Annotated in this window: 48 protein-coding genes (2 of these 48 running past the window's edge); 26 read left to right on the top strand and 22 right to left on the bottom strand. The window is 73.0% G+C overall.

Annotated elements, in window-relative coordinates:
• A protein-coding gene (locus tag ACYQ77_RS17355; RefSeq protein ID WP_459712460.1) for a DUF418 domain-containing protein crosses the window boundary here: on the top strand, nt 1–206 show its 3' end. Its footprint begins 778 nt before the window's first position; 206 of the gene's 984 nt are visible here — the last part of the coding sequence; the start codon falls outside the window, past its left edge; the stop codon is at nt 204–206.
• Between the two features lie 5 nt (nt 207–211).
• On the opposite strand, the gene ACYQ77_RS17350 is transcribed toward ACYQ77_RS17355, so the two are convergent.
• From ACYQ77_RS17350 to ACYQ77_RS17340, 3 genes are read right to left on the bottom strand one after another with little or no spacing between them, the layout of a single operon-like run.
• Entirely contained in the window at nt 212–880 is a 669-nt protein-coding gene (locus tag ACYQ77_RS17350) for a winged helix-turn-helix transcriptional regulator (RefSeq protein WP_459712459.1), read from the bottom strand.
• A 4-nt stretch (nt 881–884) separates the two neighbouring features.
• On the bottom strand, nt 885–1571 hold the full coding sequence (locus ACYQ77_RS17345) for an alpha/beta fold hydrolase (protein WP_459712457.1): 687 nt from the start codon (nt 1569–1571) through the stop codon (nt 885–887).
• On the bottom strand, nt 1568–2503 hold the full coding sequence (locus ACYQ77_RS17340) for an LLM class flavin-dependent oxidoreductase (protein ID WP_459712455.1): 936 nt from the start codon (nt 2501–2503) through the stop codon (nt 1568–1570). The genes ACYQ77_RS17345 and ACYQ77_RS17340 overlap by 4 nt, the downstream gene beginning before the upstream one ends.
• 96 nt (nt 2504–2599) lie before the next feature.
• Between ACYQ77_RS17340 and ACYQ77_RS17335 the strand changes: the two genes are divergently transcribed.
• Both ACYQ77_RS17335 and ACYQ77_RS17330 read left to right on the top strand, forming a co-directional pair.
• Nucleotides 2600–3028, top strand: coding sequence for an organic hydroperoxide resistance protein (locus ACYQ77_RS17335; RefSeq protein WP_459712453.1), 429 nt, complete (start codon nt 2600–2602; stop codon nt 3026–3028).
• Between the two features lie 359 nt (nt 3029–3387).
• Nucleotides 3388–8868, top strand: coding sequence for an ATP-binding protein (locus tag ACYQ77_RS17330; RefSeq protein ID WP_459712450.1), 5481 nt, complete (start codon nt 3388–3390; stop codon nt 8866–8868).
• 29 nt (nt 8869–8897) lie between these two features.
• Here ACYQ77_RS17330 and ACYQ77_RS17325 read toward each other — a convergent pair whose 3' ends face one another.
• The gene (locus tag ACYQ77_RS17325) at nt 8898–9740 is read right to left on the bottom strand and encodes a hypothetical protein (RefSeq protein ID WP_459712449.1); all 843 of its coding nucleotides are present in this window, start codon (nt 9738–9740) and stop codon (nt 8898–8900) included.
• Nucleotides 9741–9803: 63 nt separating this feature from the next.
• Nucleotides 9804–10703 (bottom strand): proteasome assembly chaperone family protein, encoded by a 900-nt coding sequence (locus ACYQ77_RS17320; RefSeq protein WP_459712448.1) that lies wholly within the window; start codon nt 10701–10703, stop codon nt 9804–9806.
• A gap of 160 nt (nt 10704–10863) precedes the next feature.
• On the opposite strand from ACYQ77_RS17320, the gene ACYQ77_RS17315 reads away from it, so the two are divergent.
• Complete coding sequence (locus tag ACYQ77_RS17315; RefSeq protein ID WP_459712446.1) at nt 10864–12012, top strand: sialidase family protein; 1149 nt, start codon at nt 10864–10866, stop codon at nt 12010–12012.
• A gap of 226 nt (nt 12013–12238) precedes the next feature.
• Here the strand turns inward: ACYQ77_RS17315 and ACYQ77_RS17310 are convergent, their stop codons facing one another.
• On the bottom strand, nt 12239–13222 hold the full coding sequence (locus ACYQ77_RS17310; RefSeq protein WP_459712445.1) for a helix-turn-helix domain-containing protein: 984 nt from the start codon (nt 13220–13222) through the stop codon (nt 12239–12241).
• Between the two features lie 237 nt (nt 13223–13459).
• Between ACYQ77_RS17310 and ACYQ77_RS17305 the strand changes: the two genes are divergently transcribed.
• Nucleotides 13460–13861 carry a DUF2267 domain-containing protein gene (locus ACYQ77_RS17305; protein WP_459712443.1) on the top strand — a complete coding sequence of 134 codons (402 nt, stop codon included), beginning with the start codon at nt 13460–13462 and terminating at the stop codon, nt 13859–13861.
• 148 nt (nt 13862–14009) lie between these two features.
• On the opposite strand, the gene ACYQ77_RS17300 is transcribed toward ACYQ77_RS17305, so the two are convergent.
• The 3 genes from ACYQ77_RS17300 to ACYQ77_RS17290 form a co-directional block, all read right to left on the bottom strand.
• Entirely contained in the window at nt 14010–14417 is a 408-nt protein-coding gene (locus tag ACYQ77_RS17300) for a PRC-barrel domain-containing protein (protein ID WP_459712441.1), read from the bottom strand.
• A gap of 121 nt (nt 14418–14538) precedes the next feature.
• A complete protein-coding gene (locus ACYQ77_RS17295) occupies nt 14539–15453 on the bottom strand; it encodes a GDSL-type esterase/lipase family protein (protein ID WP_459712439.1) in 915 nt (304 codons plus the stop codon).
• Nucleotides 15450–16088, bottom strand: coding sequence for a class I SAM-dependent methyltransferase (locus tag ACYQ77_RS17290; protein ID WP_459712438.1), 639 nt, complete (start codon nt 16086–16088; stop codon nt 15450–15452). The genes ACYQ77_RS17295 and ACYQ77_RS17290 overlap by 4 nt, the downstream gene beginning before the upstream one ends.
• A gap of 164 nt (nt 16089–16252) precedes the next feature.
• On the opposite strand from ACYQ77_RS17290, the gene ACYQ77_RS17285 reads away from it, so the two are divergent.
• Entirely contained in the window at nt 16253–17116 is an 864-nt protein-coding gene (locus tag ACYQ77_RS17285; protein ID WP_459712436.1) for a DUF4349 domain-containing protein, read from the top strand.
• A 199-nt stretch (nt 17117–17315) separates the two neighbouring features.
• On the opposite strand, the gene ACYQ77_RS17280 is transcribed toward ACYQ77_RS17285, so the two are convergent.
• The gene (locus ACYQ77_RS17280; protein WP_459712435.1) at nt 17316–17822 is read right to left on the bottom strand and encodes a DivIVA domain-containing protein; all 507 of its coding nucleotides are present in this window, start codon (nt 17820–17822) and stop codon (nt 17316–17318) included.
• Nucleotides 17823–17971: 149 nt separating this feature from the next.
• On the bottom strand, nt 17972–18814 hold the full coding sequence (locus ACYQ77_RS17275) for a helix-turn-helix domain-containing GNAT family N-acetyltransferase (protein WP_459712433.1): 843 nt from the start codon (nt 18812–18814) through the stop codon (nt 17972–17974).
• Between the two features lie 118 nt (nt 18815–18932).
• Between ACYQ77_RS17275 and ACYQ77_RS17270 the strand changes: the two genes are divergently transcribed.
• The 5 genes from ACYQ77_RS17270 to ACYQ77_RS17250 all read left to right on the top strand — a co-directional run bounded on the left by ACYQ77_RS17270 (nt 18933) and on the right by ACYQ77_RS17250 (nt 25530).
• Complete coding sequence (locus tag ACYQ77_RS17270; RefSeq protein WP_459712431.1) at nt 18933–20255, top strand: NAD(P)-binding domain-containing protein; 1323 nt, start codon at nt 18933–18935, stop codon at nt 20253–20255.
• Nucleotides 20252–21445, top strand: coding sequence for an MFS transporter (locus ACYQ77_RS17265; RefSeq protein WP_459712429.1), 1194 nt, complete (start codon nt 20252–20254; stop codon nt 21443–21445). The genes ACYQ77_RS17270 and ACYQ77_RS17265 overlap by 4 nt, the downstream gene beginning before the upstream one ends.
• A 102-nt stretch (nt 21446–21547) precedes the next feature.
• Complete coding sequence (locus ACYQ77_RS17260) at nt 21548–22768, top strand: oxygenase MpaB family protein (protein WP_459712427.1); 1221 nt, start codon at nt 21548–21550, stop codon at nt 22766–22768.
• Between the two features lie 6 nt (nt 22769–22774).
• Nucleotides 22775–25039 (top strand): molybdopterin cofactor-binding domain-containing protein, encoded by a 2265-nt coding sequence (locus ACYQ77_RS17255; RefSeq protein WP_459712425.1) that lies wholly within the window; start codon nt 22775–22777, stop codon nt 25037–25039.
• 11 nt (nt 25040–25050) lie between these two features.
• Entirely contained in the window at nt 25051–25530 is a 480-nt protein-coding gene (locus ACYQ77_RS17250; protein WP_459712423.1) for a (2Fe-2S)-binding protein, read from the top strand.
• A gap of 5 nt (nt 25531–25535) precedes the next feature.
• On the opposite strand, the gene ACYQ77_RS17245 is transcribed toward ACYQ77_RS17250, so the two are convergent.
• Nucleotides 25536–26108 (bottom strand): TetR/AcrR family transcriptional regulator, encoded by a 573-nt coding sequence (locus tag ACYQ77_RS17245; RefSeq protein WP_459712964.1) that lies wholly within the window; start codon nt 26106–26108, stop codon nt 25536–25538.
• Nucleotides 26109–26324: 216 nt separating this feature from the next.
• Between ACYQ77_RS17245 and ACYQ77_RS17240 the strand changes: the two genes are divergently transcribed.
• The 8 genes from ACYQ77_RS17240 to ACYQ77_RS17205 all read left to right on the top strand — a co-directional run bounded on the left by ACYQ77_RS17240 (nt 26325) and on the right by ACYQ77_RS17205 (nt 35408).
• A complete protein-coding gene (locus ACYQ77_RS17240) occupies nt 26325–27542 on the top strand; it encodes an oxygenase MpaB family protein (RefSeq protein WP_459712421.1) in 1218 nt (405 codons plus the stop codon).
• Nucleotides 27543–27639: 97 nt separating this feature from the next.
• Nucleotides 27640–28467 carry a PhzF family phenazine biosynthesis protein gene (locus ACYQ77_RS17235; protein ID WP_459712419.1) on the top strand — a complete coding sequence of 276 codons (828 nt, stop codon included), beginning with the start codon at nt 27640–27642 and terminating at the stop codon, nt 28465–28467.
• Nucleotides 28468–28555: 88 nt separating this feature from the next.
• A complete protein-coding gene (locus ACYQ77_RS17230; RefSeq protein ID WP_459712417.1) occupies nt 28556–29422 on the top strand; it encodes a peptidoglycan-binding domain-containing protein in 867 nt (288 codons plus the stop codon).
• Between the two features lie 52 nt (nt 29423–29474).
• The gene (locus tag ACYQ77_RS17225; protein WP_459712415.1) at nt 29475–30407 is read left to right on the top strand and encodes a M23 family metallopeptidase; all 933 of its coding nucleotides are present in this window, start codon (nt 29475–29477) and stop codon (nt 30405–30407) included.
• A gap of 132 nt (nt 30408–30539) precedes the next feature.
• On the top strand, nt 30540–31730 hold the full coding sequence (locus ACYQ77_RS17220; RefSeq protein WP_459712413.1) for a PucR family transcriptional regulator: 1191 nt from the start codon (nt 30540–30542) through the stop codon (nt 31728–31730).
• A 581-nt stretch (nt 31731–32311) separates the two neighbouring features.
• Nucleotides 32312–33052 carry a dolichyl-phosphate beta-glucosyltransferase gene (locus ACYQ77_RS17215; RefSeq protein WP_459712411.1) on the top strand — a complete coding sequence of 247 codons (741 nt, stop codon included), beginning with the start codon at nt 32312–32314 and terminating at the stop codon, nt 33050–33052.
• Nucleotides 33053–34372 (top strand): glycosyltransferase family 4 protein, encoded by a 1320-nt coding sequence (locus ACYQ77_RS17210; RefSeq protein WP_459712409.1) that lies wholly within the window; start codon nt 33053–33055, stop codon nt 34370–34372.
• Nucleotides 34373–34388: 16 nt separating this feature from the next.
• Complete coding sequence (locus ACYQ77_RS17205; RefSeq protein WP_459712407.1) at nt 34389–35408, top strand: PorA family protein; 1020 nt, start codon at nt 34389–34391, stop codon at nt 35406–35408.
• Between the two features lie 41 nt (nt 35409–35449).
• Here ACYQ77_RS17205 and ACYQ77_RS17200 read toward each other — a convergent pair whose 3' ends face one another.
• Together ACYQ77_RS17200 and ACYQ77_RS17195 are read right to left on the bottom strand one after the other, a co-directional pair.
• Nucleotides 35450–36133, bottom strand: coding sequence for a class I SAM-dependent methyltransferase (locus tag ACYQ77_RS17200; protein ID WP_459712404.1), 684 nt, complete (start codon nt 36131–36133; stop codon nt 35450–35452).
• Between the two features lie 77 nt (nt 36134–36210).
• Nucleotides 36211–37992, bottom strand: a complete 1782-nt coding sequence (locus tag ACYQ77_RS17195) for a hypothetical protein (protein WP_459712402.1) — start codon at nt 37990–37992, stop codon at nt 36211–36213.
• A gap of 50 nt (nt 37993–38042) precedes the next feature.
• Between ACYQ77_RS17195 and ACYQ77_RS17190 the strand changes: the two genes are divergently transcribed.
• The gene (locus ACYQ77_RS17190; RefSeq protein ID WP_459712400.1) at nt 38043–39224 is read left to right on the top strand and encodes a lipopolysaccharide biosynthesis protein; all 1182 of its coding nucleotides are present in this window, start codon (nt 38043–38045) and stop codon (nt 39222–39224) included.
• Here ACYQ77_RS17190 and ACYQ77_RS17185 read toward each other — a convergent pair.
• Together ACYQ77_RS17185 and ACYQ77_RS17180 are read right to left on the bottom strand one after the other, a co-directional pair.
• Complete coding sequence (locus ACYQ77_RS17185) at nt 39202–43155, bottom strand: alpha-(1->3)-arabinofuranosyltransferase domain-containing protein (RefSeq protein ID WP_459712398.1); 3954 nt, start codon at nt 43153–43155, stop codon at nt 39202–39204. The two genes, ACYQ77_RS17190 and ACYQ77_RS17185, sit on opposite strands and share 23 nt — an antisense overlap.
• A gap of 49 nt (nt 43156–43204) precedes the next feature.
• Complete coding sequence (locus tag ACYQ77_RS17180) at nt 43205–43951, bottom strand: class I SAM-dependent methyltransferase (RefSeq protein WP_459712396.1); 747 nt, start codon at nt 43949–43951, stop codon at nt 43205–43207.
• A 107-nt stretch (nt 43952–44058) separates the two neighbouring features.
• On the opposite strand from ACYQ77_RS17180, the gene ACYQ77_RS17175 reads away from it, so the two are divergent.
• Nucleotides 44059–45558, top strand: a complete 1500-nt coding sequence (locus ACYQ77_RS17175; RefSeq protein WP_459712395.1) for a substrate-binding domain-containing protein — start codon at nt 44059–44061, stop codon at nt 45556–45558.
• Nucleotides 45559–45812: 254 nt separating this feature from the next.
• On the opposite strand, the gene ACYQ77_RS17170 is transcribed toward ACYQ77_RS17175, so the two are convergent.
• A complete protein-coding gene (locus tag ACYQ77_RS17170; RefSeq protein WP_459712393.1) occupies nt 45813–46310 on the bottom strand; it encodes a MarR family winged helix-turn-helix transcriptional regulator in 498 nt (165 codons plus the stop codon).
• 77 nt (nt 46311–46387) lie between these two features.
• Between ACYQ77_RS17170 and ACYQ77_RS17165 the strand changes: the two genes are divergently transcribed.
• The 3 genes from ACYQ77_RS17165 to ACYQ77_RS17155 are packed head-to-tail and all read left to right on the top strand — an operon-like array spanning nt 46388 to nt 48768.
• Nucleotides 46388–47011 (top strand): NADPH-dependent F420 reductase, encoded by a 624-nt coding sequence (locus tag ACYQ77_RS17165; RefSeq protein WP_459712391.1) that lies wholly within the window; start codon nt 46388–46390, stop codon nt 47009–47011.
• Nucleotides 47012–47023: 12 nt separating this feature from the next.
• Nucleotides 47024–47521, top strand: coding sequence for a VOC family protein (locus tag ACYQ77_RS17160; RefSeq protein WP_459712389.1), 498 nt, complete (start codon nt 47024–47026; stop codon nt 47519–47521).
• 17 nt (nt 47522–47538) lie between these two features.
• Nucleotides 47539–48768: an acetyl-CoA hydrolase/transferase family protein gene (locus tag ACYQ77_RS17155; protein WP_459712387.1), complete on the top strand. Its 1230-nt coding sequence runs from the start codon at nt 47539–47541 to the stop codon at nt 48766–48768.
• Nucleotides 48769–48775: 7 nt separating this feature from the next.
• Here ACYQ77_RS17155 and ACYQ77_RS17150 read toward each other — a convergent pair whose 3' ends face one another.
• Both ACYQ77_RS17150 and ACYQ77_RS17145 read right to left on the bottom strand, forming a co-directional pair.
• On the bottom strand, nt 48776–49597 hold the full coding sequence (locus tag ACYQ77_RS17150; RefSeq protein ID WP_459712385.1) for a peptidoglycan DD-metalloendopeptidase family protein: 822 nt from the start codon (nt 49595–49597) through the stop codon (nt 48776–48778).
• Nucleotides 49598–49701: 104 nt separating this feature from the next.
• Nucleotides 49702–51306, bottom strand: a complete 1605-nt coding sequence (locus ACYQ77_RS17145; RefSeq protein ID WP_459712383.1) for a carboxylesterase/lipase family protein — start codon at nt 51304–51306, stop codon at nt 49702–49704.
• A 185-nt stretch (nt 51307–51491) separates the two neighbouring features.
• Between ACYQ77_RS17145 and ACYQ77_RS17140 the strand changes: the two genes are divergently transcribed.
• Nucleotides 51492–52514: an LLM class flavin-dependent oxidoreductase gene (locus ACYQ77_RS17140; RefSeq protein WP_459712380.1), complete on the top strand. Its 1023-nt coding sequence runs from the start codon at nt 51492–51494 to the stop codon at nt 52512–52514.
• Between the two features lies 1 nt (nt 52515).
• On the opposite strand, the gene ACYQ77_RS17135 is transcribed toward ACYQ77_RS17140, so the two are convergent.
• Nucleotides 52516–53385, bottom strand: a complete 870-nt coding sequence (locus tag ACYQ77_RS17135) for a peptidase inhibitor family I36 protein (protein ID WP_459712379.1) — start codon at nt 53383–53385, stop codon at nt 52516–52518.
• Between the two features lie 99 nt (nt 53386–53484).
• Complete coding sequence (locus ACYQ77_RS17130; RefSeq protein WP_459712377.1) at nt 53485–54264, bottom strand: hypothetical protein; 780 nt, start codon at nt 54262–54264, stop codon at nt 53485–53487.
• A 68-nt stretch (nt 54265–54332) separates the two neighbouring features.
• Between ACYQ77_RS17130 and ACYQ77_RS17125 the strand changes: the two genes are divergently transcribed.
• Nucleotides 54333–54995 (top strand): thiaminase II/PqqC family protein, encoded by a 663-nt coding sequence (locus ACYQ77_RS17125; protein WP_459712375.1) that lies wholly within the window; start codon nt 54333–54335, stop codon nt 54993–54995.
• Nucleotides 54996–55272: 277 nt separating this feature from the next.
• On the opposite strand, the gene ACYQ77_RS17120 is transcribed toward ACYQ77_RS17125, so the two are convergent.
• A protein-coding gene (locus ACYQ77_RS17120) for a diguanylate cyclase (protein WP_459712373.1) crosses the window boundary here: on the bottom strand, nt 55273–56662 show its 3' portion. The gene runs 710 nt beyond the window's last position; only the last 1390 of its 2100 coding nucleotides appear in the window; the start codon falls outside the window, past its right edge — the gene reads right to left on this strand; it ends in the stop codon at nt 55273–55275.

Genomic DNA, 56662 nt, shown 5'->3' with positions numbered 1-56662 from the left:
TGGTGAGCCGGGTGGTCGGCGGCAGACCGGAAGCGTGGGCCACGAGCACGCTGCTGCTGGTGCCCGCCGCGATCCTCGTCGTCCAGTGGGCGTGGTCGGTGCTGTGGCTGCGCCACTTCCGGCAGGGACCGCTGGAGTGGCTGTGGCGCTGGGCGACGTGGGCCCGCAGGCCACCGCTGCGGGTGCGGGAGCGGGCGCTCGCCTGAGCGGCTCAGACGCGGCTGCGCGGGCTCGGCAGGCTGAACAGGCCCGCGAGCCTGCGCAGCGCTTCGGCGTCGCCGGTGGCCGTGGCCTCGCCGCCGGCCAGCGCGTCGGAGAAGGCGAGGCCCGCGCTGGTCAGCCGGAGGAACGCGGCCTCGCCGATCGTGATCGTCGCGTCCGGGTGCTGCGCGGGGCCGTGCAGTGCCTCGAGCGTGCCGTCGTCGACCCGCGCGTGGAAGACCTCGTCGTCGACGTGGAACTCGTAGACCGCACGCAGGCCCGCCGCGGCCGCCGGGTCGAAGCAGGCACGCAGGCCGAGCACGGCCCAGCCGGGGTGGAACGCCTCCGATTCGCGCGGCTCGCCCATCGCCCACTTCAGACCCCACCTAGCGAGCGCCAGCACGGCGGGGCCGAGGTCCTCGCCCGCCTCGGTGAGCGCGTACGCGGGGGTGCGCGCGGGTGGCGGAAGCGTGATCTTGCGGGCGAGGCCCTCGCGTTCCAGGTGCTTCAGCCGGGCGGCGAGCAGCCCGGTGCCCAGGCCGCGCAGGCTGGCCTGCAGGTCACCGAACCGCTTCGGCCCGGTCAGCAGTTCGCGGACCAGCAGCAGCGTCCACCGCTCGCCGACGATGTCGAGGGTGCGGGCGGTGGCGCAGTACTGGTTGTACGTCCGGTGTTCCACTTCATCAGTCTAAACTTCGCGCTTCCTGTTCCTGAACCACGAGCAGCAGCCGGGCGAGCCCTTCGGGGTCGGTCAGCATCACGTCGTGCGCCGCGGCCAGCGACCGGGTCCGGTAGCCGACGGCCGCGCCGAACCGCGCGAACGGGTACGTGGCCGGCTCGCAGTGGATGGCCGTCCCCGGCACGCGGTCGACCGCGCCACGCAGCCGGGTGGGCTCGGTGAACGTGCGCAGCGGCTGCGGGACGAGGCGTTCGGCCAGCCATGCCGCGTCGTCCGGCGCGGTGACCCCGAACGCCGACGGCGGCGGCGCGGGGATCCGCCACCCGTCGCCGCGCGCCTCGGCCGCGGCGCGGACCGTGGCCGCGAAGGGAGCGGGCGCGAGGCTGGTCATGCTCGCCCCGTCACCACCGGCCCACCCGTCCACGAGGACGACGTGGCGGACGGGCCGCGTGTCGGCCACCTCCCGCACGACCAGGCCCGCGTAGCTGTGCCCGACCAGCACGACGTCGTCGGCGGACACCGTGCCGACCGCGGCGGCCACGATCCCGGCGTGGTCGTGCAGCCCGACGTCCGCGACCGCGGACAGGTCCGGGGTGAGCGTGCGCGCACCGGCGGCGTGCAGGAGCGGCGTCACCCGGTCCCAGGCCCACGGGCCGTGCCACGCCCCGTGCACCAGGACGAACGTCGTCATCGGTCCCCCTCCGCGCGCAGCAGCGGCAGGACGCCGCCTGCGAAGGCGTCCAGGTCGGCGTCGTGGTCGTCGGTGGCGAGGCGGATCACGAGGTGCCGGGCACCCGCGGCGACGTAGCCGGCCAGCCAGCCGGCGGCCTGCCGGACGGTGCCGGCGAACAGCGCCTGGATCGTCGCGATGAACTCCAGTGGCGCGTTGTAGTAGCGCTCGATGCTGGTCCGCAGGCGCAGCCGCGCCTTCTCCTCGTCCTCGTCGAGGCAGAGCGTCGCGTACAACGCGGGCGTGACCGGGCGGTCCCGCCCGATGGCCGCCAGCTCCCGCCCGTACGTCGCCGCGTCGGGCGGGTAGGGGAGCCACCCGTCGGCGAGACGGGCCACCCGGGACACGGCAGGCCCGCTCCCCGCGAGCCAGACCGGCGGCCCGCCGGGCCGGTGCGGCGTCGGCGCGAGCCGCACGTCGTCGAAGGCGAAGTGCCTGCCGCGGTGGGTGACCGCGTCGCCGGTCCACAACCGCCGCATCACCTCGACCGACTCCGTCAGCCTGCTGGTCCGGTCGGCGAACCCGACACCGAGCGCGGCGAACTGGGCCCGGGTGGCCGGGTTGGGGAAGCCGCCGCCGAGCCCGGCGACGAGCCGCCCCCGCGCGAGCCGGTCGAGGGTGGCGAGCTGGTGCGCCAGCAGGACGGGGTGCCGCAGCGCGGGCAGCAGGACCGCGGTGCCGAGCGTGATCCGCGTGGTCGCCGCCGCGACGGCGGCCAGCAGCAGGAGCGGGTCGGCGCGCGGCCTGGTCACCGGGCTGTCGCCGGCCCAGACCGAGTCCAGCCCCAGCTCCTCCGCACGGCGCGCCTGCGCGACCAGCCGTGCCGGGTCGTGCTCGCCCAGCACGGCCTGGTCACGGGACGGCAGCAGGTAGCCGACGGCGGGTCGTGGCATGTCTCCTCCTCGGTGTCCTTCTCGAAGATAAAGCATTGACTTCTTCTTTTTGAAGTGTCAAGTTCTACGGCAAGAAGCGACCCTGAGGAGGTTTTCGTGACCAACGCGCTCTACACCGCGCACGCACACGTCGCGGGCGGCAGGAACGGCCGGGCCCGCACGGCCGACGGACGTCTCGACCTGGCACTGCGCCAGCCCAAGGAACTGGGCGGTGACGGCGAGGGCGCGAACCCCGAGCAGCTCTTCGCGATCGGCTACGCGGCCTGCTTCGGCACGGTGCTGTCCATGCTGGGCCGACGCGACCGCCTGCGGGCCGACGACGCGGAGATCGACGCGTCGGCGTCCCTGATCCCCCTGGACGGCGGCCGCTTCGTGCTGAGCGCCGAACTCCGGATCACCCTGCCGTCCCTGACCGGCGAGCAGGCGGCGGCACTCGTCAAGGCGGCACACGAGGTGTGCCCGTACTCCAACGCCACCCGGGGCAACATCGACGTGGCACTGGTGGTCAACGGCGCCAAGCTGTAGCGGGAGCAGCGCCGCGCGCCGGCTCCAGTGAAAATCCACCACCGCCACACCGGCCGGACACCGCACCTGACCGTCGCACGAGCGATGCTCATGCCGGGTCCCGATATCGTTGACCCAGCACCGTTGATCCCCGTCACGTCGCGGTCGCGGTTTGTCGCAGACCTTGCGTCAAACGGCGGCAGCGAGCTGTGGCCAGGCTCGCTTTTTGTAGGGTTCCGACAACACAACGGCCACGGCATGCGCGATGCGGGACATCGGTGTACCCGGCGGTAATCGAGCAGGGTAGAGACAGGTGCAGGCGACGCTCCGGAACCCGGACGTCGCCTGCTGCGCGCGGGGTACTTTGGGAGGCTCAGCCGGTGTTCAGTCGTGTCGCCATCGTCAACCGTGGTGAGGCCGCGATGCGGCTCATCCACGCCGTTCGGGACCTCTCGGCGCAGACCGGGAAGCGGATCGAGACGGTCGCGCTCTACACCGACGCCGACCGCACGGCGACGTTCGTCCGTGAGGCCGACATCGCGTACTCGCTGGGGCCCGCGTCGGCGCGGCCCTACCTCGACCACGCCGTCCTGGAGCGGGCGCTCGTGGCGACCGGGGCCGACGCGGCCTGGGTCGGCTGGGGCTTCGTCGCCGAGGACCCGGCGTTCGCCGAGGTGTGCGAGAAGATCGGCGTCACCTTCGTCGGCCCGAGCGCGGAGGCCATGCGCAAGCTCGGCGACAAGATCGGCGCGAAGCTGATCGCCGAGGAGGTCGGGGTCCCGGTCGCGCCGTGGAGCCGCGGCGAGGTCGCCACTCTGGAAGACGCGCTGCGTGCCGGTGCGGCGATCGGCTACCCGCTGATGCTCAAGGCCACCGCCGGTGGCGGCGGGCGCGGCATCCGCAAGGTCTCCTCCGCCGACGAGCTCGCCGACGCCTACGAGCGCACCAGCCAGGAGGCGCTGCGCGCGTTCGGCTCCGGCGTCGTGTTCCTGGAGCGCCTGGTCACCGGCGCCCGCCACGTCGAGGTCCAGGTGATCTCCGACGGGGAGACGGCGTGGGCGCTCGGCGTGCGCGACTGCTCGGTGCAGCGGCGCAACCAGAAGATCATCGAGGAGTCCGCGTCCCCGGTGCTCGCCCCCGAGCAGGCCGCCGAGCTGAAGGCGTCCGCCGAGCGGCTCGCCGTCGCCGTCGGCTACCGCGGCGCGTGCACCGTCGAGTTCCTGTACCACCCCGGCGAGAAGCTGTTCGCGTTCCTCGAGGTCAACACCCGCCTGCAGGTCGAGCACCCGATCACCGAGATCACCACCGGCACCGACCTGGTGAAGATGCAGCTGCACGTCGCGGGCGGCGGCAAGCTCGAGGGCACGCAGCCCGCCGAGCTCGGCCACGCGATCGAGGCCCGGCTCAACGCCGAGGACCCGGACCGCGACTTCGCCCCGGCGCCCGGCCGCATCGCGCGGCTCGTGCTGCCCGCGGGCCCCGGCATCCGCGTCGACACCGGCGTCAGCGAGGGCGACACGATCCCCGCCGACTTCGACTCGATGATCGCCAAGATCATCGCCTACGGCCGCGACCGCGACGAGGCGCTGGGCCGCCTGCGCCGCGCGATGGCCGAGACCACCGTGATCATCGAGGGCGGCGCGACCAACAAGAGCTTCGTGCTCGACCTGCTCGACCAGCCCGAGGTGATCGACGCGACCGCCGACACCGGCTGGATCGACCGCGTCCGCGAGCAGGGCCGCCTGGTCAGCCACCGCCACTCGGCCGTCGCGCTGGCCGCCGCCGCGATCGAGGCCTACCAGGACGAGGAAGAGGTCAGCGTCCAGCGCCTGCTGTCCACCGCGCACGGCGGGCGCCCGCAGGTGCAGCACGACAGCGGCCGTCCGCTGGACCTGAAGCTGCGCGGCACCAGCTACCGCGTGAGCGTCGCCCGCGCGGGCCAGACCCGGTTCCGCGTCGGCGTCTCCGGCGGCGGTGACGTGCACACCGCCGACGTCGAGGTCGAGCGGTTCGACGAGCACAGCGGCGTGATCGTGGTCAACGGGCACCGCTTCCGGCTGGTGTCCGCCACCCACGGCCCCATCCACCTCGTCGAGGTCGACGGCGTCACCCACCGCATCAGCCGCGACGAGGGCGGTGTCGTCCGCTCGCCCGCGCCCGCGCTGGTGGTGGCGACGCCGCTGTCGGTCGGCGACGAGGTCGAGTCCGGCGCGCCGATCCTCGTGCTGGAGAGCATGAAGATGGAGACGGTGCTGCGTGCGCCGTTCCGCGCGCGGGTCCGCGAGTGCCCGGTGTCGGTGGGCAGCCAGGTCGAGACCGGCGCGCCCCTGATGCGCCTCGAGCCGCTCGCCGAGGAGGGCGCCGAGGCCGAGGCGGCGGGCCCGCAGGAGACCGTCGAGATCGACCTGCCCGCCGAGCCCGTCGGCGTGCCCGCGGCCGTGCGGGTCGAGCGCGGCCTGCAGGACCTGCGCAGCCTCCTGCTCGGCTTCGATGTCGACCCGCACGACAGCAAGCGCGTCCTCGTCGACTACCTGGCCGCGCGCACCGAGCTGGGCGGGCGGCCGCTCGAGGGCGAGCTGGACCTGCTGACCGTGTTCGCCGACCTGTCGGAGCTGTCGCGCAACAAGCCCGCGGGCGAGATCGAGGTCGAGCCGGGCAGCCCCGTGCACAGCCCGCGCGAGTACTTCCACAGCTACCTGCAGAGCCTCGACGTCGAGCGCGCCGGGGTCACCGAGGCGTTCCAGAACCGGCTGAAGCGGGTCCTCGGGTACTACGGCGTCGCCGACCTGGACCGCACGCCGCAGCTGGAAGCCGCCGTGTTCCGGATCTTCCTCGCCCAGCAGCGGATGTCGGCCAACGTGGCGGTCGTGTCGGAGCTGCTGCGGCAGTGGCTCGCCGGTGCGCAGCCGGAGAACGGGCTGCGCGAGGCGGCCGGGCTCACCCTGGAGCACCTGGTCGAGGCCACGCAGGTGCGCTTCCCCGCGGTGTCGGACCTGGCCCGCGGCGTGGTGTTCCGCTGGTTCGCCCAGCCGCTGCTGCGCCGCAACCGCGCGAAGGTCTACGCCGCCGTGCGCGCCGACCTGCGGTACCTGGACCGCAACCCGGACGCACCGGACCGGGCCGAGCGCATCCAGGCCATGCTGGCCGGCTCCCAGCCGCTGGTGCGGCTCATCGGCCAGCGCATCGGCCGCGCGGGCCGCGACCACGCGCCACTGCTCGAGGTGCTGACCCGCCGCTACTACGGCAACCGCAGGCTGTCCGACGTCGCCGTGCACGACGTCGCGGGCCACCGGTTCCTCACCGCCCGGCACAACGGGGTCGACGAGGTGACGCCGCTGGTCACCACCGCCGTCGACATCGCCGCCCTGCCCGACGCCGTCGCCGCGCTCGGCACGTTCGCCGAAGGCCGCGAGGACGGGCTGGTCGCCGACCTGTACCTGCGGTGGGAGGGCCAGCCGGACGTGGACGCGATGGCCGTGCGGTTCGGCGAGATCCTGGGCGGGCACCCGCTGCCCGCGAACGTCGACCGGGTCATCACCACCGTCGCCGGCACCGGCGGCGCGGTCATGCACCACCACTTCACGTTCCGCCGCGACGGCGCGGGCTTCGCCGAGGACCGGCTGATCCGCGGCCTGCACCCGCAGACCGCGCAGCGCCTGCAGCTGCAGCGGCTGCGCGAGTTCGACCTCACCCGGCTGCCGTCGGCCGACGAGGAGATCTACCTGTTCAAGGCCGTCGCGAAGAGCAACCCGGCCGACGAGCGGCTCATCGCGATGGGCCAGATCCGCGACATGACCGCGTTGCGCGAGGCGGACGGCAGGCTGGTCGCGCTGCCCGCGCTGGAGGACGCGGTCACCACGTGCCTCGACGCGATCCGCAACATCCAGGCGCAGCGGCCGCAGAACAAGCGGTTCGACACCAACCGCATCATGATGTACGTCTGGCCGCCGACGGACCTCACCCACGACGAGCTGAACACGCTGGTCCAGCGCATCCAGCCGACCACGGCGGGCGCCGGCCTCGAGGAGGTCCAGTTCCTGGTCCGCGTGCGCACCGGCGAAGGGAAGCTGCACGAGGTCGCCGTGCGGATCACCATCGACCCCGGGCACGGCGCGCGGCTGCACGTCGGCCCGCCGTCGACGGAGCCGGTGCAGCCGGTCGACGACTACCGCCAGAAGGTGCTGCGGGCGGCCCGGCGCGGCAACGTCTACCCGTACGAGCTGACCGACATGCTCGCCGGGCAGGACGGCACGTTCGTCGAGCACGACCTCGACGAGTCCGGCGCGCTCGTGCCCGTCGACCGGCCGAAGGGCAGGAACACGGCGGGGATCGTCGCCGGTGTCGTGACCACGCCGACCGAACGGCACCCCGAAGGCGTCACCCGCGTGCTCCTGCTCGGCGACCCGACCAAGGCACTGGGCGCGCTGGCCGAGCCCGAGTGCGCACGCGTGATCGCGGGGCTCGACCTCGCCGAGCGCATGGGCGTGCCGCTGGAGTGGTTCGCGCTGTCCGCGGGCGCGAAGATCTCGATGTCGTCCGGTGTGGAGAACATGGACTGGGTCGCGGCCGCGCTCAAGCGGATCGTCGAGTTCACCCAGGCGGGCGGCGAGATCAACATCGTGGTCGCGGGCATCACCGTCGGCGCGCAGCCGTACTGGAACGCCGAGGCCACGATGCTCATGCACACCAAGGGCATCCTGGTGATGACGCCGGACTCGGCGATGGTGCTCACCGGCAAGCAGTCGCTGGACTTCTCCGGTGGCGTGTCGGCCGAGGACAACTTCGGCATCGGCGGCTACGACCGGGTCATGGGCCCCAACGGCCAGGCGCAGTACTGGGCGCCGAACCTGCCCGCGGCCCGCGAGGTGCTGATGGCGCACTACGACCACACGTACGTCGTGCCGGGCGAGACGGCGCCGAGGAAGGCGACCACGACCGACCCGGCCCACCGGGACGTGTCGGTGTACCCGCACAACATCGCGGGCAGCGACTTCACCACGGTCGGCCAGATCTTCTCGTCCGAGCACAACCCGGACCGCAAGAAGCCGTTCGACATCCGCACCGTGATGCGCGCGCTGTCCGACCAGGACCACCCGGTGCTGGAGCGCTGGGCGGGCATGGCCGACGCGGACACCGCCGCCGTGCAGGACGTGCACATCGGCGGCTGGCCGGTCTGCCTGATCGGCATCGAGTCGAAGTCGGTGGCGCGCCGCGGGTTCCCGCCCACGGACGGCCCGGACACCTACACCGCGGGCACGCTGTTCCCGCGGTCGTCGAAGAAGACGGCGCGCGCGATCAACGCGGCGTCCGGCAACCGGCCGCTGGTGGTGCTCGCGAACCTGTCCGGCTTCGACGGTTCCCCGGAGTCGATGCGCAAGCTGCAGCTGGAGTACGGCGCGGAGATCGGCAGGGCGATCGTCAACTTCCAGGGCCCGATCGTCTTCTGCGTCATCTCCCGCTACCACGGCGGCGCGTTCGTGGTGTTCTCGAAGGCGCTCAACCCGAACATGACGGTGCTGGCGCTGGAGGGCTCGTTCGCGTCCGTGCTCGGCGGCGCCCCGGCCGCGGCCGTGGTGTTCACCGGCGAGGTCAACAACCGGACCGCGAACGACCCGCGCGTCACCGACCTGCAGGCGCAGGTGGCGGCGGCGAGCGGGGCCGAGCGGGCGGCGCTGAACGCCCGGCTCGCGGAGGTGCAGGCGTCGGTCCGCGCGGAGAAGCTGGGCGAGGTGGCCGCCGAGTTCGACCGGGTGCACAGCATCCAGCGCGCGGTCGAGGTCGGCTCCGTGGACGCGATCATCAGCGCCGCCGAACTGCGGCCGCGGATCATCGAGGCCATCGAACACGGCATGAAGAACTGAGCGAAGCGGTGTGACCCCGGCCGCCGGGGTCACACCGCTTCGGCGAGTTTCGCGTCCTCGGCCGCCGTCGTGTCGCAGTCGGCCGCCCAGTTGCCCAACTGCCTGCAGCGCCGGTCGACCATGCGGTCGAGGAAGCTGTCCGGGTTGTGGGTGCCGGTCGCGGCCGCGGCCTCGAGATCGGTGATCATCACTGTTCGGCTGCCCTGCATGAAGTCGGTGTAGCCGAGGTTGCGCAGGGCGGGCACCACCGCGCCGATGAGCCTCCCGACGCACCCCCGCACCCGCGGCTCCCGGTCACCCTCCCAGATCCCGTACAGCCGCACCGCGAGCGAACGCAGTGCGCCTTCGGTGACGGGGTTGGCCAGGGTCGTCCGCAGCAGTGCGTCGGTCAGCAGCAGCTTGGTCTTCGGGCCGAACGTCGCGTCCCAGCACCCGTCGACGGCGCTCGGCCAGTGCAGCGAGTGGCACGGGCTGAGCCGCTCGGCGTTGCGGCACAACAGTTCGGCGGCCACCAGCCGCGCGTTGGGACTGCTCGACCGCAACGCGGCGTCGATGACGAGCACCGCCGTCTCGGGCGCGACCCGGTTGTCGTCCGCCGTGCCCGGCCACAGGTCCACCAGCAGCGCGACCGCCAGGTCGGCGTGGTCGAGCCGGGTGAGCGCGAGCAGCCCGGACGCGACCGCCGCCGGATCAGCCGGGTGCTGGTCCGTGCCGGAGAACAGCGCACCCGCCCGCATGGCCGCGTCCAGCTTCAGCCGGGCGTGCTCGTCCTGGTGCTCCCGCCACGACCGCCGGTTGGCCTGGCGGTTCATGAAGTAGCCGAGCGCGGCCACCGCCACCGTGGCCGCCGCGGTGATCAACGCCGCTTCCATCGGTATCCCTTTCGTCGCCCCCTGTCGGAAGGGTCGGCGGTGGATCCGATGGTGTGACGCCCGTCAGATGTCGCGCTGCTGCTCGGCCAGGAAGCGTTCCAGTTCCTCGGCGAGCTCGTCCGCGCTCGGCACCTCGTCGCCCTCGGCGATCAGCAGGTTCTGCGAGGAGCTCACGAACGCGTCGTACTGGCGCTCCAGGGCCTCGACGACCTGCGCGACCTCGTCGGACTCCGCGACCTGCTTGGCGATCTCGGCGTCGGTGCGCTTCGCCGCCTCCCGCAGCTCGCCCGCCTTCACGGCCAGCCCGGTGGCCTTCATCACCGCTTCCAGCAGGCCGAGCGCGGCGGTCGGGTAGGTGCCCTGCGCGAGGTAGTGGGGGACGTACGCGGCGAACCCCATGGCGTCGTGGCCGGCCTCGCCGAGGCGCAGCTCGATCAGCGCCGACAGGTGCCCCGGCACCTGCACCGTGTTGAACGGGGACCTGTCCGTGACCAGCTCCGGCCGCGTGGCGTGGGAGATCACCGACAGCTTCCGCGTGTGGGGGACACCCATCGGGATGCCGTGGAAACCGACCGTGAGCCGCACGCCCCACCGCTCGACGAGCGTGCGCACCGCGGCCGCGACGGCTTCCCAGCGCCGGTCCGGCTCGGGGCCGGTCAGCAGCAGGAACGGGGTGCCGATCGCGTCGTACAGCAGGTGCACGACCAGCTCGGGGGCGTCGTAGTGCGCCCAGCGGTCGGTGGTGTACGTCATCGTGGGGCGGCGGGCCCGGTAGTCGATCAGGTCGTCGACGTCGAACCGCGCGACCACCCGGTGCTCGTGCGTCGCCAGCAGGTGCTCGACCAGTGCCGACCCGGCCGAACCGGCGTCCATGAAGCCGTCGAAGTGGTGCAGCAGCACCGCTCCGGTCAGGTCCGGGACGTCCGAGTCGACCTCGTACAGATCCTCGGGGTCCAACGACACGTCGTGCCTCCCAATCGATCGTCCTTGTGAGTGACAACGTAGGTCGGCCGCCGGGAATTCCCGGTGCGGGGCACGTTCGCCGTCAGCGAGAAGGAGCCCGGTACCTGGTACGTTCCTCCGGCAAGTACCCAACGAGTCCGTGCGGTCGGGGGATGGTCGGATGCGGTACCGGCGTGTGGTCGTGCTCGTCGCGCTGGCGGTGCTCGCCGGGCTGACGAGCGTGCCCGCGAGCGCGGCGGGAGAACGGCAGCTGCTCTACCCGGAAGGCGCGAGCTACCCGCGCGTCATCCGCCTCGAGCACAGCGGCGCGGCGAACGGCCGCGTGCTGGCCTCGGTGGGCCGGGTCGACGGCAGCGGCCGGGGCGTCATCATGGAGAGCACCGACGGGGGCGCCACGTTCGAGCACGTCGGCACCGTCACCGACCCGGAGGGCGCGAACGGCCGGGGCATGTGCTGCGGCACCCTGTTCGAGCTGCCCACCCAGGTGGGCGACATGCCTGCCGGCACGCTGCTGTGGGGTGCCACGGTGGGCTACAAGGTGCCGGAAGCGCAGCGGCACACCAAGCAGCGGCTGTGGATCAGCCGGGACATCGGCCGCACGTGGACGTTCCGGTCCGACGTGTACACCTCGCCCAACCAGTACAACGGCTGGGAGCTCGACTTCTCCGTGTCCGCCGACGGCAGGCTCGTCGCCCACTTCTCCGACGAGTCGGACAAGCCGGCGCACGACCAGAAGCTGGTCCGCGTCCGGTCCGTGGACGGTGTCACGTGGACCGACTACACGGAGACGGTGACGAACCCGGACTTCTACGTGCGGCCGGGCATGGCGGGGGTGCGGAAACTGCCGGACGGCAGGTACTTCCTCGTGTACGAGGTCTGCAACCTCGACGAGCCGATGTGCAGCGTCTACTTCCGGGTCTCGGCGGACGGCTGGGACTACGGCCTCCCGCTCGACCTGGGTACCAGCGTGCGCACCGCCGACGGCAAGTGGGTGCGGCACACGCCGACGATCACGGTCGCGCCGACGGGCACGATCGTGCTGGCCGCCGAGATGCTCGTGGACGCCGACGGCGGCAAGGCCGAGGGCAACGGGAAGACGTTGCTGGTCAACGAGAACGGCGGCGCGGGGCCGTGGCGGGAGATCCCGGCGCCGGTCGAGGTCCCGTCGCCGGACAACCACGGGTGCATGAACTTCAGCCCGTCGCTGCTGGCCGCGCCCGACGGCCGGAGCGTTCTCGAGGTGGCCACCGATCTCGTCGACGGCGTGTGCCACGCGTTCCACGCGACCGGGCCGATCCCGCCCGCGTGATCGCCGTTGCGTCGAAGCGGCGTCGTTTCGTTTTCCGGCCGACTTCGCGGCTGGGCGGGGACGGGCGATGTTCGTCTGGTGTGCTGCCCGCCCGCCTGCCCGCGGCGCAGACTGGTGTCGTGCTCGGCGGGTGCCTCTGCACCGGCGACCAAGACCCCGTCGCCGCCCTGGAGGCAGGCTTCCGGCGGTCCCCCTCACAGCCGCCTGGGAGCCTGCCCCGGGGACGTCACGGGGCGTCCCTGAGCAAGGTCTGGTAGGGCGAGCAGCCGTAGACCTCCCGGTAGTACCCGGCGAAACGGCCCGGGTGGAAGAACCCCCAGCGCGCGGCCACCTCGGTGACCGTGACCCGCGACGTCGGGTCCGCGGCCAGCAGCTCCTGGTGGGCCTGCCGCAACCGGACGAGGCGGACGTAGCCCATGGGCGTGGTGGCGCGATGACGGCGGAAGGCGTGCTGCAGCGCGCGGGCGGTGACGTTGGCCGCCGCCGCGATGTCCGCGACCGTGATCTCCTCGTTGGCGTTGTCGTCGATGAACGCGATCGCCCTGCGCAGCGTGCGGGGGTGGGAGTCGTGGCGGTCCTCGATGGTCGGTTCGAGCACGGCGGTGTTGGGGAAGGTCGCCAGCACGGCCGCGCACAGCATCTCCCCGGACGTGCTCGCCACGAGCGGTTCGGCCATCACCTCCGGGCGTTCCCGCAGCGCGTCGACGAGGTGGTCGACCGTCGCGGCGAGGTGCCCCGCCGCCTGCCTGCTGTGCGGCCGCAGGTCCGTGAACCGGACCGGCACGTCCTCGTCGATCGCGGCCACCCGGTCGAGCAGCGGGAACGGCAGCGCCGTGGCCTCGATGACGCCGTCGGTCCACCGCACGCGGTACGGCATGCCGTCCTGACCCGTGGAGGCGATGTACAGCTCCCCGGGCCCGATCCGGTGTTCGTGCTGCGCCGACCGGTAGTCCACGACCATGCCCCTCGGGCGCAGCAGGTACAGGCTCGTGGGCGGCTCGACGACGTTGATCTCCAGGTCGTCGGTCTGCGCGGCCATGCCGACGGAGAACGTCGACGTCGTCAACTGGGTGAAGCGGAACGCGTAGCCGACCCGGCGGCCGGTCATCCGCATGGTCGTGCCGTAGAGCTGGGTCAGGTACTCGCCCGCGTGGTCGTAGTCGGTGGTCTGGAACCGCACGTGCTGGGGTGGCGCGGACGAGGTGGTCATCGTCGACAACTCCTGGACACGGCTGACTACCCGCGCCGGGAGTCCCGACGCCGGCACCGGCTCGGCAGGTAGCGTGCGCCTGCCGGGCACGAAATGGTCCCCTTCCTGGGCACAACCACCCGGCTGGAGCACACCGGACGGCCAGGATCACACCATCGGGTGACAGTCGTGGGTGACGCGACGTGTCGTCCCCGGCGTCAGCGGGTACGCCCCCGCATCGCACGGAAGGAGACCGCGATGCGGGAGCACGAGATCGTGACGGCCGTCCGCGACCTGCCGGGGCTGGCGGACACCGACCACGCCACCGACGCCACGCACGCGACGCTGGCGGTCCTCGGCGAGCGGCTGGCGGGCGACGAGCCGAAGAACCTGGCCGCCGAGCTGCCCGAGGGGATCGCCGAGGCGCTGCCCGCCACGGGCCGCGGCGCGACGTTCGGCGTCGAGGAGTTCTACCGGCGCGTCGCGGAGGAGGAAGGCAGGGGCTGCACGCCGGACGGCGCGCGGGAGCACGCGCGGGCGGTGGTCGCCGCGCTGAAGGCCGGGCTGTCCGACGACGAGTTCGCCGGCCTCGCCCGGCAGCTGCCGGAGGACTACCGCGCCGACCTGCTGACGACCGCACCGCTGGACGAGCGCCGGTAGCCGTCCGTCACTCGGAAGGCCGTCACCGGAACGGCGTCACCGGAAGGCCGTCACTGGAACGGCGTCATCGGAAGGCCGTCATCGGAAGGCCGTCACCGGAAGGCCGTCACCGGAACGGCGTCACTGGAACGGTGTCACTGGAACGGTGTCACCGGAACGGGAAGCCCGGCGCCCGGTAGCCGGCGTGCCAGTACGGGAGCATGCCGTAGTGGTCGTACAGCCCGGCCACGGTGTCCTGCCGGAGCACCAGGTCCGGGTCGTACACCGGCCCGGACGCGACGTGGTCGCGATCGGTGTCGACGTGCACCACCTCGTCGACCGACGTCACCGCGTCGACCGGCACCAGCACCTGCTGCTTGCCCAGCCCGAGGAACCCGCCGGAGCCGACCTGCAACAGCCGGACGCGCCGCTCCGCCTCGTCGATGACCAGGTCGTCGACCACGCCGAGTTCCTCGCCGCCCCGGTCGACCACGGTCTTGCCGCGCACGTCGTCGTGCGCGTCGGCAGGGGTCAGATCGGTGTCGGCGAGCCGCACCAGCGCGACGCTCGCACCCATGACAACTCCTCTCCGAGTCATCCCACCGGGTACCACCCCGTCGAGTGCACGGAAACTTCCGACTGTTACCACCCCCGCCACGGCCCTGCGCTCGGCGAGCTGACCACGGTCGCGTTCAACGTCAGCGTCCCGCGACCGCGAGGACGGCGTCGGCGATGGCCCGGTGGCCCTCGGGCGTCGGGTGGACGTCGGTCAGGTCGCAGAAGTACGTCAGCGCGCACACCTTCGCGACCGGGGTGGGGATCGAGCCGTACTCGGGGTCCTGCGTGAGGTCGGTGAGGGACCCGTAGCCGCCGGTCGTGGCGGTGACGTCGACGAACTCGGCGCCCACCTTCGCGTACTCGGTCCGCAGCGCGGTGTTGAAGAAGTCGCGGAACAGGGGGACCGACATGCGGGCGAGGTCCTGGCCGTTCGGGAACTCCGGCGACACCCACGCGCCGAGGAAGACATCCGGGTACGTCAGGCCGACGATCGGCGCGTCGCCCGCCGCCTCGCGCAGGACGGGCAGGATCGACGCCAGGTTGGCCGCCACGTCCGTCACCGCCTCCGACGCGCACGCGAGCGCCTCCGACGCCGTCTCCCGCACGCACGGGGCGAGGTCGTTGCCGCCGATCACCACCGTCACCAGGCCGACCCGGCCCTCGTGCTCGCGCAGTGCGGCGACCGCGGCGTCGAGCTGGGTGCGGCCCGCCGGGTCGGGTGCGCCCGCCGCGCGGTTCGGTGGCGGGCACCCGGGCGACGAGCGCAGCTGGCCCGACGTGGCGCCACTGCACGCGACGTTGACCAGCCGCATCCCGGACCGCGCCGCGACCAGGTCGGCGAAACCGTCCCTGCCGGCGCCGGCCGGGGCGCCGCCGGTCGCGGGCCGCCACCCCGTGGCGTAGGAGTCGCCCAGCGACACGTACACCTGGCCGGTGGGTGGGGTGGACGTCGGGGTGGTGGTCGACGGCGGCGGGGGAGCCGGTGCGGGTTCCGCCGTGCAGGCGGTGAGGACCACCAGCAGCGCCACCACCAGCACCGGTCGCCGGACCGTCACGTGTCGCCTCCTGCGGGTTTCGTCGCCGCCAGTCGTTCCACCGTGCCCGCCTTGAGCCGTTCCTGCCGCCGGATCACGAACCCGGCCCGCTCGACCACCGGCAGCGGCCTGCGGGTCTGGTGGTCACCGATGGTACGCACGGTCATCCGCTCCAGCAGCCACTGTCCGAAGTAGACAACGCGGCGGTGGCTGCCGACGTGGTCGAGCAGCAGCAGTGTCCCCTGTGGACGGAGCACCCGGTACATCTCGTCGATGGCGGCGCGTTCGTCCGGGAAACCGCACAGCCCCAGCGTGCACACGACGGTGTCGAACGAGGCGTCCGCGAACGGCAGGTCCTGCGCGTCGCCCTCCCGCAGGTCGATCTCCCGGCCGAGCTCCGCCGCCCTGGCACGGGCCTGCGCAAGCATGACCGGGCTGAAGTCGAGGCCCGTCAGGCGCACCTCCGCCGGGTAGAACGGCAGGTTCCGCCCGGTGCCGACGGCCACCTCGAGCACGTCGCCCGTCGCCTGCGAGCACACCCACTGCCGCCCGTCGCCGAACTGGACGCGCTCGAAGAACCCGATGTCCTTGTCGTACCTCGGCGCGTACCTGTCCCACTTCGCACGCAACCGATCACTGTCCGTGCCACCGCTCATCGCGTTCTCCCTCCTCGGGGCCACCATCGCACCGGAACCTGTGCGCGGTCCACCGGGGATCGAAGCCGACTCGTGACCGTTCCCCGGCAACGGGCCGGCGGCCGTCGTCCGTCCTCCCGTCACCAACGACTCGGGGAGGACATGTGAAGCACGGAATCGTCGGCGTGGCAGCGCTGTTGGGCATCGCCGCCGCACTGGTCACGGCGTGCACGGCCGGTTCAGGGACGTCGGCGGACAGTGCGGGGGCGGGCCCGGCGTACGAGGCGTCCGGTGGTGGCGCGGGGGAGCCGCGGGCGGCCGAGACAGCCGAGCAGCCGGCCGCCACCGCGAAGAAGGAGGAGGTCAGCCAGCCCGGCGTGGACCGGAAGCTGGTGCGCACCGCGACGGTGGAGCTGGTGGCCGCCGACGTCGTCGCGACCGTCGACCGTGCACGGGACATCGCGGTCCGCGAGAACGGCTACGCCGGCCGCGAACAGGTGCGGGACACGTCCGCGACGCTCACCCTGCACATCCCGTCCGACCGCTTCGACCAGGCGCTGGACGCGTTGTCGGCGCTGGGCGAGGTCGTCTCGCGCGAGCAGTCCGCCGAGGACGTGACGGAGGAGGTGGTCGACCTCGACAGCCGCGTCGCCACCCAGCGCGCCAGCGTCGACCGGGTCCGCGCACTGCTGGCGAAGGCGAACACGGTGGACGAGATCGTGCGGATCGAGCAGGAGGTCACCGCGCGCGAGGCCGAGCTCGAGTCGCTGCAGCAGCGCAGCCAGGCGCTGGCGGGCCAGGTGGCCATGTCGACGGTGACGCTCAGCATCGGCAAGACCGCCGCGAAACCCGCGCCCGCGCCGGAGCCGGAGGAGCGTGGTTTCCTCGCCGGCCTGTCGGCGGGCTGGGACGCGTTCCTCGGCGCCGGTGGCGTGACGTTGCAGGTGATCGGCGCGGTGCTGCCGTTCCTGCTCGTGCTCGGGATCCCGGCCGCGCTGGTGCTCCGCTGGTGGCGCAGGCGCCGCACGCCGGTGGCCCAGCAGCCGTGACGGCCGGCCGACGTCGGCGTGCACCGGCGCTTCGCTCAGGAACATCACCGCGAAGCACGTGGCCGGCACTATCACGATCCCGCGACGAGGACGCCCCACGTCCTGGTACGCCGGACCGAACCGGCGTGGGCCGGCGCGGTGAACTCGTCGTCGAGCGCGGACGTCTCCGGTGCCGTGCCTGGTGGGCCCAGGCGCTCCGCTAGCGGCCGCTGTCCAGGGCCTGTGCTATCTCGTACAACTGGGACGCCTCCGCGGACAGGGCGTCGCGGAGGTGGGCGATGCGGTTGCTCGCCTCCGCGACGGCCGCGGCCAGTTCGCGGTCGCCCACGGCGTGGGCGGGCCCGACGCCGACGATCTGCCGGGACGCGTTGGCCACCAGGCGGAACGCCTCCGCGCGGGCCTCCTCGACCACGCGTTGTGCCGCCGCACGGGCGCCGTCGACGATCTCGTTCGCCCTGCGGCGGGCGTCGGCGATGATCTGGTCCGCCAGGGCGCGGTGTTCGCCCGTGGTGGCGAGGCGGTCGGCGCGCATCGCGTAGGAGTCCAGCAGCTGCTGTTTCTCGACCAGGGCGCGGTGGAGGGCGACCATGGCCTCTTCGACGCGGTCGAGGAACTCGTCGACCTGTGTCTCGTCGTAGCCGCGGCGGAACACCGGCGCGTGATCGAAGACGACGTCGCGAACTTCGTCGGGCGTCAGCTCGCTCATGCCTCGCACCACTCCGTTCACCGTCGGACGTGTGCGGATCGCACGACCCGCGGGTCGGCGGCAACGATACGGCGACCGGCCCCCGCGTCCCAGCGGTTGCCGCGCGTGTCGCCGTCCTGATGGTCCGCCGGCGACGGCGCCGGTCGCGTTCAGCCTCGGCTGACGGCGTCCGCGCGGCGTTCGAGGAGCACGGTGTCGTGCCACGTGCCGCCGACCTGCGCGATGCGTTCCCGGACGCCGACGGTGCGGTAGCCTGCGGCGTGGTGCAGCGCGATCGCCGCGCGGTTCTCCGTGAGGATCGCCGCCTGCAGCGTCCACAGCCCGGCCTCGTCGGCCGCGATGACCTGCTGCCGGATCAGCGCCTTGCCGACGCCGCGGCCCCGGTGGCCGTCGCCGACGTACACGGCGCTCTCGGCGACGCCCGCGTAGTGCTCGCGCGTGGACACGGGCGACAGCGCGGTCCAGCCGACCACCTCGCCGTCGACTTCGGCGACCCAGCGGTGTCCGGGCAGCCACCTGGCGTCCAGCGACGCCCGCGACGGTACGGCCGTCTCGAACGTGGCGACCCCGGTCGCGATGCCCTCGCCGTGGACGCGGCGGACGGCCGTCCAGTCACCGGCGGCCATGGCGCGCACGGTGACGTCGCCCGGCACCTCCGGCGGGCAGCACGGCCGGGGCGCGAGCAGGCCCATCACCGCGTCCGCGGCGTGGGGGAGACCGGCGCAGCAGGCCTCGTTGACGACGACGCGGGTGCTCGTGCCTTCCTTGTGCGGCTTGAGAAAACCGACGTCGGCGAGCTTGCGGACGTGGTGCGAGCACGTGGACTGGCTGATGCCCAGCAACTCGGCGAGCCCGCCGACGGTCAGGCCGCCCGGGGTGGTGGCGACGGCGTGCAGCAACCGCACGCGGGTCGGCTCGGCGAGGCTCGCGAACCACTCGGCGTAGGTCGCGGCCTCCCGCTCGGGCAGCACCGGGGTGAGCGTGGCGGTCATGCCGCGAGTATCGACGTGGATCGATGACCGGTCAAATCATCGATCCGGGTCGATGGTTGTGTTCATCGATGTCGGTCGATACTGTCTCCATCGATCGTTGTCGATGAACGGAGGGGTCATGTCGGAACTGCCCGTGGTGGTGGTCGGCGCCGGGCCGGTGGGCCTGGCCGCGGCGGCGGAGCTGGTGGAGCGCGGGCTCGCGCCGGTGGTGCTGGAGAAGGCGGACCGGGCCGGCGCCGCGGTCGCGGAGTGGCACCACGTGCGGCTGTTCTCGCGGTGGGCCGAGCTCGTCGCGCCGGCCGCGGGCCGCCTGCTGGCCGGCACGGGGTGGCGGCGGCCGCCGGACGACGGGTACCCGACGGGTGCGGAGTGGGCAGCGGACTACCTGCGCCCGCTCGCCGCGGCCCTCGGTGAGCGGGTCCGGTTCGGTGCCGAGGTCGTCGGTGTCGCCCGGCGCGGCCGGGACCGGGTGGTCGACGCGGGCCGCGACACCGAGCCGTTCACCGTGCACGTCCGCACCGCCGACGGACGTGAGGAGCGGATCACGGCGCGCGCGGTGGTCGACGCGTCCGGCACCTGGCGCGACCCGAACCCGCTGGGCGGCGACGGCCTGCCCGCGGCGGGGGAACGCGCGGCGGCCGACCGGATCGCCTACCGCGTCCCGGACCTGGCCGACGACGCCGTCCGCGCGCGGTACGCGGGCAGGCACGTGGTCGTCGCGGGCAGCGGCCACTCGGCGCTGACCGCCCTCGTCGCGTTCGACGGTCTCGCCGAAGAGGTGCCCGGGACCCGCATCACCTGGCTGCTGCGCCGCGGCGCGGTCGGCGCCACGTTCGGCGGCGGCGACGCGGACCAGCTCCCCGCGCGCGGCGCGCTCGGCCAGCGGGCGCGGGCGGCCGTCGACGCGGGCCGGATCGCGGTGGTGACCGGGTTCCGCACGGAACGGATCGAGGGCCGGGACCTGGTGGCGGACAACGGATCGCGGGTGTCCGATGTGGACGAGGTGGTGGTGCTGACCGGGTTCCGCCCGGATCTGTCGTGGCTGTCGGAGCTGCGGCTGGAACTGGACGCGACGCTGCAGGCGCCGGTCGCGCTGGCGCCGCTGATCGACCCGAACGTCCACTCGTGCGGGACCGTGTACCCGCACGGTGTCAAGGAGTTGTCGCACCCCGAGCCCGCCTTCTACCTTGCCGGTATGAAGAGCTACGGCCGCGCACCCACGTTCCTCGCGATGACCGGCTACGAGCAGGTCCGCTCGATCGCCGCCGCGCTCGCCGGGGACCGCGCGGCCGCCGAGCGGGTGGAGCTGGTGCTGCCGGAGACCGGGGTCTGCGGTGGCGCCGGGCTGTTCGACGAGCCGGCCCGGGGGCAGGGCGGCGGTTGCTGTGGCGCGCCCGCCGAGCCGGAGGTGCTGACGCTGTCCGCGCCGCGGACGCGGTGACGGCGACCGCGGCGGAGCCGCACGCGGGGCGGCGGGTGGCGCTCGCCGCCCTGTGCGCCACGCAGATCACCAGCTGGGGCGTCCTCTACTACGCGTTCCCGGTGCTGGCGGGCGACATCACCGCCGCGACGGGCTGGTCGGCCCCGGCCATCACCGCCGCGCTGACGGTCAGCCAGCTGGTCGCGGCGGTGGCGGGGGTCCCGGTGGGGCGATGGATCGACCGGCGCGGCCCGCGCGGGGTGATGACCGCCGGGTCGCTGGCCGGCGCGCCCGCGGTGGTGCTGGTCGCGACCGCGGGCGACCTGGCGTGGTTCTTCGCGGGCTGGGTGCTGGCGGGCGCGGCGATGGGTGCGGTGCTGTACCCGCCCGCGTTCGCGGCGCTCACGCGCTACTACGGGCCCGACCCGGTGCGCGCGCTGACCATCGTCACCCTCGCGGGCGGCCTGGCCAGCACGGTGTTCGCGCCGCTGACCGCCGCGCTCGCGGAGCACGTGGACTGGCGCCGGACCTACCTCGTGCTCGCCGCGGTCTTCGCCGTCGTCACCGTGCCCGCGCACTGGTTCGGGCTGCGCCTCCCGTGGCCGCCGCGCCCGCCGGTGGCGGACGGGCAGGCCGACACGCACCCGGCGCACGTCGCACGCAGCCGGTCGTTCGTGCTGCTCGCGGTGGCGCTGAGCCTGTCGGCGCTCGCCACGTACGCCGCGATCATCGCGCTGGTGCCGCTGCTGCGGGAGCGCGGTGTGTCGACGCAGCTCGCGGCGCTCGCGCTCGGGCTGGGTGGCGCGGGGCAGGTCGCGGGGCGCATCGGGTACGCCGCCATCGTCCGCCGCACCAGCGTCCGCACCCGCACGGTGGCGATCCTGGCCGCCATGGCCGCGACCACGGCGCTGCTCGGCGTCCTGACGACGGCGTTCCTGCTGGTCGCCGGGGCGATCGCGGCGGGGATGGCGCGCGGGGTGTTCACGCTCGTGCAGGCGACGGCCGTCACCGACCGCTGGGGGCGGCGGTACTACGGGCACCTCACCGGGCTCTTGTCCGCGCCCATGACCATCACCATGGCGCTCGCCCCGTTCGCGGGTGCCGCGCTCGCCGAACTGCTCGACGGCTACGCCACGACGTTCCTCGTGCTGGGCGCGATCGCGGCTGTCTCGGCCGCCCTGTCGTACTTCACGATCCCGCGCACCCCGTAGGCGGGCCCGCCGACGTCACCGAGAGTCCTCGCATCCTTGCGGAGATACAAAGGTACGTGGTACGTATCATCATATCTTCTGGCTCGAGGAGGAGTTCAGGGCATGGCGGAGCTGAGCAGGCGCAAGATGTTGTTGTCGGGTGGCGTGCTTGGCGCGCTCGGTGCGCTGGGCATGGCGACCCCGGCGAACGCCCGTGCCGCGACCGAGTGGGCCTGGGCGCCCAGCGGCTCGGTGGCGGGCACGGGCGCGGGCGCCGATCCGCGGTGGGTGTGGGACGAGGAGGCCGACCCGGTCGTCGCCGCGTTGTTCGAGCGTGGCCAGGTGCCCCTGGTCAACCAGCTGTTGTGGGACTGGAACCGCAACGACCAGCCGCTGCCCGACGGGTTGCCCGCGGACCTCCACGCGTTCATCGAGAAGGCGCGGCAGCTGCCGTCGTGGGCCGACCGCACCAAGCTGGAGCGCGCCGCCGACTTCAACAAGCGGCGCGGCCTGTACCTGAACCTGCTCAACGGTGTCGGCGGCGGCATGCTGAGCACCGCGATCCCCAAGGAGGCGCGCTCGGTCTACTACTCGGCCGGTGGCGCGGACATGGAGGACCGGGTCGCGAAGACGAGCATCCTCGGGTTCGCCGTCGGCGCGCTGAACGCGTACCGGCCGGACGGCAACTGCATGGTCAACGCCGTGAAGACGCGGCTGGTGCACGCCGCGGTCCGGCACCTGCTGCCGCAGTCGCCGCACTGGTCGGGGGACGTCCCGATCAGCCAGGAGGACATGCTCGTCACGTGGCACACGCTGCCGACGTACGCGATGCGCAAGATACTCGAGTGGCAGGTCCCCATGGGCACCGCAGACTCCGCGTCGTACCTGCACTCGTGGCAGGTCACCGCGCACATGCTGGGGATCAGGGACGAGTACATCCCCGCGGACTGGACCGCGGCGTACGCCCAGTCGGACCAGGTCCTGCCCAGGAACATGGGGCCGACGCCGGAAGGCGTTGAGCTGACCGACATCCTGCTCGGCCAGCTCGCCGAGCAGACCAGCCCGGGCAGCATCAGCAGGCCGCTGTGCGACGCGCTCGCCCGGTTCCTCGTCGACGACCAGATCGCCGAGTGGGACCGGATCCCGCGCGAGCCGTTCTGGGAGAAGACGATCGAGACGGTGTGGCCGATCCTGGTGAAGTTCCGCGAGGGCCTCATCCCGCTGCCGCTGGTGCCGGAGATCGCGTGGACCATCGACGAGGCGCTGCGGCAGTACATCCTCTTCTTCCTGACCAAGGGCCGGGAAACGAAGATCGTCATCCCGACGGGCAACCGGCCGGGCTGAGCGGACATGGACGAGACGTTCGGGCGCAGGCGGTTCCTCGGGTACGTCCTGGCCGCGCCGACCCTGGTCACCGCGGCGGAACTCGGCCTGGCGGGGACGGCGGCGGCCGAGCCGGGGCTGCCGTCGCCGGACATCACCGAGATCGTCGACCTCAACGACCTGATGACCCTGGCGGCGCTGCCGACCTCGGGGCTGATCGCGGTCGAGGTCGGCCAGGACGGCACGGTGTCGTTCGCGCTGCCCAGGGCCGAGGTGGGGCAGGGCATCACCACGTCGACGGCCATGCTGATCGCGGAGGAGCTGTCCGTGCCGGTGGACCGGGTGCGGGTCACGCTGGCCGACGCCCGGCCGGAGCTGCTGTTCAACCAGCTCACCGGCGCGTCGAACACGACCATCGCGACCTACGCACCGATCCGGGTGGCCGCCGCCATCGCCCGGCAGCGGCTGCTGGCCGCCGCGGCGGAGCGGCTCGGCACCGCCGACCTGACGCTGGCGGACGGGGTGGTCACCGACCGGTCCGGCCGGAGCGCCGACATCGGCGCGCTCGCCACGGCGGCCGCGAGCGCCGAGACCCGCCGGGTGCCGGTGGAGCTGGCGGCCCGCGAGAGCTTCACCGTCATCGGCAGGCCGCACGACCGGGTCGACGCGCTGGCCGCCGTGACCGGGCGCAAGAAGTTCGCGATGGACCTCGACGTGCCGGGCGCGCTGCCGGCCATGGTGTGCCGCCCGCCGACCATCAACGGCACGGTCGGTTCGGTCGCCAACCTCCCCGAGGTCCGCGCCATGCCCGGGGTCACCGACGTCGTGGTGATCTCGACCGGGGTCGCGGTGCGGGCGGCCACGTTCGGCCAGTGCATCGACGCGGTGCGGGCACTGCGCGTGTCGTGGCAACCCGGTACCGCGGAAGGGAAGTCCGACGACACCGTGCTCCGGGAGCTCGAGCGCGCGGAGCTGCCGCTCGGGCTCCCGGCCCCGGCGCCGAACGTGGAAGCCAAGTTCACGTTCCACTTCCGGAGCAACAGCGCGCTGGAACCGAACTGCGCGGTCGCCGACGTCCGCGCCGACCGCGCCGAGATCTGGTCGTCGCTGAAGTCGCCGATCGTCGCGCAGCAGACCATCGCGGCCAAGCTCGGTCTGCCGCCGTCCCGGGTGACCGTGCACGTCGTCGAGGGCGGCGGCTCCTTCGGCCGCAAACTGTTCTTCGACGCCGCGCTGGAGGCGGCGGAGGTGTCGCAGAAGGTCGGCAAGCCGGTGAAGCTGATGTGGCACCGCGCCGACGACTCCCGCCAGGGCCGCACGCACCCGATGGCGACGTCCCGGGTGCGCGTGTCGTACCTGGGTGACACGGTGCTGAGCTACCACCAGCGGCACACCAGCGTCAGCACCGACCTCGGCCACGGCCTCGGCGAGGTCATCACGGCACTGGCCGCGCGGCTGCCGGTGGGCGACATCGGGTTCGCCGAGACGTTCTTCCAGCTGAGCCAGACGATGTCGTACGACTTCGGCCTGCACACGCGGTTGCTGTCGGAGACCGACAAGGGCTTCAACACGGGCAGCATGCGCAACGTCTACTCACCGGACGTCACGTGCGCGCGGGAGCTGGTCGTCGACCGGGTGGCGAGCCGGATGGGCAAGGACCCGTACCGCTTCCGCCAGGCGCGTCTGCGGGACGCCCGTTCGCGTGCGGTGCTGGACAAGGTCGCCGAGGTGGGCCGGTGGGGCCGCGCGATGCAGGCGGGCACCGCGCAGGGCATCGCGTTCCACGCCGAGTACAAGGCGGTGAGCGCGGCGCTGGTGGAGATCGACTGCCGCCCGGAGACGGTCGGCCGTCCCATCCGCGACGGTGTCGCCGGGCCCCGGGTGACGAAGGTGGTCTTCGCCGTGGACGTCGGCCTGGCGATCAACCCGAGGGGACTCGAGGCGCAGATGATGGGCGGTGTCTGCGACGGCATCGCCCTGGCGCTCACGTCCAGCCTGCACCTGCGGGACGGGTACTTCCTGGAAGCCAGCTGGGACAACTACTTCTACACCCGTCAGTGGAACACGCCCCCGGACCTGCGCGTCATCGTCATGCCCAGCACGTCGGAAACCCCCGGCGGTGCGGGGGAGCTGGGCGTCGCGGCGTCGATGGCCGCGGTGGCGTGCGCGTACGGCCGCGCGACCGGCACCATGCCGACGAGCTTCCCGATCAACCACGGCACGCTGTCGTTCACCCCGAAACCGACGGTGCCGCCCATCCCAGCGTCCCCTGTGGACGGTCTGCGTCGCTGAGGGAGAACCCGTTGCCAGAACACACTTTTCGCGTGAACGGCAGGCAGGTGACCGTGAACGTGGCGGACGACGTGCGCCTGCTGTGGGTGCTGCGGGACGTCCTCGGCATCACCGGCCCGAAGTACGGCTGCGGGATCGCCGTGTGCAAGGCGTGCACGAGCCACGTCAACGGCAAGGCGGTCAACCCGTGCGCGATCCCGGTCGGCGACCTGGAACCGGCCGACGAGGTGACGACGATCGAGGGCCTCCCGGCGACGGTGGGCAAGGAACTGCACCCCATGCAGGAGGCGTGGCTGGCCCACGACGTGGCCCAGTGCGGTTACTGCCAGCCGGGCCAGATCATGGCGGCGGTCGCGCTGGTGGAGGAGGTGGCGGCGGAGGGCAGGGAGATCACGGACGCCGACCTCGACGGGCTGCGCAACATCTGCCGCTGCGGCACGTACCCCCGCATCCGCGCGGCGATCAGAACCGGAGCCGCCGCGATGCGGTAGCGGCGTCACACACCGAGCATCGGCACGAGGAACCGCCGGGCCACGTCGGCCAGCTGTTCCTCGTCGTCGAGGTCGACGACCTGGCTGGGGATGGCGAGGAACGACGCGGACAGCCGCACCATCAGCTCCGCCACCAGTTCGGTGTCCAGCTCGGCGGGCACGTTCCCGGCACCCTGCTCCCGCCGCAACTGCCCCGCGACGAACCGCCGCACGGTCGCCAGCGTGTGCCCGCCGTCGCTGATCATCGACGGCACCAGCAGGTCCGGCTCGACGTCGAGCAACCCGCCGATCAGCGGGTTGCGCCGGATCGCGCGCAGCGAGCTGACGAACCCGAGCACCACCCGGTCGGCGGCGGTCCCGGCCTGTTCGATCTCGACGAGGAACTGGTCGAAGTACCGCCGGAACTCGCGCCGCACCACGTGCTCGACCAGCGCGTCCTTGGTGGCGAACCGCCGGTACACGGTGATCCGCGAGACGCCTGCCCTGCGGGCCACGTCCTCCATTGTGGACCGTTGGATGCCCGTGCGGCAGAACTGGTCGTACGCGGCGTCGAGTATCCGCGCACGGGTCTCGTCCATGTCGTCGACCCGTTCGACGGCATCGATGTACGCGCGTTCCAGCAACGAAGCGGACGGTGCGGGTTCCACGGTCACCTCCTGCGGTCGATTCTGCCGCAACCACGTTGGGTCTTGTGATGACCTACCCGCTGTGCTCTCATGATGATACGCAGAATCACATTGCGTTTCATCGTACCAGGAAGTGCTCTCGGCCTCGACGAGGAGGAGCGACGAAGCATGGACAAGCTCAGCAGGCGCAACGTGTTGAAGGTGGGCGGCGCGTTGGGCGCGATCGGTGCGCTCAGCATGGCCACCCCCGCGAACGCGGTGCCGTGGACGTGGTCGGCCGCCGGCTCCGTGGCGGGCACGGGCGCGGGCACCGACCCGCGGTGGGTGTGGGACCCGGTGGCCGACCCGCTCGTCGCGGCGATCATCGACCGCGGTGACGTGCCGCGGGTCAACGAACTGTTGCGGACCTGGACCAAGAACGGCCAGCCACTGCCCACCGGCCTGCCCGCGGACCTGCGGGACTTCATGGAGGAGGCACGCAGGCTGCCGTCCTGGGCGGACCAGGGCAAACTGAACCTCGCGTTCGAGTTCAACCAGAAGCGCGGGCTCTACCTCGGCGTCCTCTACGGCCTGGCCAGCGGCATGATGAGCACGGTCATCCCCAAGGAGGCACGCGCGGTCTACTACTCGCAGGGCGGCGCGGACATGAAGGACCGCATCTCCAAGACCGCCAAGCTCGGCTACGACATCGGCACCCGCAACGCCTACGCGCCCGACGGCGAGATGATCGTGACGTGCGTGAAGACGCGCCTCGTGCACGCGGCCGTGCGGCACCTGCTGCCGCAGTCACCGCGCTGGGACGCGGTCGCCGACGAGCAGATCCCCATCAGCCAGGCCGACATGATGGTCACGTGGCACAGCCTGCCGACCACGGTCATGCAGAAGCTGACCGCGTGGAAGGTGCCGATCCCCGCCGCCGAGTCGACCGCCTTCCTGCACTCGTGGCAGGTCGGCGCCCACATGCTCGGCATCATGGACGAGTACATCCCCGCGTCCTGGTCGGCGGCCAACGCCCAGGCCAAGCAGGTGCTCGACCCGATCCTCGCGCCCACCCCGGAAGGCATCAACCTCGCCGACATCCTGCTGAGCCTCGGCGAGCCGGTCGACGCGGGCATCCTGTCCAAGCCGATCCTCGGCGCGTTCACCCGGTTCATGCTCGGCGACCAGATCGCGAGCTGGCTGCGAATCCCCAGGGAACCCGTCTGGGACCAGCTGCTGCGCGTCGCGTGGGGACCGTTCATCGCGGTCCGGGAAGGCCTGCTGCCCTTCCCGCTCGCGCCGGAGGCCTACTGGCTCTTCGACGAGTTCCTCCGCAAGGCAGCGCTGCTGTTCCTGTCCGAGGCACGCCCGATCAGCATCGAGATCCCCGACGCCAACCGCCCCTGACCGGCGATGCGGGTTCCCCGGGGCGTTTCCCTCGCCGCCCCGGGGAGCCACCGCGGCGCCGGGGCCGTGCGCCCGCCGGCGACACTAGGCTGGCGCCATGCGCGAGTTCCAGCAGGTCGACGTCTTCACGGACACCCCGTACCTCGGCAACCCGGTCGCCGTCGTGCTCGACGGGCAGGGGCTGTCCACAGCGGACATGCAGCGGTTCGCGCGGTGGACGAACCTGTCGGAGACGACGTTCGTGCTGCCGCCCGCGTCGCCCGCCGCCGACTACGCGGTCCGCATCTTCACCCCGACCACCGAGCTGCCCTTCGCGGGGCACCCGACGCTGGGCACCTGCCACGCGTGGCTGTCGGCCGCGACCGGGCCGGCGGGCGACACGGTCGTCCAGGAGTGCGGCGCCGGGCTGGTGACGATCCGGCGCGCAGGCGGCAGGCTCGCGTTCGCCGCGCCGCCGCTGATCCGGTCCGGCCCGGTCGAGGAGCCGCTCGTGGCCCGGATCGCGGACGTGCTGGGTGTCGGCCGGGACGGGATCGTCGACGTGCGCTGGGCGGACAACGGTCCCGGCTGGATCGCCGTGCTGCTGGCCGACGCCGACGCGGTGCTGGCCGTGCGGCCGGGGCACGCCGAAGACCTGTACCTGGGCGTGGCGGGCCCGCACCCGCCCGGGGCGCCCGAAGCGCTCGAGGTGCGCGCGTTCTTCCCGGTCAACGGCACGACCGTCGAGGACCCCGTGACCGGCAGCCTCAACGCCTCGCTCGCCCAGTGGCTGCTCGGCACCGGCCGGGCGACCGCACCGTACGTGGCCCGCCAGGGCACCGCGCTGGGCCGCGCGGGCCGCGTCCACGTGTCCGCCGACGCCGACGGCACGGTCTGGATCGGCGGCGACACCGTCACCTGCGTGACCGGCACCGTCCGCCTCTGACGCCCGCGGGCTGATCGCACCCCGTTTGTACGCCTCTTGTACGCGGGGTTGTGAGCATGCCCACGAAACGGGCGAACGGAGCACAGGGATGAACCAGTCACCGGACACCTACTCGAGGCGCTGGATGCTCACCCGCGGGATGGCCGCGGGCGCGGCACTGGCGGTGCCCGCGTTCGCGGGCACGCAGACCGCATCGGCCGTCGCCGCGCTGGCGACCGTCGACATGGAGCTGGTGCTGCTGGCCTGCCAGGTCGACCCGCCGAAGGCGGGCACCGGCCTCACCTCGGGCTGCGGGCCGCACGTGCTCCCCGTCGAGCAGGCGCTGCAGGCCAAGGGGCTGCTCGCGTCGGCGCAGGTCGACGGGCACTACGGCACGTCGACGCTCGACGCGTACGCCGCGTGGCAGCGCAGCCTCGGCTTCTCCGGCCTCGACGCGAACGGCGTGCCGGGCCGCACGTCGCTGACGGAGCTGGGATCGGGCCGGTTCGACGTGACGCGGGTGGTCACGGCCGGCTCCCGCACCGACTCCTACGGCGGCAAGCGCGTCAACACCCGCACCGCGACCATGCTGCGGGCGGCCGACGCGATGCTGTCCTGGAGCCTGACGCTCACGCAGGGCTCGTACAACACGACCAACCCCGACTCCGCGGGCACCCACGACGGCGGCGGCGTGGTCGACATCAGCGTCAGCAGCATGACCACCACCCAGCGCTGGCAGACGGTCAAGGCGCTGCGCACCGTCGGCTTCGCCGCGTGGCTGCGCACCCCGTCCGACGGGTTCGCCTACCACATCCACGCCAACGGCATCTCCGACCCGGACATGTCGCGGCCCGCGCGCAACCAGGTCCACGACTACTACTACGGCAAGAACGGCCTGGCGAACCACGCCGCCGACAACACCCCCGAGGCGTACCGCGTGGCGTTCACGTGGTGGGAGAAGTACCAGCGCAGCTGACCACGAGCGACGGACCTGCACAACGTCGCCGGGAGATAGCGAGGGATACGAAATGGCAACAAGGACACGTGCGTCCTGGCTCGTGAAGGGGCTGTCCACGGTCGTCACCGCCGTGGTCGCGGTGGCCCTCACGGCCACCGCGTCACAGGCCACCGAGGCCACCACGGACGACGTGGGGATCATGGCCACCCACAAGAGCCCGTTCAACTGCGGCAAGACGTTCTACGCCAACAACTGGTCGCCCGGGCACAACCCGTCCGGGTCGATCGACTGGCAGAGCTACGGCAGCGACGCGATCGGCGGTGAGACGGTCCGTGCCACGGCGGGCGGCACCGCGCGGTTCTACACCACGCTCGCACTGGACGGCGAGATCGGCATCATGGCGTACGGCAACTACGTCGTGATCACCCACGGCGACGGCACGAAGACCCGGTACGCGCACCTCGCCACCATGGTGCGCAGCCCCGGCTCGTCGCTGTCGGTCAGCCAGGGCACCGCGATCGGCACCGTCGGCGGCACCGGCGGGGACTACGCGCCGCACCTGCACTACGAGCAGATCACGTCGGGCGGCGCCATCGACACCAGCCCGACCGTCGAGGGCGTGACCGTGTCGCTCGGCCAGAAGAAGGCCATCACGAGCACGAACGCCTGCGGCGGCGGTGGCAACCCGTACACGCCGGGCGAGGTGTGCGGCAGCGGCTACAGCACCATCGACCAGGCCGGCGTGTCCGGTGGCACGGTGTACCTGATGTACAACTCCGGGAACGGCTACAACTGCGTCGTCACGCTCAAGTCCACGAACCTGGGCACGGCGACCGCGGTGTCGGCGTTCCTGGAGCCGCAGGGCGGCACCAGGACCACCGACTCGGGCAGCTACGGCTACTACGCGGGTCCGGTGCGCAAGTCGGCGCCCGGCACCTGCGTGCGGTGGGGCGGTTCGGTCGGCAGCAGCTCCTACACCAGCCCGTTCGAACACTGCGGCTGACCTGGCCCGCTCCGGGGCAGCGAATGGGGTGTGACCGGGCGGGGTCACGCCCCATTCGCGTTCCGTCGTCTACATCGGTTCAGACGACGAGTGGCCGTACCGGGATCCGTTGTGGCGGCGTAACTTGCTCGGATGGTCGCCCCAACGACGACGGTGCCGACGGTGCCCCTGCCTGCCGAGCTGGTCGAGATCGTGCGCGGACAGCTGCACAGGCTGCCGGAGCTGGCCGACCAGCTCGCCAGCCTGCTCGGTGAGAAGGACGAGTTCTACCGCAGGCTCGACGCCACGTCCCCGCGTGAGCTGCGCAAGGTCTGCGAGGTCAACCTGGCCCGCGCGTTCGACGCGTTCATCGAGGCCCGCGAGGTCGACCTCGAGACCGTCCGCAAGACCGGGCGCGCGCAGGCCCGGCTCGGCATCCCGCTGTCGGCCGTGCTGCGGGCGTTCCGCCTCGCGGGGACGTTCGCCTACGAGGGCATCATCGACCGCGTCGCCCCGCCGCGCGTGCTCACCCCGGAGCAGCTGATCCCGGTCAACGCCATGGTGTGGCAGATCATCGACGCGTTCTCCGACGTGATCGCCGACGCCTACACCGAGGTGGCCACCGAGTCCGCGCGGTACGACGAGAAGGCGCGGCTGGCCGTCGTCGACGGCCTCATCGAGGGCCGCTTCACCAAGCCGGAGGAGTTCGAGGACGCCGCCCGCGTGCTCCAGCTCCCGACGACCGGCCCGTTCGTGGTGGTGTACGCGGACCTCGACGCGGACCCGGCGCCGTCCCACGTCGTGGCGTCGGGCAAGCTGCGCTCGGTGTGGCGCAGGCTGCCGGACGGTGAGGTCGGCGTGGTCGCGGTGGGGCGCACCGCCGAGCTGCGTGCCCTGCGCACCGTGCTGGAGGGCACGGCCGCGGCGGTCGGGGTCAGCCCGCCCGTGTCCGGTCTGCCGCTGATCCCGGCCGCGCTGAGCCGGGCCCGGATCGCCAGGGCTTGTCTCGCGCCGGGGGAGACCGGGGTGATCGGGTTCGGCGAGCGGCCGGTCAGCACGCTGGTCGCCGGGGCGCCGAAGCTGGCTCGTGAACTCGCCACGGACGTGCTCGCCGAGCTGCTCGCGTTGCCCGCCGCTGAGCGTGACGTCCTGCTGTGCACGTTGCACGCCTGGTTCGCCGAGCACGGCTCGGCCCGGGACGCCGCGGAGCGGTTGTTCGTGCATCCCAACACGGTGCGGTACCGGATCCGGCGCGTGCAGGAGCTGACGGGGCGTGACCTCGGGGATCCCAAGGGGGTCGCTGAGCTGTATCTCGCTGTGGAGAGTGTTCGGTTGTGTGAGTGAGGGTGTTGCTTGGTGTGCCCTCAGGGGGTTGTCCCCGTCCTGGGTGGTGTCCTCGCCGGACGGGCGTCCTCGCCGGAGGGCGTCCTGCCGGACGGGCCTCCTCGCCGGAGGGGCTGGTCTCCGGGATGGCGGGGGTTTGGTCCGGGGTTGGTTTGGCAGGGACTGGTGTCCGGGGTCTGCCTGCCATCCCGTCGACCTCCCGGAGGGTGAGCTGCGCTCGGCTTGGGCGGGCGCAGCCCGCTTCGCGGGCCGGGCTTGGAGCGCCCCGTTGCCGAGGGAGCTGGGAGCTTCCTCGGTTGCGGTGGCGCGCCGGGCGCTTTCCGGGCATCGTGGAGGTCACGACAGCGCCCCGGATCCGGTCCGCGAGACCCGAGGAAGCCCGGTTGTGCGGGCGGACAATGTTGCTTGTCCCGGTGCGCCGTCGATATGCACGCGCGTTAGTCCGACCAGCCGCACCGGCTAGGCCTCACACCGGCAACTCCGCGTACGTTCACAACTCCTCGCCCTACCGGTCTTCCCGGTGATCTACGGTTGCGCCCTCAGGTCCGTGTGACCTGTGTCTCAGCGTTGGAGGCTCGTTGATGCGCCGTGCGGGTGTGGAGCTGTCCGTCGTGGTGCCCGTGTACAACGAGGAACGGCGTCTGCCCGGTAGCCTGGTCGGTCTTGGCCTCGCCCTGCGCGACGTGGCCGCCGAGGTCATCGTCGTCGACAACGGGAGTACCGATCGCACCGCGGAGATCGTGCGGGACCAACGGTTTCCCGTGACGCTGCTGCACTGCCCGGACCGCGGCAAGGGCGCCGCCGTGCGGGCCGGGGTGCTCGCGGCGCGCGGACGGTTCGTCGGGTTCTGCGACGCCGATCTCGCCGCCAGCGTGGACGCGTTGCCGTCCGTGCTGCGCATGCTGCGGCACGGGTCGGACGTCGTGCTCGGGTCGCGGGCGCATCCCGGGTCGGACGTGCGGGCCCGGCACAGCGTGCTGCGGCAGCTGGGCGCGTGGGCGTTCCGCCGTGCCGCGCGTTCCATCGTGCCGGGGGTCGGCGACACCCAGTGCGGCTTCAAGTTCTTCACCCGCGACCTCGCCGTTGCCGCGTTCGAACCGTTGCGCACCACCGGGTTCACCTTCGACGTCGAGGTGCTCGCGCGGCTGCAACGGCTCGGCGCGGTCGTCGAGGAGGTGCCCGTGCGGTGGATCGACGTCGCCGGGTCCACGTTCGCGCCGCTGCGCCACGGCCTGCGCAGCTTCGCCGACCTGCAGCGCATCCGCGCCGTCCTCGAGACCGAACCGCGTCCCGCGCCGGTGCTCGTCCCGGAGGCCGCGTAGATGCGCGTCGTCGTGGTGAACTGGCGCGACCTCGGACACCGGCACGCGGGCGGTGCCGAGACCTACGCGACGCGCGTCGCGCACGAGCTGGCCCGGCACGGCCACACCGTCACCTACCTGACCGCCCGCGACACCGGGCAGCGCGCCAGGGACTCCGACGGGCCCGTGACCGTGCACAGGCGCGGCGGGCGGTGGACCGTGTACCCGTTGGCGCTGCTGTGGTTGCTGGCGCGGCGACGGCGGATCGACGCGGTCGTCGACTGCCAGAACGGCATCCCGTTCTTCACGCCGCTCGCCGTCGGTGGCAGGCAGGTCGTCCAGGTGGTGCACCACGTGCACACCGACCAGTTCGGCGTGCACTTCCCCGCCTGGCTGGCCGCGGTCGGGCGGTGGCTGGAAGGCCCGGCCGCCCGGCTGGTGTACCGGCGCGCGGTGTCGGTCGCCGTCTCGCCGTCCACAGTGGAGGCCATGCGCGCACGGCTGCGCTGGACCGGCCCGGTGTACGTCGTGCCCAACGGGAACAGCGCCGCGCCCGACGGGCTGCCGCCGCGCGACGCCACCCCCACCATCGTCTGCCTCGGCAGGCTGGTGCCGCAGAAGCGGGTCGACCGCCTGATCGACGCGGTGGCGCAGCTGCGCACACGCGTCCCGGACGTGCGGCTGCACGTGGTCGGCGGCGGTCCGGAGGAGGCGGCGCTGCGTGCGCTCGCGGCGGCGCACGGCGACGTGGTGACCGTGCACGGCCGGGTCAGCGAGACGGCGAAATCCGAACTGCTGGGCCGCGCGTGGCTCAACGTCACGCTGTCCGACGGCGAGGGCTGGGGCCTCGCCGTGCTGGAGGCCGCCGCCCACGGCGTGCCGACCGTCTGCCGGGACGTGCCCGGCCTGCGTGACTCGGTGCGGCACGGCGAGACCGGGTGGCACGTTCCCACCGGTGCGCCGGTGGTCGATGTCCTGCACCGGGCGCTGGCGGACCTCGCCGACCCGGTGCACGCGGCGCGCACCGCCGCCCGCTGCCGCGACTGGGCGGCGTGTTTCGACTGGACCGGCACCGGCACGCGGTTCACGGCCGTCGTCGAACGGCACGTCGCGGGCGCGGACCGCGGTGACTGGCTGCCCGGGATGCCGGAGGCGACCGTCGCCGATGGCGTGCCGGGCGGACCCTTGCTCGTGGAGCAGTGCGCACCGGCCGACCTGCTCGACGCACTGCGCGCCCGTGCACAGCGGGACGTCGCCGTGCGCGCGGCGAGCACCACAGAACGCCTGCTGGGCCGAGCCGTCCCGGCCGGCGCGAACCTTCGACCGCGCTCGCGGTCGTGACACTTGGAGGACAACCGTGCGTCGCTATGTCACCTTCGTCATTCTCGGTCTGGGGGTGTTCGCGGTCGTGGCCGGGCTGCTGCTGCGCCTCTGGGCGTACCCGAGCCTCGCGAAGATCCCGCACGACGTGGACCAGCTCTCGGTGGCGCACGGGGACGGCATCACGGCACTGGTGTACGTGCCGAACGGGGACACGGCGACCCCGGAGATCCGCGAGAACCTGAGCCTCATCTCCACCACCAAGGTCACCGGCAACCTGCGTGCCGAGGAGGTCGTCGAGGACGGCGACGTCACCGTGTGGGTGGAGGCGGCGGAGGTCAGGACCGACGACGCCGACGGGCTGGTGGTCAACGCGAGCCTGCGTTCGCTGTGCCTGGACCGGTACACCGGTGAGGCCGTCGCCCCGTGCGAGAACCAGTTCTACGAGGACGCGGAAGGCGAACGCGTCGTCGGGGAGCGCAACGAGGTGCTGCAGCCGGGCCTGAACTTCAAGTTCCCGTTCGACACCGAGAAGCGCGACTACCAGTGGTTCGACACGACGTTGAAGAAGACGGTCCCCGCCAACTACGTCGGTGAGGAGGAGGTCAAGGGCCTGCCGGTGTACAAGTTCGTCCAGACCATCCCGCCGACCATGGTCAACGAGCTGGACGTGCCCGGCTCGCTCGTCGGGCAGCCGGACGTGCCGACGGTGCACGCCGAGCTGTACTACGAGGCCGTGCGGACGCTGTACGTCGAGCCCACCACGGGCGCGGTGGTCAACGGCAGCGAGGACGGCAAGCAGGAACTGCGCGCGGACGGCCGGTCGACGGCCGTGTTCGACGGCAAGCTGGCCATGACCGACGAGACGGTCAGCGGCTACGTCGCCGACGCGGAGGACAACGTCTCGCGCCTGTGGCTCATGACCGGGTTGCCGGTGATCCTGTGGATCGTGGGCGGCGTGCTGATCGTGGTGTCGATCGCGATGCTGGCGCTCGGCAGGCGCGGCAAGCACAGCAGGCCGGCCGGCGCGCCCACCAAGGTCGCCGAACCGGTGTGACGCCGATGCCCTGAAAGATGCTCACCGTCCGGGAGCGTCTTTCAGGGCATGTCCTTGCGCAGCACGAAGACCGCGTTCCAGCACGCCACTTCGCGCAGCGCGGGCACGCGCATGACCCAGCCCGCCCACCGCGGGTGGTAACGCGGGAAGGCGTGCACGAGCGTGGTGCCCTCGCACGCCGTCACCCAGCGCAGCGCGGCGCCGACGGTGTACGGGAAAAGGCTGGTGCCGTAACGGTTCTTCGGTTCGTGGCCGTTGCGTTCGGCGTAGCGGCGGGCCGCGTAGTCCCCGCCGAGGAAGTGCCACGGCGACGTCTCGTGCCCGCCCCACGGCGACCACCACGGCGTGAACGACAGGAACACGGTGCCGCCGGGCCTGGTCACGCGCACCATCTCCGCGAGCATCGCGCGCGGCTGCGACACGTGCTCCAGCACGTTGGACGAGAAGCAGACGTCGACCGCGCCGGTGCGCACCGGGAGCCGGGTACCGCTGGCACGCACCATGTTGTGCCCGGCGGCGCCCACGTCGGGGTCCACGCAGACGTACGACGCGCCGCGGGCGCGGAAGGCGTCGGCGAAGTACCCTGGGCCGCCGCCGACGTCGAGCAGCAGCCGGTCGCGCAGCGGGGTGAACGCCGCGACCTGCTCGGCGGAGTCCGCCGCCAGCACCCGGTAGAAGGTGTCCCTGTCGGTGTGTTCCTGGCGGAACGCCCGGAAAAGCCGCACCGAACGGGACAGTGTGGCTGCTTTGTGCACTGTGGAGCGGTTACTTGCCGGACGTGCCGTAGTCGACCGGGCCGTCCTCACCGTTCGCGGCCGGTGCGTTCTCGAGGTTCACGCCCCGGTCCGGCCCCGCGAGGCTGACGAGCGTCGCGGTGCCCCCGACGGCGAGGGCGATGCCCCCGACGACCGCGACCAGTGCTGCGATGAACTTGCTCACGGAGAGACTCCTGCCTTCGGTTTCGGATGAATCTACCGGCCGGTATCGCTTGCCACAACAGGCATCCGGCCACGAAAAGAGCGGTCGCGACATCGGCGGCGACCACGGGTGCGACGGGCACGGTGCCGTGCGCCCGCGCGACCGGGCCCGGTACGCGGTACAGGTCCAGCCACGTGCCCCGGTGCACCGGTTCGAGGCCGGGCGGCAGGGCGAGCGCGCCGGGTGTGCCGTGCTCGACCAGCACCCACCCGATGCCCAGCGCCCCGAGGTCGGCGCCGTCGCGGAGCGCGTCGCGGATGGCGGGCAGCCGGGTGTCCTCGCCGGGGACCGGCCGCCCGTCGACGTACACGGTGTCGTCGACGACCACCGTGCGCGGCAGCAGGCGCGGCGCGGGGTCCAGTTGCGTGCGGTGCTCGTTCCACCCGAAGCGGCGGAACGCCCCCAGCGGCAGGGACAGCACGTCACCGGGGTGCTCGTCGCGGGCGAGGACGTCGGCCACCGCCGCCCAGTCCGGCGGGTAGTCGACCGTGCTGAGCCGCCCCCACCCGCCCCACGCCAGGTCGGGCGTCATCACGAGCGGCACCAGCGCGGCCACGGCCACGACGGCCCGCCGCCGCGCCGCCTCGACCGCGAGCGCGAAGCCCAGCGCCAACGGCAACGCCCACCACGCCACCCACTTCTGCGCGTCCCGCAGCAGCGCGGCGCCCGGCACCTCGCTCACCAGCCAGCGCAGCGCGACCGCGCCGAGCGGCAGGTGCGCGGCCAGCGCGAGCACGAGCCCGGCCGCGCCCAGCCAGAGCAGCCGTGTCGCCTCGGGCAGCCTGCGCACGAGCACCGGCCACCCGACGGCCGCGATCGCCACGACCAGCAGGGTCAGCACCGGCACGACCGGCAGCTCCCGGCTCACCGGCGTGACGTCCGCGTTCCAGAAACCGCCGGTGCCCAGCACGGAAACGGCGGTGCCGCCCCAGTTCTCGGCGCGCGCCGCGAACCAGTCGACGGCGTCCGGCGCCGACAGCACCGCGCCCGGGCGCAGCACCGACGGCACCCACCACGGTGCGTTGAGCAGCACCAGCGCGGGCAGCACCCGCCACCCGGCCGTCGCCAGCGCGGTCCCCGCCGCGAGCAGCCCGCCGGTGGGGGTGAGCGCGGCGGGCACGGACCACAACACCAGGCGGGTCAAGGATTTCGCCTCGCCGCGCCGGTGCGCGAGCCCGGCCGCGGCGATCCACGGCAGGCACGCGTACGCCAGCAGGTACGGCCAGTGCCCCATGAACAGCCGCTCCGCCACGAACGGTGTCCACGCGTACGCGGTCGCCGCGACCAGCCTCGGTCCCAGCGACCGCGCGGGCACGAGCCTGCCCGCGCCCCACGCGGCGAGCGTCAGCGCCGCGAACAGCACGAGCTTCTGCACGAGCGCGCCGGGCAGCAGCCACGTCAGGGCCGCGACGACCGCGTCGGCGGGCACCGAGCGCGGCGGCGTCGTGCCGAGCCCGAAGGAGTCCGGCAGCAACGGCTGGTCCGGCGTGAACACCATGTCGTGGACCAGGGTGAAGCCCGGCGTGAGGACAGGCGCCAGCACCGCGATGGCCAGCCCGGCGGAGACCGCGGGAAGCGTGAAATCCTTGACACTCAAGGGTTTCATCGGCCCACCGCCGCGATTAGAGTGCGGGGAACCGACCATGGAGGAGCGCGATGCCGGTCCAGCAGCGCACCGGGTGGCACGCACTCGCCGTCACCGCCGGGGTGATGGCGTCCAACGCGTCGGGCTACCTGCTCACCGTGATCGCCGCGCGGTTGCTCGCACCGGCGGCGTTCGGCGAGCTGAGCGCGCTGCTCGCGGTGCTGCTGGTCGGGGTGGTGCCCGCGATGGGGGTGCAGACCGCGGTGGCGTTGCGGGTCGCCGCGCACCCCGGCGAGCCGAGGGAACCGTTGACGGGCCTGGGTTTCGCGGTCGCGGCGGCCGTCGCCGTGCTGGCGGGCGCCGCCGTGCCGCTGGTCGCGCACGTGCTGCACGCGACCGACGTCGGCGCGGTGGTGTGGCTCGCGGCCGCGCTCGCGCCGCTCACCCTCAACGGCCTGTGGCAGGGCCTGTTGCAGGGCGAACAGCGGTTCACGCGGTACGGCGCGTTCGTGACGGGCGAGGCGGCGGTCCGGGTCGGGGGCGCGCTCGCCGGGCTCGCCGCGACCGGCACCGGTGGCGGCGCGATGGCCGGGGTCGCGGCCGGCGCGACGGTGTCCACGGTGGCGGGCTGGGCGGTGTGCGGCAGGCCGTTGCCCGCCCGGTTCGGCGGTCGGCGGCTCGGCGAGGTCGCGCACGCGGCGCAGGCGCTGCTGGCCGTGGTGGTGCTGATCAACCTCGACCTGGTGCTCGCCCGCCACGTCCTGCCCGCCGCGTCGGGGGAGTACGCGGTCGGCGCCGTGCTGGCCAAGATCGCCTACTGGCTGCCGCACGCCGTCGCCGTGCTGGTGCTGCCCCGGCTGACCGGCGCGGACCGGAAACGGGCGATGACCGCGGGGCTCGCCGTGTGCGCCGCGCTCGACGGCGTGGTCGTGCTCGGCGCCGTCCTGTTCGGACCGGAGCTGTTCGTGCTCGTCGGTGGACAGTCGTATGTGGACAGTGTGCTGCCGCTGTGGCCGTTCGCGCTGACCGGCTCGCTCCTGGCGCCCGCGCAGATCCTGCTGTTCGGCCGGATCGCCGACGGCGACCGCCGCGCGACGCTGCTCACGTGGTTCGCGGTCGCGGTCGAGACCGTGCTGGTGCTGGCGTGGCTCAACGACTCGCCGACGCAGGTGATCGGGGCGGCGGTGGCCGCCACCGGCCTGCTCGTGGCCGCGGGGACGGTCGTGGAGCTCAGGCACGGTCGAACCACCTGACCCGCACCGAGACCACGGCGGCGAGCGCCACCAGGACGCAGGCCTGCGCGGCCGTGCCGTACGCCCAGTCCTGCCCGTGGCCGAGCAGGCGGCCGGTCACGCTGACCACCGTCGCGCCCGCCATGCCGCCGAACGCGACCACCATCGACACGGCCCGCCGGTAGCGCGGCACGAGGCTGCGCACGAACAGCACGGCCAGCAGCGCGACGAGACCCGCCATGCCGCCGAGCACCACGAGCAGCGCGGCCAGCACCCACGGCACCCACGTGCCGCGGCCCGGTCGCGTCGACGGACCCGGCCGCCGCCGGCCCGGCACGAGCGCGGCGGCGACCACGAGCAGCGCGGCGATGGCGCCGATCAGCAGCCGGGTCCGGTAGGTGCCGTCGGGGACGAACTCGATGACGACCGTCGTCGCGCCCTCGGGCACGACCCACGCCTGCTGCCAGCCGTCCACCCTCGTGCGCGCCAGCGGCCGCCCGTCCGCCGTCGCCACCCAGCCGTCGTTGGCGTTCTCCCGCACGGCGAGCACGGCGGCGGGCCCGTCGGCCACCCGCAGCTCGCGGTGCACCGCGCCCCACGACACCTCCGTGACCGCCCGCTGCCGGGGCTCGACCGGGGTCGCGTCCGCGGGCCGCAGCCACACGTCCTGCACGACGAAGTCGGCTGTCCGCGCCGTGCGCAGCTCGTGGTCGCCCGCGCCGAGGTCGAGCCCGTCGGCCAGGTCGTCGCAGGTGGTCAGCGGCAGTGCCCGGTGCTCGGTGACGTCCTCGACCGTGCCCGACACCGCCGTGTCGTAGTCCCGGCCGTCGACCCGCACGACGGGACCGGCGCCGCACGGCACCCGCACCGGCGTGTCCGGCCGGATCGCGGGGAACGGCACGCCCGTCACCTCGACCGTGCTGATGCCCGCGGGCCCGTGGAACCCGGGCTCGACGCGGAGGACCGTGATCTCCAGGCGGTCGGTGCGGCCCGCGAACTCGACCGTGCCGTCGGCGGCGACCGTGCGCCGCACGGTGCCCGCCGAGGACGTCAACTGCACCTCGGCGGGTGCGCTCGCACCCGCCCCGGGCGTCGTCGCGAGCCGCAGGCCGCGCACGGTGCGCGGGGCGTCCCAGGCCAGGCGCAGCACGGGCCGCTGGTCGGTCTCGTCGGCGATCCACGTGGTGGCGGGGTCACCGTCGATCGCGCCGAGCGGCGCCGCGCCCACGTCCCCGGCGAGCTGCGTGGACGCCGACACGGTCAGGCCGCGCAGCGCCACGGGCGGCGCGCCGCCGCTCGCGGGCAGGACCGTGCCGCCGACCTCGTAGGTGCCGCGGGCGGCGGTGGTGAACAGGCGGTGCACACCCTCGGGTTCCTCACCGAAGCGGGTCAGACCCGCGTCGCAGCGCACGACCTCCGCCTGCCGCAGGCACGCGTACCGGGGCTGCGGACCGCGGGTGAACGCGTACGTGGTGCGTTGCCCGCCTGCGGGGCGCACGTCCGCGGGCACCCGCAGCGCGCGCTGCGCCACCACGCCGGGGATGCCCAGCTCGGCGATGCCCACGTTGCCGGTGTCCCGGCCCGCGGCCATCGCCACCGCGGTCACCCGCACGGTGCCGGTGAGCCCGGTCGCGACGGGGAAGCGCTGTTCCTGTGCCCCCCGGGCCACCTCGTGTTCCACCGAGCCCGCGTCGGTGGTGATCCGCACCCGGGTGACCGGCCAGCCCACGCGCCGGTCGTCCACCACCCGCAGGGTGACCTCGGACAGCACGCGCGGGGTGTCGAGCGTGACCTCCAGCCACTGCCCGGCGGGTTCGCGGAACGACGAGGACTGCCACGCCGTGTACGGGTCGCCGTCGAGCGCGGCGAACGGCATGGCCGTCAGGTCGGTGCCGCGGACGGAGTCGGCGAAGCTCGCGGCGCTCGACGCGGTCACCGCGCGGATGCCCTGGTAGGCCGCCACGGTCCGGTGCTCCTGCGCGTCGAACGGCAGCAGGTCCAGCGCGGGCCGCGCCTGTCTCGGCCGCTCGTCGGCGGTCAGGGTCTGGCTGAGGTTGTCCCGCATCCGGCCCACGTTGCGTTCCCGGTTCCGCAGCCCGTCGGTCACGTACCAGTCCCGCGCGCCCGGCGCGCCGCCGTCGCCGGCGAGCACGGCGGGCCGGGCCGGGTCGAGCAGCCCGGCGTCCAGCAACGGCAGCAGCGACTCCGGGCCGCCGCTGACCGTGGCGAGGTCGTCTTTCGCGACGGCCACCGCCCTGGGCACGTCCCGGTCCACCCGGTACACCTCGAGTGACGGCACCGGGCCGAGCCCGGCGTCGACCGCGCCCGCCAGCCGGATCCGCGGCCCGAACCCGGCGACCCGTTCGATGCCGGGGGAGCGGGCGAGCGCGGCACGCAGCACCGCGGCGGGCGGCGCGTCGGCGCGCGTGATGTCGTTGCGCAGCAACAGGAACCGGTGCCCGGAGCGGGCCACGAAGTCGGCGAGGCCGGGTGCGCCGCGGCCGTCGGCGAGCGCGTCCTCGACGGCGTCCATCAGCCGCGTGTTGCCCTCGGACCCGAGCGGGATCTGGCTGCGCACGGACCACGGCGCCTGCGCGAGCGGCTGCAGCGGTTCGTCGATCGGCCGTCCCCACCGGTACTCGGCGAACCCGCTGCCCGGCACCATCAGCGTCCTGGCCGTGGCGTCCTGCTCGGCGAGCCACGCGGTCGCCTCGTGCCAGTACGCGGGGATCTCGTCCCAGCCAGGACCGGGCCGCAGCGTCAGCAGCCACGCCGGCGCCGCGGCCACGACGACCAGCGCCGTCCCGGCCACGAACCGGGGCGCGGCCAGCGGCGACTTCAGCGACCTGGCCGACGCCCTGGCGGGCGCCCACGGCACCGCGGTGATCGCGTGCGTCAACGCCAGCGTGAGCGGCAGTCGCAGGCCCGGTTCGAACTTGTGCACGTTCCGGAACGGCGCCAGCGGTCCGTCCAGCAGCCCGCGCACCACCTCCGACAGCGGGCTGTCCAGCGTGCCCACGTACCCGATGGTCAGCAGCACGGCGCCGGTCACCACGCCGAGGGTGAGGAAGAGCCGTTCCGGCAGCCGCGAGCGCGCCAGCCCGGCCAGCGCCACCGCCGCCAGGAGCCCGGTGGCGAGCATCAGCACCGGGTGGTCCACGAGCAGGAAACCCGACGGCCACCACGACGTGCCGGACACGACGTAGGCCACCCACTGGTTCGTGCCGCGCAGCACCTGGAACAGCGACGTGGGCGACGTGGTGTTGGTGGCCGACTCGACGTAGTCGACGAACGGGAGGCTGTACCGGCCGAGCAGCAGCAGCGGCAGCACCCACCACACGACGGCGGCGGCGACCGACGCGCACCACCACGCGACGAGCCGGGCGTGCGCCCACGTCCACACCCTGGTCGCGAGCCACAGCACCGGCAGCACCATGGCCATCAGCACGACGGCGCCGTTGATCCCGCCCATGCACAGCACGGCCACACCGGACAGCGCGCCCGCCCGCCGGGTGCCGAGTTCCTTCGCGCGCACCAGCGGGAGCAGCACCCACGGCAGCATCACCGCGGCGATCGCCTCGGCGGACACCGGGCCGATCTCGGTGAGCATCCTCGGCGCGAGCGCGTAGGCGAGGGCGCCGACGTGCCGCGCGGGTTCCGAACCGATCCGCAACGCCCGCGCCAGCAGCAGGGCACCGGTGTACGCCAAGCCCAGCAGGAGCGCGCACCACAGCCGTTGCGTCACCCACGGCGGCAGCCCGGCCACGTCGCCCAGCACGAAGAACGGGCCCATCGGGAACAGGTAGCCGTACGCCTGGTTCTGCAGCTCGCCCGCGCTCGACTCGGGGTTCCACAGGTGCAGCGCCCGGTCGAGGAACGCGAGCGGGTCGGTGACGAGGTCGAGCTTCGTGTCGAACGTGGTGCGGCCGGGCAGCTGGAGGAACGACAGCACCGCGAGTGCGACGACGATCCAGGTGGTCGGGGAGCGGAGGAGCTTGATGTCAGCTCTCCCGGCCAGGTTTGCGCAGCACGTACCGCGCCGACACCCAGTGCGTCTCCGGTTCGGGCACGGTCGTGCTGTCCACCACGACACCGCCGTGCGCCTCGACGACCGCGCGCAGCCACTTCGGCGGCACCGGCGTCATCAGCATGGGCGCCGGGTAGCCGAGCACCACGCGCTGCGCCATGCGGACGAGCCGGGCGGGCGCGACCCGCCACACCACGCCCTTGAACGTCCACATGGGACGCACGGTGCACTGCACGATGGCCACCGCGCCCGGTCGCAGCACCCGCACGAACTCGCCGAGGTAGCCGGCCACCACGCGCTTCGGCAGGTGCTGCAGCACCAGCTCGGAGTAGACGAGGTCGAAGCTGCCGCTGGGGAACACGTGCAGGTCCGGCGCGTCGTTCAGCACGAACCGGCACCGCCCGGCGCTGCGGTCCAGCGCCCGTGCCGTGTCCAGCATCGGCGCCGAGACGTCGACGCCGACCACCTCGTCGGCGTGCTCGGCGAGCGCCTGCGACAACCGGCCCGCGCCGCACCCGAAGTCGAGCACGCGCTCCCAGGTCGTCGGCAGCCCGAGGTCCGCGAGCCACGCACGGGCCCGGTCCACGTCGCGCCTGCCCAGCGCGAGGAACTCGTCGACCTCCCAGCGGCCACCGCGTTTGTCCGCGGCCACGCTCACCGCCCACAGGGGGTCACGTTCGCCGAGCGTCGTCCAGTCCCGGCGCACCTGGTCGAAGTCCACTCGCTCTCCCGGGGCAGTCGTGGCGCGACCTTAGCCGGGTACCTGTTGGTACAGGTCACAGAAGGTTTTGTGCGCAGGAACAACGAGCGCCCGACTAGCCTTCCCCCATGCTCCGCCGGCCACCGGTCGTGCTCGGCACGCTGCTCGTGCTCGCCACCGCGCTGTGGATCGGCCTCCCGCACATCTCCTTCTCCTCCGCCGACTGCACGCGCACGCTGCGCGTCACGGCGACCCCCGAGATCGTGCCCGTCATCGAGGCGGCGGCCGACCGCATGGGCGACGCCTGCGCCCGCGTCGTGGTCCGTGCCGAGGAGTCGGCCACCACCGGTGCCGTCCTCGCCGAGGACCGCGCCGACCAGCCCGACGTGTGGGTGCCCGAGTCGACGGTGTGGTTGCAGCGCACGCAGGCGGAGCGCGCGTGGGACCTGCCGGTCGGCGGCACGTCGGTGGCGACGTCGCCGGTCGTGCTGGGGGTGGTCCGCAGCACGGCGGACCGGCTCGGCACGCCGCTGACATGGGCACGCGTCCTCGGCGCGAACGTGCGCGCGGGCCTGCCCGACCCCGTCCGCGACCCGGTCGGGCTGTCGGCGCTGCTGGGCGTACGCGGCCTGCCCGACGCGACGAAGGTGCTGCGTGGTTTCTCGCAGCACACGGAGAAGCGGGCCGCCGACCTGTTCGACCGGTTGACCGGCCCCTCGCCGCTGGCCGCGTTCCCGCTGTCGGAGCACGACCTGCTGGTCCATTCCGGTGTGCCGCTGGTGGCCGTCCAGCCCGACGCGCCGGTGCCGTCGCTGGACTACCCGTACACGGTCATGCCGCGTTCTGCCGAGCGGCCGCTGGCGCAACGCCTGCTGGCGGAGTTGCTGGACGGCTCGTCGCGGGTGCTGGCCGCCCAGCACCTGCGGCCGCCTTCGCAGGTGGTGCCGGTGCCGGACACGGACGTCAGCGACGAGCTGCTGAACCAGTGGGCGGCGATCAACCTGTCGGGCAGGCTGAGCATCCTGATGGACGTGTCGGGGTCGATGGCGCAGGCCGTGCCGGGCACGGGGCTCGACCGGATGGGCGTGACGCTGGCCGCCACGGAGGCGGGCTTCGGGTTGCTGAAGCCGACGACGCAGGTCGCGCTGACGTTGTTCGCCACCCGTCTCGACGGGGACCGGGACTATCGGCCGTTGCTGCCCATGCGGACGGTGGCCGAGCATCGGGCGGCGGGGTCGCTGGACCAGTTGCGTGCCGTCCGCGCGATTCCCAACGGGGCGACGGGGTTGTACGACAGCGTCGCGGCGCTGTACGCGTCGGCCCGTGCCGGCTGGGAGCCCGGTCGGCTGAACGTGGTCGTGGTGATGACCGATGGGCGCAACGAGGACCGGGACGGGATCGACCGGGCGACGTTGCTCGCTCGCCTGGCGGCACTACAGGATCCGCGCCGGCCGTTGCCGTTGATCGCCATCGGGATCGGGCCGGACGCCTCGCTGGCTGAGTTGACGGCCATGGCCTCGGTGACCTCCGGACGGGCTTTCACCGCGCCCGATCCGACTGCTCTGCCGCAGATCTTCTACACGGCGTTGAGCGGGATGCTGTGTCAGCCGCCGTTGTGCAAGGCTTGATGCTTGCGGGTTCGGTGCGGGGTTGCCGTCTGGGGTTGTCCCCGTTCTGGGTTTGTCCTCGCCGGACGGGCGTCCTCGCCGGAGGGCGTCCTGCCGGACGGGCCTCCTCGCCGGAGGGGCTGGTCTCCGGGATGGCGGCGGGTCGTGCACGGGGATGGCAGCAGGCAGTTCTTGTGTGGTGGGCTGCGCTCGGCTTGGGTGGGCCCGCTTCGTGGGCGCGCCCCCTCGCCGCGTGGCACGTTTTGAAACCGTCTTCAGTCGTCCAGCCATTCCGGGCGGGTTGCCGACCCTGGGTCCAGGCGGGTGAGGATCTGCCCGTAGGCGCCGCGCAGCTGGGCGAGTTGCTCCGCCGACAGCGCATCCACGATCAGCTCCCGCACCGTCGTCACATGACCCGGGGCCGCCCGCTCCACCAGCGCCATCCCCGCGTCCGTCAGCACCGCGCGCGTGGCACGCCGGTCCTCCGGGTCCGGTTCGCGCTCCACCAGGCCCCGTGCCTCCAGCCGCTTCACCACGTTCGACAGCCGGGACAGCGACGAGCTGGTCAGCTGCGCCAGCCTGCTCATCCGCAGCGTGCGGTCCGGCAGCTCGGACAGCATCGACAGCACGTGGTACTCGAAGAAGCTCACCTCCGCGTCCCGCTCCAGCTGGGCGTCGAGCGTCGCGGGCAGTCTCGTCAGCACGCGCACCATGTCCAGCCAGGTCAGGCGTTGGTCCGGGGTCAGCCAGCGGACGTCTGAGGGCGGGGTCACACCCCCAACTTACTTGACGCTTGAAGTATTCGCATCTACTGTAGGTTCAAGATTGAAGTAATTGAGAGGAGCAAGAGATGCGGATCGCGATCATCGGGGTGGGGAACGTCGGCGGGGGACTCGCCGCCGCGGCCACGGCCGCCGGGCACGACGTCACCGTCACCGCCAGGAACACCGGCAACGCCGCCAAGGTCGCCGAGCACACCGGCGCCTCAGCCGCGCCCAGTGTCGCCGACGCCGCGCGGGACGCTGACGTCGTCGTGCTCGCCGTGCCCGCCAGTGCCGCCGACGACGTGCTGGGGCAGCTCGGCGAGACCACCGCGGTGGTGGTCGACGCGACCAACCCGCTCAACGACACCTTCAGCGACCTGACGACCACGGACACCAGCCACGCAGAGCGGCTCGCCGCCGCGCGGCCCGGGGTCAAGCTGGTCAAGGCCCTCAACACGGTCTTCGCCTCGCGGTTCGGGAACCCGGCCGAGGGGGAGCGGCCCCTCGACGGCTTCTACGCCGGTGACGACGACGCCGCCAAGGAGACCGTCGCGCGGTTGCTGGCCTCGCTGGGTTTCCGGCCCGTCGACGCGGGCAGTCTGCGCATGGCCCGCTCGCTCGAGGAGCTGGCCTTCCTGAACATCAGCCTCAACGCCCGCAACGGCTGGGCGTGGCAGAGCGGCTGGCAGCTCGCCGGCCCGACCGCCTGAAAGGAACCGGCCATGACCGTCGCACCGGTTCGGCTCAACCACGCCGTGCTGTTCGTCGCCGACCTGGACCGGGCCGTGCGCTTCTACACGGACGTGTTCGGCATGGACGTGGTCGCGCGCGAGGAGGGGCTGGGCGCGGTGTTCCTGCGCTCGCCCCGCTCCGGCAACCACCACGACCTCGGCCTCTTCGCCGCCGGGCCCGGACCCCGGCAGCGGGGGGTCGGCCTCTACCACCTCGCGTGGCAGCTGGACACCATCGACGAGCTCGTCGAGTTCCGGCAGCGGCTCGTCGACGCGGGCGCCCGCACCGGGGAGTCCAGCCACGGCGCCACGAAGAGCGTCTACGGCGCGGACCCCGACGGCAACGAGTTCGAGATCATGTGGATGCTCCCCCGCGACGAGTGGGGCGCCTACGCCGACGCCTCGGTCGTGGAGCCGCTCGACCTCGACGCCGAGGTTGCCCGGTGGTCGGGGGTGCGGACCGCCGGGGAGATCGTCACCGCCGCCTGATCGGATACCGTGGCGCCATGCGCGTGCTGTCGGAGTCCCAGCTGGCGGCCGCCTTCTCGGCCATCGCGGGCACGCCCCGGGTCGTGGTGAGCGGCAACTTCGCCACCCCGCACCGGCTGCTCGGCGTCCTGGACAAGGCCGTCGCCGAGTACCGGCTGTTCGTGCTCAACGCGCAACCCGGCATCCCCGACCGGGACGGGGTGACGCTCGAGACCCCGTTCGTCGGGACCGGCATGAGGGGGCGGCCTGCGCTGCGGTACTTCCCGTCGCGCCTGTCGCTCGTGCCCCACCTGCTCAAGCAGACGCTGCCGCCGGACGTCGTGCTCGTGCACACCTCCGCCCCGGTCGACGGGACGGTGTCGCTGGGCACCGAGGTGAACATCCTGCCCGCCGCGATCGAGGCCGTGCGGGCCCGCGGCGGCATGGTCGTCGCGCAGGTCAACCCGCGCATGCCCTACACGTACGGGGACGCGGTCCTCGCCTGCGACGAGATCGACCACGCGGTCGAGGTCGACGAGCCGCTCGCCTCGCCCGCGCACCGGCCCGTGGGCGAGGTCTTCGGTGCGATCGGCGAGCGGGTGGCGGCGCTCGTTCCCGAGGCCGCCACGCTGCAGCTCGGCATCGGCGCCGTGCCGGACGCCGTGCTCGCCACGCTCACCGGCAGGCGCGGCATCGGCGTGTGGTCGGAGATGTTCAGCGACGGCGTGCTCGGCCTGGAACGCGCGGGCGCGCTCGCCGCGGACACCCCGGTGACCGCGTCGTTCGTGTTCGGCAGCCAGGAGCTCTACGAGTGGGTGGACCGCAACCCGCGGGTGCGGCTGCTGCGCACCGAGAAGACCAACGACCCCGGCCTGATCGCGAGGCACCAGCGCCTCGTGTCGGTCAACAGCGCGCTGCAGGTCGACCTGTACGCGCAGGCCAACGCGAGCCGGGTGCGCGGGGTGATCTACTCCGGGTTCGGCGGGCAGACCGACTTCGTCGTCGGCGCGCTGCACTCGCCGGGCGGCAGGGCGATCATCGCGCTGCCGTCGTGGCACCCCAAGGCGAACGTGTCCACCGTGGTGCCGCGGCTCGCCGGGCCGGTCACCTCGTTCCAGCACAGCTACGTCGTCAGCGAGCAGGGCACCGCGACGATCTGGGGGCACGACGCGGGGGAGCAGGCCCGGCAGATCGTCGACAACGTCGCCCACCCCGACGCCCGCGCCGAACTCCGCGAAGCGGGCCGCGACCTCGGCTTCCCACTGTGACGTGGCGCTAGTCGTACTTGTCCTGGTTGATGAAACGCGCGTAGCCGCGCCACGAGTTCGGGCCCATGACGCCGTCGATGGGACCGGTGTAGCCCCACCGGGCGGCGAGCCGTTGCACCGCCGCCCACGTGTTGACGCCCGGCACGCCGTCGATCGGGCCCGTGTAGCCGTACGCGCGCATGGCCCGCTGCAGTGCCGCGTACGTGTTCACCCCCGGCACACCGTCGATCGGACCGGTGTAGCCCTGTTCGATGCGCAGCCAGTTCTGCGTGCGCTTCCACATGACCGGGCCGGGCACGCCGTCCTGTTCGGTCGTGGTCTTCGGCAGGCCCGTGCCGCCGCCACCGCCGGGGTAGGTCAGCGGGTTGATGCGCACCCCGCCCGGGTCGATCATGTGCCAGTGCAGGTGCGGGCCCGTCGAGTTGCCGGAACCCGGCGCACCGGCCGCACCGCCGGACAGCCCGACGACCGCGCCCATGCCGACCCGGGTGCCGTTCGCCAGCAGGAACTGCGACAGGTGCATGTACTGGGTGCGGTACCCGTTGTCGTGCTGGATGGTGACGGTGTGGCCGCCCGTGCCGTTGTACGGGATGTTGGTGACCACGCCGCCACCGGCCGCGGGCAGCCGCGTGCCGACGCCCATGCCGTAGTCGATGCCGCCCAGCGAGCCCCGGTCGATGTGCTCCTGCCAGGTGCCGGTGATCGGGTAGGCGGTGAACGGGTTGTAGAACCCCGGCACGTCGGCGTGCGCCAGTCCCGCGCCGACCGCGGTGACCGCGCCGGCCGCCGCCGTGCCGTACAGGAACGTGCGCCTGCTGATCCCTGACATCAACCGACTCCCGTCGTCCGAGGCTGCTCCGCCCTCGAACGTAGGGACGGCGGCGACCGGCGCGCATCGTGCGTTCGACCGACGGCCGTTCGGCGCAGCCCCGCTCAGCCGGACAGTTCCTCCCACAGCAACCGGAACCGGCGCAGCGGGTCGGCCTCGACCGTCGTCGTGTCGCCCAGCACGAGGGTGTCGCGGGTCGCCGGGCCGTACGCGGGCCACCGGGGGAGCGTGCCACCGTTCGGATCGCCGGTGGCGGCGAACCGCACCCACGCACCGGCCAGGTCGTCCGCCAGCGCGCGGGCACGTGGCGCGTCGTCGCCGGTGATCGGGGCGTCGGCGTTGTGGAACGCGAGGGCCACGTCGACGCCGTGGGTCGCGCCCCAGCGCGCCGGGTCGGCGGGCGACGCCCACGTGAACAGGTACATGTGGGCGGGCGCGCCGCCGAGCGCGGCCTTGCGCTCGGCCTGTGTCCGCGCGGCGGCGAGGAAACCGCTGTCGGTGGTCATGCGTGCCAGCAGCAGCGCGGGCGACGCGGCGGGGTAGGCGTCGCGGTACTCGGCGATCACCCGCGCCGCGTTCGCGTCGCCTGCGAGCGCGCGCACGGCGGCGAGCAGCCCGGCGTCGGTGAGCTCCGGGTCGGCGGCGAACGCGGTCGCCTCGTCCCGCGTCGCGCTGATGATCATCGGCACGTCCCGGGAGACCTCGGGCGCGTCCGGTGCGAACGGGTCGCGCGGGATGTGCACGCCGTCGACCACGGGCGCGAACTGCGCGGGCGGGGTCGCGGCCTCCAGCCCGGCCTGCGCCGCGACCAGCATCTCCACCGGCACGTCCCGCAACTCGGTGATCCGCCGCGTGGACAGCCCGAGCCGCGCCAGCAGGCGGCTCGCGGTGCGGGTGCCCGCCTCCCGGCTCGCCAGCGTGAGCGTCGATCCACTTTGGACGGCCGCGCGGTGCAGCAGCCCCCGCGCCGCCGGCATCGCGAGCAACGTCGAGGTCTTCGCGCCGCCACCGGACTGGCCGAACACCATGACCCGGTTCGGGTCTCCCCCGAACGCGGCGATGTTCCGGTTGACCCACCGCAGCGCGGCGACCGCGTCGAGCATGCCGTTGACCCCCGCGCTCGCCCATTCCGCCGGCGCGCCGAGGTCGGCGAGGTGCAGGAACCCGAACAGCCCGAGCCGGTGGTTGACGGTGACCACGACGACGTCGCCGAAGCGGGCGAGCGGGTCACCGTCGAACCCGCGGTGGTTGCCGGAACCGGTGGCGAACCCGCCGCCGTGGAAGGACACCAGGACCGGCCTGCGCGCGCCGTCGGGCCGGGGCGTCCACACGTTGAGGACGAGGCAGTCCTCGCTCTGCCCGCCCGGCTGGTCGAGCCACCCGATCAGCCGCGTGTAGTCGAGCCGCGCGCCCGGAATGGGTTGCGGGGCGATGTGACCGTGCGCCGTCGCGGCACGGATCCCGCGCCACGGCGTGGGATCGGCGGGCGGGCGGAACCGTTCCGCGCTCCCGTACGGGATGCCGAGGAAGGCGCTGACTCCTGCCGTGCGGGTGCCGCGCACCCAGCCCGCCGACGTCTCGACCAGGTCGTCCCCGCGCCGCGACGGCGTGGCGGCGGCGGGGGAGGCGAGGAGCGTGGCGGCGCCGAGCGTCGAGGACGCGGCGAGCAGCCCGCGGCGCGTGATGGTGCGGGGGAGGTCTGCGGTCATGGCCACATTCTTGGTCCGTGCCATCGGCCGCCGTAACGCCCGAGCCGCAAGACCGGCGATTTCACCGATGACGCGGCCCACGCGCCACGACCGGCCGTCCCGCCCGGCCCGGTGCTGACGGGGTTCTTCGTCACTCTCGTCGTTAGTTGAGGAATCAATCAGTGTGGCCGGGTGTTGCACCCGGCGTGAAGAACATCGGATTCCTCTCGTTCGGGCACTGGTCGGACAGCCCGCACTCGCGGACCAGGACGGCGTCGGACGCGTTGCTGCAGGCCGTCGACCTGGCCGTGGCCGCGGAGGAGCTGGGCGCCGACGGCGCCTGGTTCCGCGTGCACCACTTCGCGCGGCAGCTGGCCTCGCCGTTCCCGCTGCTCGCCGCGATCGGCGCGAAGACGGAACGCATCGAGATCGGCACCGGCGTGATCGACATGCGCTACGAGAACCCGATGTACATGGCCGAGGACGCGGGCGCCGCCGACCTCATCGCGGGCGGGCGGCTGCAGCTCGGCATCTCCCGCGGTTCACCCGAGCAGGTGATCGACGGGTGGCGTTACTTCGGCTACCAGCCCAGCGAGGGCGACACCGACGCCGACATGGCGCGCAAGCACGCCGAGGTGTGGCTGAAGGTGCTGGAGGGCAAGGGGTTCGCCCAGCCCAACCCGCGCCCGATGTTCCCCAACCCGCCCGGCCTCCTGCGCGTCGAACCGCACTCGCCGGGGCTGCGTGAGCGGGTCTGGTGGGGCGCGGGCTCCAACGCGACCGCGGTCTGGGCCGCCAGGCAGGGCATGCACCTGATGAGCTCCACGCTGAAGAACGACGAGGGCGGCGCACCCTTCCACGTCCAGCAGGCCGAGCAGATCCGCGCCTACCGCAAGGCGTGGGCCGAGGCCGGCTGGGAGCGCGAGCCGCGTGTCTCCGTGTCACGCAGCGTCTTCGCGCTCACCACCGACCTCGACCGCGCGTACTTCGGCGCCGACGGCGAGAGCCGCGACCAGATCGGCCTCATCGACGCGAACACGCGGGCGATCTTCGGCCGCTCCTACGCCGCCGAGCCGGACGTGCTGGTGGACCAGCTCGCCGAGGACGAGGCGATCGCCGAGGCGGACACGCTGCTGCTGACCGTGCCCAACCAGCTCGGCGTCGAGTACAACGCGCACCTGCTCTCCGACATCCTGACGCACGTCGCCCCCGCCCTCGGCTGGCGCTGACCTACTGGCAGCAGATGTTGTAGCCGCGGTCCATCCAGAAGCTCGTCGGCACCGGGTTGCTCAGCGTCGGGTCACCGACGCTGGGCGCGGCGAGCTCCCGGCGGCCGGGGCGCAGCTCGACGTGCGTGTGCACAGCACTCGCGCCCCGGGCCGCCTCGGTCGCGACCTGCTGGCCCTTGCTCACCGACTGGCCGACGCGCAGCCCGTCGAGCGGGTTGGTGTGCAGGTAGATGACCGTCCGGTCGAGGCTCGCGTTGTAGATGGACAGAGTGGACAGCCCACCGCCGCCCTCGTTCTTGTAGATCACGGTGCCCGCGATCAGCGCGTACACCGCCGCGCCGGAGCCGCGTGCGAAGTCGATGCCCTCGTGGCGGCCCGAGGTGTTCAGGTAGCCGTCGAAGTACGCGGTGATCGCGCCCGCGTCGCTGTGGTACACGCCGTACTCGAGGCGCTGGTTGTCACCCTGGCCGACCACGTGACCGGCGTTCTCGTTCTTCAGCTCGGGCCGCAGGTTGCCCTTCCCGCCCGCGACGAACGAGTCGATCGCGCCGGACCAGCCGCTCTTGTAGAAGATGGTGACCGGCACCGACTTGCGGTTCCACACCGAGGCCGCGTTGTTCTTCACGCACTGGCCTCGGCCGCTGCCGGAACCGACGAACTTCACGCAGTCCGTGCCGGTGCCGTAGTCCTTGACCGACCCGGAGAAGTCCACAAGGGACCCCTGGTTGTCGCTGTTGTAGTAGAGGCAGACCTCGCCGGACTCGCACACGCCGTTCCGCGCGGTCGCCGCCTGTGCCGACGGCACACCCACGACCGTCGCGCCCAGCAGCGCGACACCCAGCCCGGCCAACGCGACCTTCAACTTCCGCAATGGACCACTCCTCGACCCTCGCGCGCACGATGCGCCCATCGATGTGACACGGACGTTAGCCATGTCACGTGCGGCGCGGGGGGAATTCGCGGGAAACGGTCACGACGGCCAGCGGCGGAACTGGTACTCGTCGAGCTTCCCGGTCAGCTGGGTCAGCGTGATCGGGTCGGCGGGCGGGTAGGTGGCGGCCGCGACCTTGTCCAGCACCCGCCAGCAGGCGCGGCGTTGCGGCCACGTGGTCTCCAGCAGCCAGCGGCGCAGCACGTAGAGCCGCAGGAGCACCCGCAGCGCGGGTTCCTCGAGCGCGGTGTCGTGCCGTGACGCGGCGCCGAGCGCGGCGGACGTGAACGACGGCAGCTCCGCGGTCAGCGCGTTGCGCGCGGCCCGCGCGTGCTGGTAGGCCTCCTTCGCCGAGCGGGCGGGCGGGGGCACGCGCAACGCCGTGCAGACGAGGCCGATCACCGACGGCGCCAGGTCGTGCGACGGCGCGGCGGTCGCGGTGGCCGAGATCGCCGACACGGCGAGGGCGACCGCGCCGATCAGCCCGGCGTGCTCGCCGGGCGCGGCGCGCAGCTCGTCGACGCGGGCGAGGGCGGCGGCCCGGTCGAGGTCCGGCTCGGTCACGTCCGGCAGGTCCAGCAGCGCGAGCAGTTCCGGGCGCGGGTCGTGCACCGGTTCGACGTCGTGGATGGCGGTCGCGACGTGGTCGAGCAGCGCGTCGTGGTCGACGGGTTCCTCGGCGACGGCCCTGCGCAGCAACGGCAGGATGGGGCCGCCGCCGCCCGCACGGCCGTCAGCGGCGACCTCCCGCGGCGCGACGGGTGCGGGACGCGACTGGTCGAGCCGCGCCCACCGCGGATCCGGCGACGAGTAGCTCATGCCACGACGGTACGCGGCTGCTCTAGGCTGGCGGATCGTCGGTGGTGTCTCAGGGAGGAGTTCGCCCGGTGTCGTTGTCAGCGCGAAAGCTGTTGGAGTCCGTCCAGGCCGAGCTGGCGCCCGCGGAGAGCGAGAACCGCCTCGTGCCGCTGATCGAGCGCGGCGACGCCCCGGTGCAGGTGTTCGGCGTGCTCGCCGCCGAGGAGTCGCACATCGTGCGCAGCGACTGGCGCAGCCTGCACCTGCTGGCGTCGCGGGCGGGGGAGCAGACGGCGCGGGAGTTCTTCGCGGGCCTCGCCCAGGGCGAGGGCCTTGCGCTGGGCAAGCTGCCCGCGCTCGCCGCCGCGGGCGGGATGGACGAGAAGGACCTGCGGGCGTACGAGCCGATGGCGGGCTGCCAGGCGTACCCGGCGTACTTCTCGTGGCTCGCGCTGAACGGCGAGCCGGCCGACGTGATCGTCGGCGTGGTCGCGAACTTCGCCGCGTGGGGCGACTACTGCGGCCGGATCGCCAAGGCCATGCGGGAGAAGTACGGCCTCGACGACGAGGCGTGCGGCTTCTTCGACTTCTTCGCCACCCCCGTGCCGGAGGCGATCGAGCAGGCGATCGCGGCGGTGCAGGCAGGCATCGACGCGGGCCGCTGCGACGAACGCACGGCCCGCCGCTACGGCAGGCTCTTCCAGGCCTACGAACTGATGTTCTGGAACACCATCGCCGACGCCCAGAGCTGATCAAGGACCGGCGGTTGCACGTTGTGGTCGCAACGGGGATTGGCCGGAGAGTACGCGGTTGAGCGATGGGCAGCGGCCGGACCGCAGGCAAGCGGCCAGCTCACGACGCAGCCCCGTCGCGGCTTGGAACAGATCGCCTGGTAGATCGCCTCGTGCGACACCCACAACCCCCAGCAACCAAGAACGTCGCAACCACCGGACGAAACCGCCCACCCCTTCGTTGCGCTGGGCGTGATGAAGGGGTCCTCCGTGCGCTGGGCGGCGGTTGAGCGTCGCGTCAGCTCGGGGTGCGGAGCGCCGGGGACAGGCGTGCCAGTGCGCCGAGGCGGCCGGTGCGGTGCAGGTGGAGGAAGGCGTCCACCACCTCCGGGTCGAGCTGGGTGCCGCGGCTGCGGGTCAGTTCCTCGCACGCCTGTTCCTCGGTCATCGGCACCTGGTACGGGCGCGCGGCGAGCATCGCCGCCCACGCGTCGCACACGGCGACGATCCGCGCCTCGCGGCGGATCTGGTCGCCCGCGAGGCCTGCCGGGTAGCCCGTGCCGTCGAAGCGTTCGTGGTGTTGGCGCACCACCTCGGCCGTCTCGGCGAGGCCGGGCACCGCGCACAGCATGCGGTAGCCGTCCTCCGGGTGGCGGCGGATCAGCTGCCAGTCCTCTTCGGACAACGGGGTGGTCTTGGTCCAGATCTCCTTCGGCACCAGGATCTTGCCGACGTCGTGCAGGTGCCCGGCGAGGGCGGCGTGGCGCACCGCGTCGCTGTCGAGGCCGAGCTCGACCGCCGTCAGCCCCGCCCACCTGCTGACCGCGCGGCCGTGTTCGTGGTCGGACAGCCAGCCGTCGACCACGTCGGCCGCGTGCTCGAGGTAGGCGAGCACGCCGCCCGCCGACTCGGTCGCGCCGCACGGGCCGATGTCGATCCGGTTGCGGCCCTTGCACTTCGCGGCGTACAGCGCGCGGTCGGCGGCCGTCACGAGCTCGTCCTGCGTGGTGCCGTGCAGTGGGAACGTGGCCGTGCCGACGGAGATCGTCACCTCGACCGTCATCCCGTCGTCCACGACGACCGGGCTGCTGCTCACCGTGTGCCGCAGGCGTTCCGCGATCCGCAGCGGCTCGTCCGCGGTCGCGCCGCGCAGCAGGACCGCGAACTCCTCGCCGCCGTACCGCGAGATGACGTCCTCGTGCCGCAACCCGTTGCGCAGCCGGGTGGCGATCTCGACCAGCACCCGGTCACCGCCGGGGTGGCCGTACGCGTCGTTGATCGCCTTGAAGTGGTCGACGTCGGCGATCAGCACCGCGAGCGGCGCGCGGGTGCGGCGGGCGTGCGCCAGCTCGGCCGCGAGCGTGTTCTCGAAGTACCGGCGGGTGCGCAACCCGGTCAGCACGTCGGTGATCGCGAGGCGCCGCTGCTGCGCCACGAGCACCGCCAGTCGGGCGATGGTCAGCAGGAACAGCAACCCGCAGGCCACCGCGATCACCGGGATGTCGTGGTAGGCGTCGCGCGCGTACTCGACGAGCAGCGTGGCGGGCGCGACGAGCGCGGCGGCGCACAACGCGACGATGCGCGCGGGCCCCGGCCCGGGGTCGCCCACCGGGGTCGCGTCGCCGACCTGCCGCATCGTCGGGTGCAGCGCGGCCGCGCCGAGCGCCAGGTTGCCGGTCAGCCAGATC

It is taken from the genome of Actinophytocola sp. KF-1, assembly GCF_054661535.1.
Note: the sequence above shows the minus strand (reverse complement) of the source record. Positions and strands in the feature narration are given on the sequence as shown.

What these genes read in the sequence shown, in the direction of transcription:
- ACYQ77_RS17145 (WP_459712383.1), bottom strand. Translation starts at nt 51,306, where the DNA reads ATGACCGCAGACCTCCCCCGCACCATCACGCGCCGCGGGCTGCTCGCC.
- ACYQ77_RS17275 (WP_459712433.1), bottom strand. Translation starts at nt 18,814, where the DNA reads ATGACCGCCACGCTCACCCCGGTGCTGCCCGAGCGGGAGGCCGCGACC.
- ACYQ77_RS17175 (WP_459712395.1), top strand. Translation starts at nt 44,059, where the DNA reads ATGCTCCGCCGGCCACCGGTCGTGCTCGGCACGCTGCTCGTGCTCGCC.
- ACYQ77_RS17165 (WP_459712391.1), top strand. Translation starts at nt 46,388, where the DNA reads ATGCGGATCGCGATCATCGGGGTGGGGAACGTCGGCGGGGGACTCGCC.
- ACYQ77_RS17150 (WP_459712385.1), bottom strand. Translation starts at nt 49,597, where the DNA reads ATGTCAGGGATCAGCAGGCGCACGTTCCTGTACGGCACGGCGGCGGCC.
- ACYQ77_RS17245 (WP_459712964.1), bottom strand. Translation starts at nt 26,108, where the DNA reads ATGGACGAGACCCGTGCGCGGATACTCGACGCCGCGTACGACCAGTTC.
- ACYQ77_RS17195 (WP_459712402.1), bottom strand. Translation starts at nt 37,992, where the DNA reads ATGAAACCCTTGAGTGTCAAGGATTTCACGCTTCCCGCGGTCTCCGCC.
- ACYQ77_RS17210 (WP_459712409.1), top strand. Translation starts at nt 33,053, where the DNA reads ATGCGCGTCGTCGTGGTGAACTGGCGCGACCTCGGACACCGGCACGCG.
- ACYQ77_RS17220 (WP_459712413.1), top strand. Translation starts at nt 30,540, where the DNA reads ATGGTCGCCCCAACGACGACGGTGCCGACGGTGCCCCTGCCTGCCGAG.
- ACYQ77_RS17240 (WP_459712421.1), top strand. Translation starts at nt 26,325, where the DNA reads ATGGACAAGCTCAGCAGGCGCAACGTGTTGAAGGTGGGCGGCGCGTTG.
- ACYQ77_RS17280 (WP_459712435.1), bottom strand. Translation starts at nt 17,822, where the DNA reads ATGAGCGAGCTGACGCCCGACGAAGTTCGCGACGTCGTCTTCGATCAC.
- ACYQ77_RS17190 (WP_459712400.1), top strand. Translation starts at nt 38,043, where the DNA reads ATGCCGGTCCAGCAGCGCACCGGGTGGCACGCACTCGCCGTCACCGCC.
- ACYQ77_RS17130 (WP_459712377.1), bottom strand. Translation starts at nt 54,264, where the DNA reads ATGAGCTACTCGTCGCCGGATCCGCGGTGGGCGCGGCTCGACCAGTCG.
- ACYQ77_RS17340 (WP_459712455.1), bottom strand. Translation starts at nt 2,503, where the DNA reads ATGCCACGACCCGCCGTCGGCTACCTGCTGCCGTCCCGTGACCAGGCC.
- ACYQ77_RS17235 (WP_459712419.1), top strand. Translation starts at nt 27,640, where the DNA reads ATGCGCGAGTTCCAGCAGGTCGACGTCTTCACGGACACCCCGTACCTC.
- ACYQ77_RS17315 (WP_459712446.1), top strand. Translation starts at nt 10,864, where the DNA reads ATGCGGTACCGGCGTGTGGTCGTGCTCGTCGCGCTGGCGGTGCTCGCC.
- ACYQ77_RS17300 (WP_459712441.1), bottom strand. Translation starts at nt 14,417, where the DNA reads ATGGGTGCGAGCGTCGCGCTGGTGCGGCTCGCCGACACCGATCTGACC.
- ACYQ77_RS17260 (WP_459712427.1), top strand. Translation starts at nt 21,548, where the DNA reads ATGGCGGAGCTGAGCAGGCGCAAGATGTTGTTGTCGGGTGGCGTGCTT.
- ACYQ77_RS17290 (WP_459712438.1), bottom strand. Translation starts at nt 16,088, where the DNA reads ATGAGCGGTGGCACGGACAGTGATCGGTTGCGTGCGAAGTGGGACAGG.
- ACYQ77_RS17345 (WP_459712457.1), bottom strand. Translation starts at nt 1,571, where the DNA reads ATGACGACGTTCGTCCTGGTGCACGGGGCGTGGCACGGCCCGTGGGCC.
- ACYQ77_RS17255 (WP_459712425.1), top strand. Translation starts at nt 22,775, where the DNA reads ATGGACGAGACGTTCGGGCGCAGGCGGTTCCTCGGGTACGTCCTGGCC.
- ACYQ77_RS17225 (WP_459712415.1), top strand. Translation starts at nt 29,475, where the DNA reads ATGGCAACAAGGACACGTGCGTCCTGGCTCGTGAAGGGGCTGTCCACG.
- ACYQ77_RS17270 (WP_459712431.1), top strand. Translation starts at nt 18,933, where the DNA reads ATGTCGGAACTGCCCGTGGTGGTGGTCGGCGCCGGGCCGGTGGGCCTG.
- ACYQ77_RS17230 (WP_459712417.1), top strand. Translation starts at nt 28,556, where the DNA reads ATGAACCAGTCACCGGACACCTACTCGAGGCGCTGGATGCTCACCCGC.
- ACYQ77_RS17160 (WP_459712389.1), top strand. Translation starts at nt 47,024, where the DNA reads ATGACCGTCGCACCGGTTCGGCTCAACCACGCCGTGCTGTTCGTCGCC.
- ACYQ77_RS17325 (WP_459712449.1), bottom strand. Translation starts at nt 9,740, where the DNA reads ATGGAAGCGGCGTTGATCACCGCGGCGGCCACGGTGGCGGTGGCCGCG.
- ACYQ77_RS17155 (WP_459712387.1), top strand. Translation starts at nt 47,539, where the DNA reads ATGCGCGTGCTGTCGGAGTCCCAGCTGGCGGCCGCCTTCTCGGCCATC.
- ACYQ77_RS17310 (WP_459712445.1), bottom strand. Translation starts at nt 13,222, where the DNA reads ATGACCACCTCGTCCGCGCCACCCCAGCACGTGCGGTTCCAGACCACC.
- ACYQ77_RS17305 (WP_459712443.1), top strand. Translation starts at nt 13,460, where the DNA reads ATGCGGGAGCACGAGATCGTGACGGCCGTCCGCGACCTGCCGGGGCTG.
- ACYQ77_RS17215 (WP_459712411.1), top strand. Translation starts at nt 32,312, where the DNA reads ATGCGCCGTGCGGGTGTGGAGCTGTCCGTCGTGGTGCCCGTGTACAAC.